The 56,592-nt window shown below is 69.1% G+C and carries 48 protein-coding genes and 1 rRNA gene (1 of these 49 only partly in view); 19 read left to right on the top strand and 30 right to left on the bottom strand.

The features are described from left to right. Positions 1-2,674: the 5' portion of a C45 family autoproteolytic acyltransferase/hydolase gene (locus GTZ93_RS36080; protein WP_139916945.1), read on the bottom strand. The gene continues 599 nt to the left of window position 1, outside the view; 2,674 of the gene's 3,273 nt are visible here — the first part of the coding sequence; the start codon lies at positions 2,672-2,674; the stop codon falls past the left edge of the window. 230 nt (positions 2,675-2,904) lie between these two features. Between GTZ93_RS36080 and ada the strand changes: the two genes are divergently transcribed. The 3 genes from ada to GTZ93_RS36065 all read left to right on the top strand — a co-directional run bounded on the left by ada (position 2,905) and on the right by GTZ93_RS36065 (position 6,212). Next, positions 2,905-3,978 (top strand): bifunctional DNA-binding transcriptional regulator/O6-methylguanine-DNA methyltransferase Ada, encoded by a 1,074-nt coding sequence (gene ada, locus GTZ93_RS36075; RefSeq protein WP_139916947.1) that lies wholly within the window; start codon positions 2,905-2,907, stop codon positions 3,976-3,978. Positions 3,979-3,995: 17 nt separating this feature from the next. Beyond that, the gene (locus GTZ93_RS36070; protein WP_257979077.1) at positions 3,996-4,676 is read left to right on the top strand and encodes a 2OG-Fe(II) oxygenase; all 681 of its coding nucleotides are present in this window, start codon (positions 3,996-3,998) and stop codon (positions 4,674-4,676) included. A 471-nt stretch (positions 4,677-5,147) separates the two neighbouring features. Beyond that, positions 5,148-6,212, top strand: a complete 1,065-nt coding sequence (locus GTZ93_RS36065; protein ID WP_257979078.1) for a DUF3103 domain-containing protein — start codon at positions 5,148-5,150, stop codon at positions 6,210-6,212. 49 nt (positions 6,213-6,261) lie between these two features. Here the strand turns inward: GTZ93_RS36065 and GTZ93_RS36060 are convergent, their stop codons facing one another. Then, positions 6,262-6,819, bottom strand: a complete 558-nt coding sequence (locus tag GTZ93_RS36060) for a cysteine hydrolase family protein (protein ID WP_139916953.1) — start codon at positions 6,817-6,819, stop codon at positions 6,262-6,264. A gap of 112 nt (positions 6,820-6,931) precedes the next feature. Here GTZ93_RS36060 and GTZ93_RS36055 point away from each other — a divergent pair, with 112 nt between their 5' ends. Next, a complete protein-coding gene (locus tag GTZ93_RS36055) occupies positions 6,932-7,915 on the top strand; it encodes a GlxA family transcriptional regulator (RefSeq protein WP_139916955.1) in 984 nt (327 codons plus the stop codon). A 216-nt stretch (positions 7,916-8,131) separates the two neighbouring features. Here GTZ93_RS36055 and GTZ93_RS43080 read toward each other — a convergent pair whose 3' ends face one another. From GTZ93_RS43080 to GTZ93_RS36030, 5 genes are read right to left on the bottom strand one after another with little or no spacing between them, the layout of a single operon-like run. Beyond that, entirely contained in the window at positions 8,132-8,305 is a 174-nt protein-coding gene (locus GTZ93_RS43080; protein WP_257979079.1) for a hypothetical protein, read from the bottom strand. A gap of 53 nt (positions 8,306-8,358) precedes the next feature. Continuing rightward, the gene (locus GTZ93_RS36045) at positions 8,359-8,850 is read right to left on the bottom strand and encodes a serine/threonine protein kinase (protein WP_120564239.1); all 492 of its coding nucleotides are present in this window, start codon (positions 8,848-8,850) and stop codon (positions 8,359-8,361) included. An 11-nt stretch (positions 8,851-8,861) separates the two neighbouring features. Then, a complete protein-coding gene (locus tag GTZ93_RS36040; protein ID WP_139916957.1) occupies positions 8,862-9,794 on the bottom strand; it encodes a DUF2381 family protein in 933 nt (310 codons plus the stop codon). Between the two features lie 30 nt (positions 9,795-9,824). Beyond that, positions 9,825-11,237: a cytochrome P450 gene (locus tag GTZ93_RS36035; protein WP_139916959.1), complete on the bottom strand. Its 1,413-nt coding sequence runs from the start codon at positions 11,235-11,237 to the stop codon at positions 9,825-9,827. A 21-nt stretch (positions 11,238-11,258) separates the two neighbouring features. Continuing rightward, positions 11,259-13,289, bottom strand: a complete 2,031-nt coding sequence (locus tag GTZ93_RS36030) for a lipoxygenase family protein (protein WP_139916960.1) — start codon at positions 13,287-13,289, stop codon at positions 11,259-11,261. 257 nt (positions 13,290-13,546) lie between these two features. On the opposite strand from GTZ93_RS36030, the gene GTZ93_RS36025 reads away from it, so the two are divergent. Continuing rightward, on the top strand, positions 13,547-15,610 hold the full coding sequence (locus tag GTZ93_RS36025) for a lipoxygenase family protein (RefSeq protein ID WP_139916962.1): 2,064 nt from the start codon (positions 13,547-13,549) through the stop codon (positions 15,608-15,610). A 6-nt stretch (positions 15,611-15,616) separates the two neighbouring features. On the opposite strand, the gene GTZ93_RS36020 is transcribed toward GTZ93_RS36025, so the two are convergent. Then, a complete protein-coding gene (locus GTZ93_RS36020; protein WP_120577562.1) occupies positions 15,617-16,510 on the bottom strand; it encodes a 1,4-dihydroxy-2-naphthoyl-CoA synthase in 894 nt (297 codons plus the stop codon). An 87-nt stretch (positions 16,511-16,597) separates the two neighbouring features. Between GTZ93_RS36020 and GTZ93_RS36015 the strand changes: the two genes are divergently transcribed. The 3 genes from GTZ93_RS36015 to nth are packed head-to-tail and all read left to right on the top strand — an operon-like array spanning position 16,598 to position 18,729. Continuing rightward, positions 16,598-16,915, top strand: coding sequence for a putative quinol monooxygenase (locus GTZ93_RS36015; RefSeq protein ID WP_139916964.1), 318 nt, complete (start codon positions 16,598-16,600; stop codon positions 16,913-16,915). 1 nt (position 16,916) lies between these two features. Next, positions 16,917-18,083 (top strand): iron-containing alcohol dehydrogenase, encoded by a 1,167-nt coding sequence (locus GTZ93_RS36010; RefSeq protein ID WP_139922366.1) that lies wholly within the window; start codon positions 16,917-16,919, stop codon positions 18,081-18,083. Between the two features lie 10 nt (positions 18,084-18,093). Next, positions 18,094-18,729 carry an endonuclease III gene (nth, locus tag GTZ93_RS36005; RefSeq protein ID WP_139922364.1) on the top strand — a complete coding sequence of 212 codons (636 nt, stop codon included), beginning with the start codon at positions 18,094-18,096 and terminating at the stop codon, positions 18,727-18,729. A gap of 4 nt (positions 18,730-18,733) precedes the next feature. Here nth and GTZ93_RS36000 read toward each other — a convergent pair whose 3' ends face one another. The 3 genes from GTZ93_RS36000 to GTZ93_RS35990 all read right to left on the bottom strand — a co-directional run bounded on the left by GTZ93_RS36000 (position 18,734) and on the right by GTZ93_RS35990 (position 21,118). Further along, positions 18,734-19,531 (bottom strand): hypothetical protein, encoded by a 798-nt coding sequence (locus GTZ93_RS36000; protein WP_161663264.1) that lies wholly within the window; start codon positions 19,529-19,531, stop codon positions 18,734-18,736. Between the two features lie 102 nt (positions 19,532-19,633). Next, positions 19,634-19,984, bottom strand: coding sequence for a hypothetical protein (locus GTZ93_RS35995; protein ID WP_180946165.1), 351 nt, complete (start codon positions 19,982-19,984; stop codon positions 19,634-19,636). A 108-nt stretch (positions 19,985-20,092) separates the two neighbouring features. Then, on the bottom strand, positions 20,093-21,118 hold the full coding sequence (locus GTZ93_RS35990) for an AraC family transcriptional regulator (RefSeq protein WP_139922360.1): 1,026 nt from the start codon (positions 21,116-21,118) through the stop codon (positions 20,093-20,095). A 60-nt stretch (positions 21,119-21,178) separates the two neighbouring features. Here GTZ93_RS35990 and GTZ93_RS35985 point away from each other — a divergent pair, with 60 nt between their 5' ends. Beyond that, a complete protein-coding gene (locus GTZ93_RS35985; protein WP_315967409.1) occupies positions 21,179-22,018 on the top strand; it encodes a hypothetical protein in 840 nt (279 codons plus the stop codon). On the opposite strand, the gene GTZ93_RS35980 is transcribed toward GTZ93_RS35985, so the two are convergent. The 3 genes from GTZ93_RS35980 to GTZ93_RS35970 are packed head-to-tail and all read right to left on the bottom strand — an operon-like array spanning position 21,987 to position 24,445. Further along, a complete protein-coding gene (locus tag GTZ93_RS35980; protein ID WP_257979466.1) occupies positions 21,987-22,349 on the bottom strand; it encodes a hypothetical protein in 363 nt (120 codons plus the stop codon). The genes GTZ93_RS35985 and GTZ93_RS35980 overlap by 32 nt on opposite strands. A 1-nt stretch (position 22,350) precedes the next feature. Next, positions 22,351-23,457, bottom strand: a complete 1,107-nt coding sequence (locus tag GTZ93_RS35975; RefSeq protein ID WP_139922358.1) for a hypothetical protein — start codon at positions 23,455-23,457, stop codon at positions 22,351-22,353. Next, a complete protein-coding gene (locus GTZ93_RS35970; protein WP_161663263.1) occupies positions 23,444-24,445 on the bottom strand; it encodes a hypothetical protein in 1,002 nt (333 codons plus the stop codon). Before GTZ93_RS35970 ends, GTZ93_RS35975 begins: the two co-directional genes overlap by 14 nt. A gap of 125 nt (positions 24,446-24,570) precedes the next feature. Here GTZ93_RS35970 and GTZ93_RS35965 point away from each other — a divergent pair, with 125 nt between their 5' ends. Together GTZ93_RS35965 and GTZ93_RS35960 are read left to right on the top strand one after the other, a co-directional pair. Then, entirely contained in the window at positions 24,571-26,235 is a 1,665-nt protein-coding gene (locus tag GTZ93_RS35965; protein WP_120580154.1) for a M14 family zinc carboxypeptidase, read from the top strand. 126 nt (positions 26,236-26,361) lie between these two features. Beyond that, on the top strand, positions 26,362-29,136 hold the full coding sequence (locus tag GTZ93_RS35960) for a CHAT domain-containing protein (RefSeq protein ID WP_161663262.1): 2,775 nt from the start codon (positions 26,362-26,364) through the stop codon (positions 29,134-29,136). Positions 29,137-29,148: 12 nt separating this feature from the next. Here the strand turns inward: GTZ93_RS35960 and GTZ93_RS35955 are convergent, their stop codons facing one another. From GTZ93_RS35955 to aspS, 5 genes are all read right to left on the bottom strand, one after another. Then, entirely contained in the window at positions 29,149-30,042 is an 894-nt protein-coding gene (locus tag GTZ93_RS35955; protein WP_161663261.1) for a cupin domain-containing protein, read from the bottom strand. After that, the gene (locus GTZ93_RS35950; RefSeq protein ID WP_257979529.1) at positions 30,039-31,013 is read right to left on the bottom strand and encodes a cupin-like domain-containing protein; all 975 of its coding nucleotides are present in this window, start codon (positions 31,011-31,013) and stop codon (positions 30,039-30,041) included. Before GTZ93_RS35950 ends, GTZ93_RS35955 begins: the two co-directional genes overlap by 4 nt. 322 nt (positions 31,014-31,335) lie before the next feature. Further along, complete coding sequence (locus GTZ93_RS35945; RefSeq protein ID WP_161663260.1) at positions 31,336-32,325, bottom strand: cupin-like domain-containing protein; 990 nt, start codon at positions 32,323-32,325, stop codon at positions 31,336-31,338. A 59-nt stretch (positions 32,326-32,384) separates the two neighbouring features. Beyond that, the gene (locus GTZ93_RS35940) at positions 32,385-33,641 is read right to left on the bottom strand and encodes a carbohydrate porin (RefSeq protein ID WP_139924239.1); all 1,257 of its coding nucleotides are present in this window, start codon (positions 33,639-33,641) and stop codon (positions 32,385-32,387) included. Positions 33,642-33,823: 182 nt separating this feature from the next. Continuing rightward, positions 33,824-35,641: an aspartate--tRNA ligase gene (aspS, locus tag GTZ93_RS35935; protein WP_139919332.1), complete on the bottom strand. Its 1,818-nt coding sequence runs from the start codon at positions 35,639-35,641 to the stop codon at positions 33,824-33,826. A gap of 190 nt (positions 35,642-35,831) precedes the next feature. On the opposite strand from aspS, the gene GTZ93_RS35930 reads away from it, so the two are divergent. The 4 genes from GTZ93_RS35930 (at position 35,832) to GTZ93_RS35915 (ending at position 39,479) form a co-directional block, all read left to right on the top strand. Further along, the gene (locus GTZ93_RS35930) at positions 35,832-36,932 is read left to right on the top strand and encodes a hypothetical protein (protein ID WP_139919331.1); all 1,101 of its coding nucleotides are present in this window, start codon (positions 35,832-35,834) and stop codon (positions 36,930-36,932) included. Between the two features lie 23 nt (positions 36,933-36,955). Beyond that, positions 36,956-38,251, top strand: a complete 1,296-nt coding sequence (locus tag GTZ93_RS35925) for a hypothetical protein (protein WP_139919330.1) — start codon at positions 36,956-36,958, stop codon at positions 38,249-38,251. Positions 38,252-38,262: 11 nt separating this feature from the next. Next, positions 38,263-39,039, top strand: a complete 777-nt coding sequence (locus tag GTZ93_RS35920; RefSeq protein ID WP_139919329.1) for a hypothetical protein — start codon at positions 38,263-38,265, stop codon at positions 39,037-39,039. A 200-nt stretch (positions 39,040-39,239) separates the two neighbouring features. Continuing rightward, positions 39,240-39,479: a YHS domain-containing protein gene (locus GTZ93_RS35915; RefSeq protein ID WP_120597215.1), complete on the top strand. Its 240-nt coding sequence runs from the start codon at positions 39,240-39,242 to the stop codon at positions 39,477-39,479. 24 nt (positions 39,480-39,503) lie between these two features. On the opposite strand, the gene recJ is transcribed toward GTZ93_RS35915, so the two are convergent. After that, positions 39,504-41,219, bottom strand: coding sequence for a single-stranded-DNA-specific exonuclease RecJ (gene recJ / locus GTZ93_RS35910; RefSeq protein WP_120579145.1), 1,716 nt, complete (start codon positions 41,217-41,219; stop codon positions 39,504-39,506). 170 nt (positions 41,220-41,389) lie between these two features. On the opposite strand from recJ, the gene GTZ93_RS35905 reads away from it, so the two are divergent. Continuing rightward, on the top strand, positions 41,390-41,974 hold the full coding sequence (locus GTZ93_RS35905; RefSeq protein ID WP_139919328.1) for an outer membrane beta-barrel protein: 585 nt from the start codon (positions 41,390-41,392) through the stop codon (positions 41,972-41,974). A gap of 66 nt (positions 41,975-42,040) precedes the next feature. Here GTZ93_RS35905 and secF read toward each other — a convergent pair whose 3' ends face one another. From secF to GTZ93_RS35875, 6 genes are all read right to left on the bottom strand, one after another. Continuing rightward, positions 42,041-43,207: a protein translocase subunit SecF gene (gene secF, locus GTZ93_RS35900; RefSeq protein WP_139919327.1), complete on the bottom strand. Its 1,167-nt coding sequence runs from the start codon at positions 43,205-43,207 to the stop codon at positions 42,041-42,043. Positions 43,208-43,237: 30 nt separating this feature from the next. Beyond that, a complete protein-coding gene (gene secD, locus GTZ93_RS35895) occupies positions 43,238-45,010 on the bottom strand; it encodes a protein translocase subunit SecD (protein ID WP_139919326.1) in 1,773 nt (590 codons plus the stop codon). Further along, positions 45,010-45,360, bottom strand: coding sequence for a preprotein translocase subunit YajC (gene yajC / locus GTZ93_RS35890; protein ID WP_120597220.1), 351 nt, complete (start codon positions 45,358-45,360; stop codon positions 45,010-45,012). The genes secD and yajC overlap by 1 nt, the downstream gene beginning before the upstream one ends. 151 nt (positions 45,361-45,511) lie before the next feature. Beyond that, positions 45,512-46,648: a tRNA guanosine(34) transglycosylase Tgt gene (gene tgt / locus GTZ93_RS35885; RefSeq protein WP_167548622.1), complete on the bottom strand. Its 1,137-nt coding sequence runs from the start codon at positions 46,646-46,648 to the stop codon at positions 45,512-45,514. Positions 46,649-46,704: 56 nt separating this feature from the next. Continuing rightward, positions 46,705-47,793 carry a tRNA preQ1(34) S-adenosylmethionine ribosyltransferase-isomerase QueA gene (gene queA, locus GTZ93_RS35880; protein ID WP_139919325.1) on the bottom strand — a complete coding sequence of 363 codons (1,089 nt, stop codon included), beginning with the start codon at positions 47,791-47,793 and terminating at the stop codon, positions 46,705-46,707. 51 nt (positions 47,794-47,844) lie between these two features. Next, the gene (locus GTZ93_RS35875; RefSeq protein WP_139919324.1) at positions 47,845-48,951 is read right to left on the bottom strand and encodes a SpoIID/LytB domain-containing protein; all 1,107 of its coding nucleotides are present in this window, start codon (positions 48,949-48,951) and stop codon (positions 47,845-47,847) included. 114 nt (positions 48,952-49,065) lie between these two features. Here GTZ93_RS35875 and GTZ93_RS35870 point away from each other — a divergent pair, with 114 nt between their 5' ends. The 3 genes from GTZ93_RS35870 to GTZ93_RS35860 all read left to right on the top strand — a co-directional run bounded on the left by GTZ93_RS35870 (position 49,066) and on the right by GTZ93_RS35860 (position 50,627). Beyond that, positions 49,066-49,614: a hypothetical protein gene (locus GTZ93_RS35870; protein ID WP_121779140.1), complete on the top strand. Its 549-nt coding sequence runs from the start codon at positions 49,066-49,068 to the stop codon at positions 49,612-49,614. A 38-nt stretch (positions 49,615-49,652) separates the two neighbouring features. Further along, a complete protein-coding gene (locus tag GTZ93_RS35865) occupies positions 49,653-49,988 on the top strand; it encodes a hypothetical protein (RefSeq protein ID WP_257979256.1) in 336 nt (111 codons plus the stop codon). Between the two features lie 63 nt (positions 49,989-50,051). Then, positions 50,052-50,627 carry a hypothetical protein gene (locus GTZ93_RS35860; protein ID WP_139919322.1) on the top strand — a complete coding sequence of 192 codons (576 nt, stop codon included), beginning with the start codon at positions 50,052-50,054 and terminating at the stop codon, positions 50,625-50,627. A 30-nt stretch (positions 50,628-50,657) separates the two neighbouring features. Here the strand turns inward: GTZ93_RS35860 and GTZ93_RS35855 are convergent, their stop codons facing one another. The 4 genes from GTZ93_RS35855 to rrf all read right to left on the bottom strand — a co-directional run. Beyond that, the gene (locus GTZ93_RS35855; protein WP_139919321.1) at positions 50,658-51,893 is read right to left on the bottom strand and encodes a KamA family radical SAM protein; all 1,236 of its coding nucleotides are present in this window, start codon (positions 51,891-51,893) and stop codon (positions 50,658-50,660) included. Continuing rightward, positions 51,893-53,263 carry a KamA family radical SAM protein gene (locus tag GTZ93_RS35850; protein WP_139919320.1) on the bottom strand — a complete coding sequence of 457 codons (1,371 nt, stop codon included), beginning with the start codon at positions 53,261-53,263 and terminating at the stop codon, positions 51,893-51,895. Before GTZ93_RS35850 ends, GTZ93_RS35855 begins: the two co-directional genes overlap by 1 nt. 116 nt (positions 53,264-53,379) lie before the next feature. Further along, on the bottom strand, positions 53,380-56,157 hold the full coding sequence (locus GTZ93_RS35845; protein ID WP_139919319.1) for a serine/threonine-protein kinase: 2,778 nt from the start codon (positions 56,155-56,157) through the stop codon (positions 53,380-53,382). Positions 56,158-56,526: 369 nt separating this feature from the next. Further along, positions 56,527-56,592, bottom strand: a 5S ribosomal RNA gene (rrf, locus tag GTZ93_RS43485); the annotation flags it as partial.

Genomic DNA, 56,592 nt, shown 5'->3' with positions numbered 1-56,592 from the left:
CCACGCGCACCGGCCGGTCCGGGACCTTCACGGTGAAGGTTTCGCTTCCGCCCTTCACCTCCACGCGCTCCAGCACGGCGCCCTTCTCCGTCTGCACCTCCACCAGCGTGGCGAAGCGCCAGGGCGTGCCGGACTGCTCCACCTTCAGCGTCACCTCGAAGCCCTCCTTCGCCTTCTGGGCGCGGGAGGTGAGGCGCGGCGCGGGCAGGCCCCCGCGCTCCACCCACTGCTTCACCCACGGCCCCACGTCCTGGCCCGCGGCCTCTGAAGCGGTGCGGATGAAGTCCTGGGTGGTGAGCTTCTTGTTCGCGAACTTCGTGTGCACCGCACCCATCACCTTGGCGAACTTCGCGTTGCCCAGGGTCAGCCGCAGCTGGTGCAGCAGGTACGTGCCCTTGATGCGAGGCACCGCGTACTGGCCATAACGGCCGTAGTCCGTGCGCGCGGCGGTGGGCACCACGTCGCCCTCGCGGGCCGTGACGTAGAGGTAGCGGGCGTTGAGGTCCGCGAGCGCGTCGCGCTGGGCGTCGAAGGCCTTGGAGAGGTCATCCCCTTCCGGCAGGTCCCTGAGCAGCGTCCAGTACGCCGCCGAGCCGCTGCCGAACCAGTTGTCCGCGTCCGTGGCGGGGAACACCGTGTTGGCCCAGAGCTTCTTCTCGTCGAAGCCGAGCGCGTCCTTCACGCGAGCGAAGTCGCGCTTGGGCTTGTCCGCCTTGGGCTCCGGCTTCTGCTTCGCCTTGGCTGCCTTCAGCTGATCCGCGACGTAGATGGGGCTGAAGGCGGTGTAGCCCAGGGACAGGTGCGGGGTGGCGCCGGGCAGGTCCGGAATCCAGCGGCTGCCCACCATCTTCTCGCGCAGCGTCGTCTTGCCGTAGTGGGCCAGGAACATCAGCTTCTCGGTCATCTCCGACGTGGTGACCTTGCCGTCACACGCGTGGGGCCGGTTGATGGGGCTGGACGCCATCATGCGCGTGGCGCTGTCCACGTCGAAGCCGCCCTTGCCGTACTTCGCGTAGGCCTCCTGGAAGGCGATGTCGCGGTTCCAGGTGTTGAAGGCCAGGTCCACCGGAGCGTTGCTCGAGTTGGGCACGGACTCCTTGCGGACCTCCGGGTCGCGGTTGTTGTTGTTGGCCCAGATGAAGTCCTTGAGGTTTCCGGGCGTGTCCCCGGCCTTGCCCTTGCTGCCGGTGCGCCACAGCCGCGTCTTCGCGGTGCCCAGCAGAAGGCATGCGCCCTCATCCGTCTTGGTGTCCGCGAGCGTCCAGTCGTTGGTGTAGAGGCCGTTGTTGCGGTCCTTGAGGATGCGCTCCACGTCGTCGATGGAGTTCGCGTACTGCACGGCCTTGCGGATGCGGTTGCTCTGCGGGGTGCCGTCGATGTTGAAGGGCGTCTGGCCGACGGTCGTCTCGCCGATGACGATGCCCGCGTCGTTGAGCATCCAGTCGGAGCCGCTGTGGATGCCGCCCGGGAAGGTCTGCATCACGAAGCGGTGGCCCTTGGTGGGCTGCACGTCCAGCATCACGTCCCAGTGGACGCCGGTGTAGCCGTTCCACATGAAGATCTGGCCCATGACGACGCGGCCGTCCTTCGTCGCGGACTTGGTGGCCACGAAGGACGAGCAGTGGTCGCCCTCCCCTGCCCGGCCGTTCTCATCCTCACCCTTGAGGAAGGTGCGGCCGGAGAGCGGGGACGCGGTGACGCGGTTGGCGTCCTCCAGCTGGCCCAGGTCCACGGCGGAGTTGATGGCGACGACATCGAGCACGTCCAGGTCGCGCTCCTTGCCATCCGGGCCCTTGAACTTCGCGCCGCCCACGTTGGCGCCGTCGGCGATGCCCTTCATCTCCTCCAGGTACTCGGGGTCGAAGCGGCGCAGGAACAGCGAGTCCGCGAGCAGGCGCACCTGCGCCCATCCCTTCGCGGCGTCCGCCTTGTCCTTCTGGATGCCCAGCTTCTCGATGTAGCGGACGATCTCCTGCGACACGAGCTCGCCGTACTGCCGGCCGCGCTCGTAGGGCTCGCCCTCGATGTGCACGTACACCCAGCCGCCGTCGTCGTAGCGGAAGCCCTTGCCGGCCCACCGCACGCTCTCCATGGGGATGTACGAGGTGATGTCGTCCACCTCCTCCACCTTCACATCGTCGAACCACGCGGTGCCGGTGGCCTTGCCGTTGTGGCCCAGGTGCGCGCGCACGCGATCACTGGACTGGGTGGCGAAGAACAGCGCCTGCACGCGGCCGCTGGAGTCCGCGCCCTGCGGAGGAGAGCAGTTGGTGAAGGGGAAGCTCTGCATGGACAGACACGCGCCCAGCGCCGTGGGGTAGCGCGCCTGCGCATCCGCCTGCACGCCCTTCGTGCGCACCCAGGCGGAGAGCCGGTAGAGGCGGCCCACCTGGAGCTTCACGGGTTCGGACACAACGGTGGTCTCCGCGCCGCCCTGGGGGCTTTCAATGACGAGGCTGCGGCTGCCCTCCGACTTCGCGTCGGTGCGGGCGGACACCTTGCCCTGGCCCGAGGCCGTCCAGCCCTGGGGAAGGCCGGTGGCGGCGGCGGTTTCAAAGCCGGCGTTGGGGACGGCGATGGAGGCGGGGGCGGCCCAGGCGGTGGCCGAGGCGCAGGCGGCCAGCGTGGGCCAGAGTAGACGGGAGCGCTTCCACATCAGACGCAGGTGGGACATGGCTTGCTCATGGGAAGGAGGAAAGGGTGCGGCATCCTGTCACGTCGTACGCGGGCGTGCTGGCACGCATTGCGTGAGCATGGCGAGAGGTTCACTCCTGGCGCGATTGGACAGCTTCACGACATGACGCCCTGTCCCACGACGGTCCGAATTCGACCGCAAGGCGCGGAGTGCTGGCCTGGGAACCGGGGGTTAGGTTTCGCCTCGTGGTCATCGAAAGGAGGCTGAGCATGGCGACGAAGACGGAGGCCCTCGCGGCGGCGACAGTGGGCGACCCGCGCTGGGCGGCGGTCGTCGCTCGGGACGCGGCGGAGGATGGGCGCTTCTTCTATTCCGTGAGGACGACGGGGGTGTACTGCCGTCCGTCCTGTGGCGCGAGGACGCCGCGGCCGGAGAACGTGGGGTTCCACGCGACGAAGACGGCGGCGGAGCAGGCGGGGTACCGGGCGTGCAAGCGGTGCAAGCCGGGGGAGCCCTCGCTCGCTGTGAAGCACGCAGACCGGGTGGCCGAGCTTTGCCGCTTCATCCAGGCGTCTGAAGAGATGCCGAGCCTGGAGGAACTGGCGGAGCGCGCGGGGCTGTCGCCGTATCACCTGCACCGGGTGTTCAAGGCCGTCACGGGGCTGACGCCGAAGGGCTACGCGGCGGCGCAGCGGGCGGAGCGGATCCGCACGGGGCTGACGAAGCGCGGCTCCGTCACTGAAGCCATCTACGACGCCGGATTCAATTCGAGCGGTCGCTTCTACGAAACCTCCAGCCAGGTCCTGGGCATGACACCGACGAACTTCCGCGCCGGGGGCGCGAACACGCAGATCCACTTCGCCATCGCGGAGTGCTCGCTGGGGCCCATCCTGGTGGCCACGAGCGACCGGGGCGTGTGCGCCATCCTGATGGGAGATGATCCGGACGCGCTGGCGAAGGACCTCCAGGACCGCTTCCCGCAGGCGACGCTGGTGGGCGGGGACGCGAAGTTCGAGCAGCTGGTCGCGAAGGTCGTGGGCTTCGTGGAGGCGCCGCGCGTGGGGCTGGATTTGCCACTGGACGTGAGGGGCACGGCGTTCCAGCAGCGCGTGTGGCAGGCGCTGCGGGAGATTCCAGCGGGGAAGACGGCGAGCTACATGGACATCGCGGAGCGGATTGGTTCGCCGAAGTCGGTGCGGGCCGTGGCTCAGGCGTGTGGCGCGAACGCGCTGGCGGTGGCGATTCCGTGTCACCGGGTGGTGCGGAATGACGGCGCGCTGTCTGGGTATCGGTGGGGCGTGGAGCGAAAGCGCGCGTTGCTGGAGCGTGAGGCGCAGCGGTGAGGAGACGGGTTCGTTCGGTGGATTGGGAGGGAACGGGCCGGGAGTTGGATGCCCGTGGGTGCGCGGTGCTGGAGCAACTGCTCACGCCTGACGAGTGCGAAGCATTGGCGTTGCTCTACGACGTGGACGACGCCTTTCGCAGCCGAGTGGTGATGGCGCGGCACGGGTTCGGCCGGGGCGAATACAAATACTTCGACCATCCGTTGCCGGAGGTCGTGACGGAACTGCGCACGGCGCTGTATCCATGCCTGGCGCCCATCGCGAACCGCTGGAACACGGCCATGGGCATCGACGTGCGGTATCCGGACGTCCACGCGGACTTCCTCGCGCGATGCCACGAAGCCGGGCAGGTGCGGCCCACGCCCCTGCTCCTGCGCTACGGCGCGGACGACTACAACTGCTTGCACCAGGACCTGTATGGCGAGCACGTCTTCCCGCTCCAGGTGGCCATCCTCCTCTCCGAACCCGGACGGGACTTCACGGGCGGCGAGTTCGTCCTGACGGAGCAACGTCCCCGAATGCAGTCACGCGCGGAGGTCGTCCCTCTGCGTCAGGGGGATGCGGTCGTCTTCGCGGTGCATCATCGCCCGGTCCAGGGCACACGGGGCACGTACCGCGTCAACCTGCGGCACGGTGTCAGCCGCGTACGCTCCGGCATGAGGCACACGGCAGGCATCATTTTCCATGATGCGGCGTAGCCCCTGGTATTGGGCACACATCCGCAGAAATAGTGAATTACCCCAGGGCCATTCCCACCCATATGGAGAGGCCTTGATCTGAGTGCCTGAGTTTGTCCATTCTGCAAAACGACAAAACCCAGGCATCCGCTGTCGTCTCGAGTCTGCCGTTGACGGTGCAGGACGCGGCCAGCGCCCTGGATTCCGACCGGCCCGGCCCGGGTCCCTGCGGCTGAAACGCTCAGGGCCCCACGAGGCCTCGGTATGCGCGTGAGAGGCGGCCTCGCTGGGAGCGGCTCTCACAATCCTGCTTTTCCTCTATATCCACGAATGTAGGCCGTGATGAATAATGGCAGGTCAGCGTTGCCGTGCATCTGCGGCTGCTGGCCCAGCACCCTCTCTCACCCACCGGAGAATCCAATGAAGCGGATAGGGATGGTCATCGCGCTGTTCATTTGCGTGAACGCAGCCCCCCAAGCTCGAGCCACCGCCATGAAGCCAGCGGCGCTGCGCGAGCGCATCAGCGTGTCGCTGGCCGCCGACAAGCGCGAGGTGGCGCTGACCCTGGCGAAGCAGGACCCGGTGCTGCGAAAGGCTCTCGCTTCCCGCTTGAGCAGCGAGCACCTCGCTGTGGACCTGAAGCAGTGGCTGAGCACCGTGTCGGCCCCGTCCTCCGTCACGGGCGTGGCGGAGCGAGCGGACCTGAACATCCGTCGGCTCAAGGGCATCGATCGTGAGCTAGACAGCCTGCTGCAGCTTCGTCTGGCCAGCGCGTCCATGCTGGCGGCATTGCAGCAAGGCGTTGACCCTCTCTACGCCTATGAACCGGATGGCGATGACTCCCAGTGGCGCTTCATCGAGGCCTTCGATGGCCTTGGCCGCGTGCACCGCCTCGACGTGCACCGCCTGCCCGAACAGCCGGTGCTGGTGGTGGACATCGACGCGCGCAGGGACCTGGCCGCCGGCATCAAGCTGATGCGCGAGCACCTCGTGGCCCTCGGGCAACGTCCCCTGCCCGTCCTGGACACGTCCGCCGCGGCGGCCAGCACGCCGGTGACGATCCTCGATCGCATCTACCTGAACGACGACGAGGAGCCGTGGATCTCCGGTAACGCGGAGGTCTATGCCATCGTCAATGGTGTCGACCCCAGCCGTGACGCACCGCAGTTGGACATCGTCGACATGCCCTATCTGGACACGGACGGGAGGACCTACTCCCCGAACCAGGTCCTGATCTTCTGGGAGCGCTACCGCTGGGCGGCGGCGAACGTCATCCTCATGGAGCACGACGACAACACCAGCTACCAGGAGCTGGTGAGCTACCTGTTCAATGTCGCGAGCCAGATCCTGACCGCCGTGGGCCAGCCGGAGATCGGCGCCCTGGTGTCCCTGGGCAGCGGGCTGGTGGATCGCATGCCGGGTGAATGGTTCACCAACGACGACGACTACGTCGATTCGTTCTACACCCTGGAGAAGAACCACACCTACACCAACTACAGCGGTGCACGCGGCAACGCGGTGGTGACGCTCAGGCCGTACGAACTCCTGGGCCAGTAGCAGTCGGCGGGCCCGTGGGGGTCGAGGCGGCTCTGCTCGACCCCTTCGGTCAGCGTCCGGCCTGGGCCAGGAAGTCGGCGGTCGGCAGGACCCTGGCGTAGCCCATCCCCAACGCCGCCAGGAACGCGGCATGGACCTGGGGCGCGGGCACGCTCTGGCCCTGGAACTCCAGGCTCCGGGCCGCGCACGCATCCCCCAGCACGGTGACCGTGTAGCCCAGGTCCGCTGCGGCCCGCACCGTGGCATCCACGCACATGAGGGTCATCATTCCCACGACCACCAGGTGCTTCACCTCCAGGGTCCGCAGGCGCTCCTGGAGGTCCGTCTCGCGGAAGCTGTTGGGGAAGTGCTTGAGCACCACCGCTTCACCCGGTCGAGGCGCGACTCGAGGATGAATCTCCGCGCCCGGGGTCCCCGGCAGGAAGAAGGTGGCGCCTGGCTGCGGGGATTCGTGGCGCACGTGGATGACCGGAAGGCCGCGCTCCCGGAAGAAGTCCAGGGCCGCCCGGGCCTGGGTGGCCGCGGCATCGCAGCGATCCAGTTCGAACCGTCCCTCGGGGAAATAGTCATTCTGGATGTCGATGAGCAGCAGTGCGGTGTTCTCCACGGACGTCCTCCTTCATTCGGGTCTTGATGCGTCGCCACGTCGAATACGCGGGCCCGCGCCCTGGCGGGAGTGTCCGGATTGACAAATCCGGGGCGGAAACCGACAAACGCGCATGCCTGCCGGGTCCTCGTCGATTCGTGTCGCGGTGCTGGCCCTGGAGGGCTGCGTGGCCTCCAGCGTCGCGGGCCCGCTGGACGTGTTCGCCATGGCCAACCGCCTGAGCCGGGACCAGGGCGGTGGAGAACCCTTCACGACGGAACTGGTGGCGCCCCTCGCCGGCCCCGTGCGCAGCTTCCATGGCCTGATGCTGGGCGCCGCGCGAGTGCCGGCCCCGACGGAACGCTTCGACGTCGTCATCATCCCCGCGCTCGTGGGCGACCTGGAGCAACGCGTGGCGAAGCGCTCCACCACGGACTGGCTGGCGGGACAGCACACGCGAGGCGCGAAGCTCGCGGCGGTGTGCGCGGGCGCCTTCCTGCTCGCCGAGGCGGGGCTCCTGGAGGGCCGGGAGGCCACCACCCACTGGGGGCTGGCCCGGGACTTCGCGACCCGCTATCCCCGCGTGGCGCTCAAGCCGGAATTGCTCCTGGTGGACCATGGCGACGTGCTCACCACGGGCGGAATCACCGCCTGCATGGACCTCTGCCTGCACCTGATCGCGAAGCAGGTCTCCGCGGAGCTGGCCGCGCTTTGCGCCAGGATGCTCCTGGTGGAACCCGGCCGTCGGTTCCTCGCCCCCGACACAGTGCACGCCACGCCTCGCGACCACGGCGACACCGCCGTGCTGCGCGCCCAGGAGTGGCTGGAGGCCCACCTCTCGGAGCCGGTGACCCTGGCGGGAGCGGCCGGGGCCGCGAGCCTGGGCGAACGCACGCTGCTGCGTCGGTTCCGCAAGGCCACCGGCGATACGCCCCTGGACTATGTCCAGCGCCTGCGCATCGAGGCCGCCCGGCGACTCCTGGAGACCACTCCCCGAACCGTGGAGGACATCTCCCAGTCCGTCGGCTACGCCGACACCACGTCGTTCCGCCGCCGCTTCAAGGCTCGCACCGGACTGTCTCCGGGCTCCTACAGGAAGCGGTTCGCGCTGCGCTGATGTGAACCGTGGTCAAGGCTCCATTTCTTCGGGAAGGGGCGTGCGGAGAAACATCAGCCCGCCACCCGTCCTGCGAGGAATGACCCGGAAGCCCTTTCCCGCGACACGAACCAGGTCGCCCTCCTGCCCCAGTCCCTGGGCGAGCCAGGCTTCAGCCTCCTCCATCGTGGAGAACGACTGGGCCACGACAATGGACGCTGAGGCAGGGATGAAGAACTACCGGAAGTACTCCCGGTAGTCCTCCAACTTCCCGTTCTCGCGGACGTAGAGCAGCGCCACTGCGGCGATCCTCAGGGCTTCGTCCTCGGGGGTTCCATCCTGGAACCGCTCACCGATCGTCCCAAGGACACCCATCACGGCATCGACGTCGAAATTGGAGTTGTAAGCCATGGGTCCTCCTTCAGAACCAGGATCAAAGCTCCAGCGGCACCAATAGTCAGATGTCAGCGAAATGAATCGACGATGTAGGCAGCTGCCACAGAGCCGTCGAGAATCGCCATTCCGGGCTTTGACTCAGGCAGCTTCCGCATCTGATCCCGGCTGAGCCGAGCCACGGCGCAGATGGGAACCTTGTCGCCATCTGGCGGGTGGGCCTCGTACCAGCGAATGACGACCTGGGGCCCGCTCGTCCAGACCTGCCCATACAAGCGCGTCGTCGCCTCAAGGGTGCCCATGTCGTCCTTGAGGATGCTCTCAATGGGTCCGTCGTAGAGCGAGATGCGTCTTGCGTCGATCTGGTTGGCATCGAGATCCGCCAGCGCGGCATCCCCAACCCGCAGCCTCAGGTACCGCATCACTTCGAGCGCCTTCGCCGGGCACTCCTGCGGTCCTGGGGTGCCGTCGGGGCGTAGCGCGACACCGCCAGCCGTAGTGCAGCCAGAAGGGGCGCCAAGCAGGAGAACGGAGCCGAGCAACAGGGCCTTGGGCATGCGCATGAGCGCCACTTCTACTGCCGAAGCAAGGTGTGATCCATCGCGACGAACACCTGGAGGAGTCCGTCGTCCCGGAAGATCTGGAGGGCCAGATCGGCCAGTTGCCCGTCCTTGTCCTCGAAGGCGCTCTTGTCGACAACGACTGCGAGCCTTCCCGACTGTCCCGAAACGAGGACGGAGCGATTCATGCGAAGCGCGAACGGGCGAGCGGTGTCGCTGGAGAAGTCGCGAGTGAGATAGGCCCCGTCGAATCTCCAGGACTGGCCATGGTAGGTATTCGTCAGGTGAATCACGGCCGCTGCCTTTTCTGGCCCCGAGAAGACCTCAACGACCATGTCCATGTCTTCGTTCTTCGAGCGCCAGAACTTCGCACGCCGGAACGGCGTCTTCTTGACCTGCCCATTCGCGAGAAGCGTCGCATAGGCGTGGTCAACCGAGTTCTCTTCCTTCTTGAAGCGCTCATTCTCCTCACTCAGCTTGCGCTCGCGACCGAGCGAGTCATAAAGCGACGAGAGGACCGCATCGTAACTGTCAGGGTCCTTGAACACGTTGACCTGATAGTCGATCCAGCCCCAGCGCTCCTGGCTCTTGGCCCTCACCAGGAATGTGAACTCTGTTCCATCAACGAGTGTCACCAGCAAGGGTAACGCTTCGCCGCTATCGAGCTCACGCAGCGGTTCGAGGATGACCTTCTTGCCGCCAATCAGCGGCGCTTCGAAACGTCCCTCCCACCCCAGGAACTTCGTCCGGGCGGGATCAACCTCCGCCTCGAATCGAAGTGCTGTCACCACCTGCCAGGAGACATAGATGGACGACGCCTCCTGGGCTGGATGGGCTGGGGCCTTGAGCGTCCGAATCGTGAGCTTGTCCGACACCTCCCTCGCCAGGGACGGCGAAGCGATCAGGACAAGCAGGAGGCCATACCTGAGAAAAGGGAGGACGCGCATGGACTCCCAACCTACCAGGGCAGGTACAGTTCATCCAACCTTTGCCTTGAGTAATGCCTGCGCCGTCCGCGCGACGAGCTTCCCGGTAACGCCCTTCGGCAGCACCACGCCGAAGAAGAAGCCCTCTTCGAAGGGCTCCGTCGAGTCGAGCTGGATCTTCACCCGCGAGGCAATCGTCGCGAGAGCCATCTTCAGGAACACCATCGCGAAGTCCGCGCCCACGCACGCACGCGGCCCGCGTCCAAAGGGGAAGAAATGGCCGCTCCCCAGCGGGTCCCGCGTCGTGCCTCCGTCCAGCCAGCGCTCCGGCTTGAACGTGTCCGGGTCCGGCCAGTGCGCCGGGTCGCGGTGAAGGTGCTGATTCGAGATCATGATCATCGACCCCGCTGGCAACGTGACCCCGGCCAGCTGCGCATCCTTCGACGGCGTGCGCGTCATCACCCGGACCGCCGGCAGGATGCGCAGCGCCTCATACGCCACGGCCTCCACCCACTTCGCGGCGTCCAGCTTCGCGAGCGTCAGCGGCCCGTCCGCCACCAACGAGGCGGCCTCGGCGGCGAGGCGCGCGTCAGCGTCGGGGTACTTGTTGAGCTGGTGGAACGCCCCCACCAGCGTGACGCTGGAGGAGAACGCACCGCCGAAATAGGTGCCCCCAAGCATGTGCGCCAGCACCTGATCATCGATGCCCGGCGTCTCCCGCAGGTAGCGGGACATGATGTCCACGGCACGCGGGTCCTGCCGCTTGCGAGCCTCGCGGATGCGGTCCACGAAGTGCCCGTAGAAGCGCGCCTTCACCGCGTCGAAGTCCTTGGGCGGCTTCACGAACTTCAGCGGCAACTTCGACTGGATGCGCGCGTCCGCCGCCCTCGCGAGCAGCATGAAGTCCTCGAACACCTGATCCGACAGCTTCTCCCCCACCGAAGCCACCGAGAACGCGTCGAAGGTGAGCCGGCGCAGCGCGGGCGTGAGGTCGATGTGCCTCTGCTTCAGCAGCGCGTCCACGGACTCGGAGATCGCCGCCTGCATGGGGCCCACCTGATCCGCCAGCCACTCCGTGGCCCACGGCTGCGCGCCGGGCTCCAGCTGGCGCTTCCGGACCCAGTCCCCGCGCAGCTCCGCAGTGAACGCAGTGTCGTCCGTCACCGACGGGCGGATCTGCTCGCTGATGTTCCCCTTCTCGAACTCCATCCGGCGCGGGGACTCGTAGACCTCCGCGATGAGCGCCGGGTCGTTGAGCACCAGTCCGGGGTTGGGCCCCATCCAGATGAGCGTGACGCCGCCGTACTCGCGGCCATAGCGCGCACAGACATCCCAGGGCGACGCCCCCAGGAAGTCCCCAGCAGTGCCGAGGATCCCCGGCTGGGGACCGGGCAGCGACGCGAACGGCTTACGCTTCGCGCCGAAGAACAGGTTGAAGATGCCGCGAGAGAGGGCATTGGGCATGGGCGGAGTCTCCTGACGGCGCTAGACGGTGATGCCACAGGGGATGCGGTCGGCCTGCAGGACGGTGTAGGGCACCGCGCTCTTCGCGTTGCGCGCCTTCACGGCCTCGCTCTGCGCGCGCAGCTGGGCGTGGAAGCGGTCGCGGATGGCGATGAGCTCCGGCTCCTGGAAGTAATCCTCGCGCCAGCCACCCTCGTGGAGCAGGTACTCCTCGTCGTCCCCGAAGCTGGACAGCGCGCGGCCCACCGCCACCTGCCAGAGCATCTGCGTCTTGGAGGGAATCATCGCGTCGATGTCCTTCTCACCCAGGACGCCCTTCTCTCTCGGCGGAGGCTGGCGCATGCACAGGGGCGCGTTGGGCACGAAGGCGTAGTGCTCGTACTGGAGGTAGTTCACCGCCGCGTGCTGGACGCTGACCGTGAAGAGCACCGTGGTGAGGATGTCCGTCAGGTCCGCGACGCGCTTCAGCTCCGCGCAGGGCAGCTTCTCCACCGACAGGCCGTGCTCGGTGAGGTCCTTCCACCAACGCTGCATGTCGGTGTCGTGCACCAGGTCCTCGTCGGACTTGTAGAAGTGCCCCAGCACACCGCCCACGTACTCCTCCAGCGCCTCCCACAGGAGCAGCGAGTCATCGCGATACGGGTAGTGCGGGAGCACCGCCGGGTCGAGCACGCCACGGCGCTCGATGTCCAGGCGCGGCTTGTTGTCCGCGAGCGTCCAGGCCCTGTACCCCTTCTTGCCCAGGAAGACGTGGCCCTGGTCGGGGCCGCCCGTGGCGATGAGATCGTCGAACACGCCGCCCGCCGCGAGCAGGCCCTTCCGGGCGCCATCGTTGATGGCGAGCGTGTAGCGGAAATGGCGGCGCAGCAGCTTGTAGACGGGGTGCGGGTCCGGGAGGTTGCGCATCGTCGCCATGACGAACGGCTCGGCGACAAAGTGGGTCCGGAGCGCGTGCCCCACCATCTGGTGCGTATTGCCCTCGCTGCACCGGAGGTAGATCTTCGCGGCCAGCCAGTCGTGCGGGCTGTCATTGGGCGTGAACACTGGATCCAGCGCCGGGTCGCGGCCCAGCTGGATGGCGATGGGCCGCAGTTGCCGCGTGTCGTCCAGGTACAGCAGGCATCGGGACGCGGGCGCCCACCGGCGCTCCTCGACGCCGGCCTTGTCCGCCTTCCTGAACATGGGCACGTCGCCCAGGATCTCGAAGTCGAGCAGGAAGACGCGCTTGCCGGCCAGCGCCTGTTGGAGCGTCGTGCCAGGAGCCAGCAGGCCCCTCAGCTCGGAGTCCTGGAGGGGCATTCCTTCCGGCAGCTCGGTGATGGACTGGATGTGGACGGGGCTGATGCCCTGCACGGCCTGCCGGGCGAACTCGATGTCGTCCTGCCAGCGCCTGGCGATGGTTGGCAGTTCGAGGCCCTTGAAGAAGTCGAAGACGTCCACGAGGCCATTCCACGCCTTGCCGAGCACGGGCATGTGCAACTTGATGGCCGCGAGCGTCTTCGCGATGACGACCTCATAGCTGCCGTCCACGAGGCCCCGGTAGAGCTCGTCCTTCGGCAGCGGGCGCGCCTCCGTGATGTCGAGCGCGCCGGGCAGCCCGGCGGTGGCCTCCGCGGGGCGCCAGGGATACATGCGCTGGCGGGCCCGGAGCAGGTCGTTCCGGGCGACCTTCTGCCGCTCGTGCTGGACCTGCTGGGGCAGTTGGGCGGTGCCCTCGAGGACCTCCGCGGTGGAGCGGCCCAGGACCCAGCGGTAGTACGGGAAGAACCAGTGCTTCCCCAGCGCGGTGACGGTCACCGAGTCGAGGAGCCAGTCGCCACCGACGCCGCCCCCCGCGTTGGAGAAACGGAGCAGGATCAGGTCCCCCAGGTCCTCGGACCTGACGGAGTAGGCGTCCACCGCGCCGGCCTCGAAGTCGTTGTGGAAGCGCTTGTCCAGGGCTTGCGGCTGGCTCTCGCCCTTCGTGCCCACCAGGACCACGGAGATGGCCGCGTTCGTTCCGGCGCCGAGCTTCGAGCTCGTGCGAATCGTCAGCGTGTAATCGACAGTCATGGATTTCCCCACTAGCACGCAACGGCGGAAGGTACGCCGGTGAAACCGGGACGGACAAGCCGGGCTCTCGCACTGACGCTGAGCACGGCTCCTTCCCTCGGAGCCTGCGCTGAAATCGATAGCGGGTTGCCCTCCGGGGCGAACACCCGGATATGGGTTTGCCGTATGCGCATGCGGCGGTGCTCGACCCGGTGCGTGTTACCTTCCCGCACGATGAAGCCTGCTTCCCGTCGTTCCCTGATTGAGGCACGGAGCTGATGCCCACCGCCTGGCGCCGTCTGTTGACCTCGTTGGGGTTCGCTTCGAAGGCCGGGGAGCCGCCACTCCTGGAGGCGGAGGAGCTGGCCCGGTGGTACTCGGGGCTGGGGTTGAAGGAGCGGCTGGCGGTCAGCCGCAACCTGGTCGAGCGCGTGCGTGCGCCGCGAGCGTCGCGGGATCCGTCGACCCTCCCGGCCGTCGTCACGGGCCGGCTGATGTTCGAGCAGGACGGGCCGCAAGGCCCCATTCCCATGCATCACGTCAAGGTGGAGCTGTGGGACCGGGACTTCGGCACGCCAGACGACTTCCTGGGCGAGACCTTCACGGGCGCGGATGGGTCGTTCGTCATCCGCTACGACCCGGCGGACGCGGGCGAAGGAGACCTGCCAGACCTGGAGCTGCGCTTCTTTGAACCGCAGCACACCTTCCGGCAGGACGGCCGTGTGGTGGAGACGTGGAAGCGCATCGGTTCCGAGCCGGGGCCGGATGACCACGCAGGCTTTGACCACGACTTCGGAACGTTGCGGCTGCCGTACTGGGAATACGATCCGTCGACGCCGCTGGCGCGGCTGCTCGTGGTGGAAGAGGGCACTCCACCCACGGCGTATGCACCAGGGCGCGCATTGGCGATGCTCAAGGCCGTCGCGCCCATCGAGCTGGTGAAGCGGCAACACCAGCTGCAGATCCGGCTGGGACAGGCGCCGAGCCTGGGGAAGATCCAGGCGGAGTATCCGGAGACGACGACGGTCCGGATGGAGCGGGAGTCCCCGGGCTCCTCGCGGAGTGATGCGTGGTTCGGCGAGCGGCTGCTCAACGGGATGTTCTCCAGCATCCTGGACCGCGACCCCGAGGTGCCTGGGGATGCGCAGGCCTTCCGGCTGTATCTGCCGTGGAATGCCTACGAGCAGGACGGCGTGCATTGCCTGCCGGACGTGGACCTCCGGCTGCGGCTGGTGGATGGCAAGCTGATGCCCCAGCGGATCATCCTGGGGATGCGGGAACCCGGAGCAACGGCGCCCGGCTCACCGGTGACTCGCAGGACGTACACGCCCGCGGACGGCGCGGATTGGGAAGCGGCGAAGCGGATGGCTCGCGTGAGCGCGACGTTGGACGTGGAGCTGGGCAACCACCTGGGACAGTGCCACTTCAACGTGGAGCAGTACGCCATCGCCGCGCATCGGAACCTGCGGCACAACCCCTTGCGCTGGTTGCTCATGCCGCACCTGCGGGAGGTGGTGTTGATCAACCACGCCGCCACCGGGTTCCTGGTGGGCCCCACGGGGTACATCACGCGGGCCAGTGCGTTGACGGAAGCAGGCATCCACCAGCGGTTGGAACACCTGATGGGCAGCTACGACTGGAAGGGCTTCGCGCCCGCGACGCCAGTCTGCGAGGGCCACCGCTACGCGCAGGCGGGGCAGTTGTTCTGGAAGCTGCTCGGCGAGCACGTCGACGCGTTCTTCGCGGAGCACGGCGCGGCGGTGGAGGCGCAATGGCAGGAGGTGCGCCGGTTCTCGGACGACCTGGTCGCGCATTCCGCACCGGCGTTCGTGTGCCGCTACCTGCGAGCGACGGTTCCAGGAAAAGAAGCGCCGTGGTTCGTGCGCTCGGAGCGCATGGACCTGGGGGCGAAGGTCGCGGAGCCCGCGACGAAAGCCGTGAGCGCCGTGACTCGGACGGATACGCCCCTGCCAGGCGAGGTCGAGGCGCTGAAGCACCTCTGCCGCTACGTCATCTTCTTCGCGACGTTCCGCCACGCCTGGGCGAACAACCTCCAGTGGGAGGACGCGGGCGAGGTCCTGTACTCGTGTCTGGGATTGCGCTGGGGCAAGGGCGGCGCGCTGTCCACCGAGGAGGACCTGGACGTCGCGCCGACGCCTGACGAGGCGACGGAGATGCTGTGGATCTCCTGGATGCTGTCCAAGACGAACTACGGCTTCATCCTGTCCAACGAAGAAGAAGACATGCATCCCCGGCTGCTGGAGCTGCTCCGGGCCCGTGCCGCGGACTTCGCGGCCCTGGGCCTGGATGTCCGGACGGTCAGCTCCCGCATCAACATCTGAGCGGAATCAGTACGTCCAGGGGAACCGCTTGAAGTCGCGCTTGCGCTTCTGGACGAACGCGTCGCGGCCTTCCTGTGCCTCTTCCGTGCCGTAGCCCAGACGCGTGGCCTCGCCCGCGAAGAGCTGCTGGCCCACGAGCCCGTCGTCCGGGAGGTTGAAGGCATACTTCAGCATCTTGATGGCCGTGGGGCTCTTGGTGTTGATCTCCGCCGCCCACTCCAGCGCCACCTTCTCCAGGTCCTTGTGCGGCACGGACTTGTTGATGGCGTTCATCTGGAACGCCTCGTCCGCCGTGTAGGCCTGGCCCAGGAAGAAGATTTCGCGCGCCCGCTTCTGCCCCACCTGCCGCGCCAGCAGCGCGCTGCCGTAGCCCGCGTCGAAGCTGGCCACGTCCGCGTCCGTCTGCTTGAACATCCCGTGTTCCTTGCTCGCGATGGTCAGGTCACAGACGACGTGCAGGCTGTGCCCGCCACCCGCCGTCCAGCCCGGCACCACCGCCATCACCACCTTCGGCAGGAAACGGATCTGCCGCTGCACCTCCAGGATGTGCAGCCGCCCCAGCCGCGCCGGGTCCGCCGCGTCCTCGCCGGGCTCGTACTTGTAGCCGTCCTTGCCGCGGATGCGCTGGTCGCCTCCCGAGCAGAACGCCCACCCGCCGTCCTTCGGCGACGGCCCGTTGCCCGTGAGCAGCACCACGCCCACGTCCGTCATGAACCGCGTGGCCTCCAGCGCCCGGGCCAGCTCGTCCACCGTCTTCGGACGGAACGCGTTGCGCACCTCCGGCCGGTTGAACGCGATGCGCACCGTGCCCTGGTCCACCGCGCGGTGGAACGTGATGTCCTTGAACTTGTGGCCTTCCACCGGCTGCCAGCGGGACGCGTCAAAGAGGTCCGAGACCATGCGCAGTCTTGCTCCGAAAATGAGGGAGTGAACGGCCCGGAACCCTAGCGGTTTCCGCTCGGGGACGCCCGCGCTACCGTGCGCGCCATGTCCACGAGCCTGCTCGTCGTCCATGTCCATGTGCACGTGCTGCCCCAGCACGTCGACGCCTTCCTCCAGGCCACCCTCGCCAACGCCCGCGAGAGCGTGAAGGAGCCCGGCATCGCCCGCTTCGATGTCTGCCAGGACAACGACGACCCCACCCGCTTCGTCCTCGTGGAAGCCTACCGCACGCCGGACGCCCCCGCCGCGCACAAGGAGACCGCCCACTACCTCACGTGGCGTGACACCGTCGCCCCCATGCTGGCCGAGCCCCGCATCCCCCACCGCTACACCAACCGCTTCCCCGACGACGCGGCCTGGTGACATGCCCACCGCCCCCTTCGAGTTCGCCACCGCCACCCGCGTCCTCTTCGGCCCGGGCCGCGTCCAGGAAGTCCCCGACCTCGTGCGCGGCCTCGGCGGCCGGAAGGTCCTGCTCGTCACCGGCACCCGCCCCGCCCGCGCCGAACCCGTCCGCGCGGGGCTCGAACGGCTGGGCATCCCTTCCGCCTCCTTCCGCGTCCCGGGCGAGCCCACCGTCGAACTCGCACGCGAAGGCACCGCCGCCGCCGTGGACGCAGGCTGTGACGCAGTGGTCGCCATCGGAGGAGGCAGCGCGCTCGACGCGGGCAAGGCCATCGCCGCGCTCGCCGCCAACGGGGGCGACCCGCTGGACTACCTGGAGGTCATCGGCCGGGGACAGGCCCTGACGAAACCGTCGCTGCCGTTCGTGGCCGTGCCGACCACCGCGGGCACCGGCTCGGAGGTGACGCGCAACGCGGTTCTGGGCTCGAAGGAGGCCGGCGTGAAGGCCAGCCTGCGCAGCCCGATGATGCTCCCTCGCGTCGCCCTGGTGGACCCGGACCTGCTGGAGCATGCGCCCTCGGACGTGCTCGCGGCCGGCGGCCTGGACGCGCTGTCACAGCTCATCGAACCGTTCCTGTCCATCCGCGCCCAGCCGCTCACGGACGCGCTCGCACGTGAAGGCATGCAGCGTTCAGCGCGCTCCCTGCGCAAGGCGGTGCTGCACGGCCCCGGCCCGGCGGAGCGCGAAGACCTGGCCATCGCCAGCCTCTTCGGCGGCCTGTGCCTCGCCAACTCAGGCCTGGGCGCGGTGCATGGCTTCGCGGCGCCGCTGGGCGGGATGCTCGGCGCGGCCCATGGCGCGCTGTGCGCCGCGCTGCTCGGGGCCACGCTGGAGCTGAACCTGGAGGCGCTGCGCTCGCGCGCTCCGGAGCACCCCGCCCTGCCCCGCTTCCGCGAGCTGGCGGTGCTGCTCACCGGCCAGTCCAACGCCCGCGCCGAGGACGGCATCCTCTGGGTGAAGGACCTGGTCCACGCCGTGCGCATCCGGGGCCTGCGCGACATGGGCCTCACCGACTCGGCCATTCCTGAACTCGTCACCAAGGCCCGCGCCGCCAGCAGCATGAAGGGCAATCCGCTTCCGCTCACGGACGCGGAGTTGACGGCGCTCGTCGAACGGTCGATGTGAGGACCCACCCATGAAACCCGCCGCCCTCGTCCCCGTGGTGCTCGAACGTCTGCGTGAGAAGTATCCCGACGCGAAGTACGAGCTGAACTGGAACACGCCCTTCGAACTGCTGGTCGCCACCATCCTGGCCGCGCAGTGCACCGACGAGCGCGTCAACCGCGTCACCGCCGAGCTGTGGAAGAAGTACGACGGCCCCCAGGCGCTCGCGGACGCGGACACCGCGGAGCTGGAGGAGGACCTCAAGCCCACCGGCTTCTTCAAGCAGAAGACCAAGACGGTGCAGGCCATGAGCCGCGCGCTGCTGGACGCCCACCAGGGCGAGGTGCCCGACCGCATGGAGGACCTGGTGGAGCTGCCCGGCGTGGCGCGCAAGACGGCCAACGTCGTGCTCAACACCGCCTTCCAGCAGGCCTCCGGCATCATCGTGGACACGCACGTGGCCCGCGTCAGCCAGCGCCTGGGCCTGACGAAGCAGGAGAAGCCGGAGGCCATCGAGACGGACCTGATGAAGCTGGTGCCCAATGACGACTGGACCTTCTTCGGCCCCGCCGTGGTGCTGCACGGCCGCTACACCTGCGTGGCCAAGAAGCCCAAGTGCTCGGAGTGCCTCCTCAACGACGTGTGCCCCAAGCTGGGCGTGGCCTGAGCCCTCACATGTGCGCGAGCACCACCAGCGTCAGCACCCAGTCCAGACCGGCCTGGAGGAAGTAGTAGGTGGAGCCGTCCAGCGAGGTGCCGAACCCGGTGCCCAGGTGGCCCAGGGGGCCCGCGAAGAACTTCATGCCCACCTCGGCGCCCAGGTTGATGGGGGTGCGCCGCGAGGCCGAGTCATCAATGTACGGGCCCACCAGCGCCCGGGCATAGGGCGCGAACCAGTTCGTCACGAAGTGCTGGTAGCCCACGGTGGCGTTCAGCGACACCCGCTTCGGGTCCATGCTGATGTTGGCGCCCAGCGTCAGCCGGCGGGCCTTGAGCCCCATGGGCTGCACGTTCACGTCAATCGCCAGGCCCATGCCGCCGTCGAACGGGACGCGCCAGCCGAACGCGAACTCCGTCGTCGACTTGTCGATGGACAGCGCCTCGTAACGGAAGTGCGCCGCACCCGCCACGTCCCCGCGCGCGTCCTCGAGGTCCGCGAGCGCCAGCGTGGCCTCCTCCGACTCCTCGTCATACGCCCTGCGCAGCGGCGACTCCGCGCCGTCCAGGTCGCCCCGAGACAGCCGGTCCTTGCCCTGCGACAGGCAGGCGGACGTGGAGCCCATCGCGCACGCGAGCCCCAGGGCCCGGTCCGCCTCCTCCGTCCGGTTGTCCACCTGGAGCTGCTTCGCCCAGGTCTCGCAGGCCCAGGCGCTCCCGCCGTCGCACTTCTCCTCCAACGTGGGGGCGCGCGTCGCCTCGTGCGTCGTCACGCACGCCACCGTCAGCAGGCACGGCAACAGGCACGACACGCGTAGAAGGGACTGAAGGGGACCACGGAGGGCTGGGGCCACAACCATGGTCCACATTCAAACACACCGCCGGGCCGCGGCGTGTCCGGCGCGTTGCGTCTTTCAGCGTTCTTCCAGCGGCCCTTCCCTGTCGTTGATGACGCCCGGGTTGCGGCCGATGTCCGGCCCGTCCCCGCTCCGCTCGTCGGCCTTCTGTTCCTCGGAAGTCGAGTTACCCGAGCCGCCCACGCCTTCCCGGAAACCGTCGGCGGCTTCGCGGCTGGACTCGCGGATGCTCTCCGCAGCCCTGCTGGCGCCATGCTGGACGTCCCTGGCGGCCTCGCCTACCTCCTGCCCGGCCTGTCGGGCGTTCTCGTTGACGGCCTGCTGCTGGCGCTCATTGCAGCCCGTCGTGAAGCCCACCGTTCCAATCACACCCAGCACGACGAGCCCGTTGAAGTGGCGTGTCCACATGGTCGTCTCCCCGAGGGTCCCGGCCCTCTGGAGTGAAACGTAGGCATGCCCGCTTCCGGACGGAGTCCCGCTTCCCCGCTCGGAAGGCCTCGGGGCGCCGCTTGCCTGTCAGCCCCCGGCCGCCCGGGCCTTGCGGAAGGCCTCCGGGGACGTGCCCCACCAGCGCTTGAAGGCGCGGTGGAAGGCGGCCGGCTCCGCGTACCCCAGCAGGAAGGACACCTCCGCGATGGACATGCGCCGCTGGAGGTAGCCCTGGGACAGCTCGCGCCGCAGCGCCTCCACGGTGCCCGCGTAGGTGCGGCCCTCCGCCGCCAGTTGGCGCTGCAACGTGCGAGGTGGAACGCGCAGGGCCCTCGCCACCGCGGCGAAGGAGAAGTCGCCTCCCGCCAGCGTCCGCCGCACCTGCTCCCGCACGCGATCCGACAGGGTGTCCGTGACAGGCAGCCGCTCCAGCGCGCGGCGCGCATGGTGTTCGAACACGGCGTTGAGCAGCGCGTCCGCGTGGACGAAGGGCCGGTCCGCGTCCCCGGCGGAGAACTCCAGGTCGTTCGCCGGAGCGTTGAACTCCAGCGGACAGCCGAAGAGGGCCTCGTGTTCGCGCAGGTCCGCGGGCGCCCCGTGGACGAAGCGCGCGCGCAGGGGCCGCACGTCCGCGCCGGTGAAGACGCGGACGCCCGTGGCCAGCTGCACCAGCGCCACCTCCGCCAGATGCCGGTGCGCCGGCCGCCACGAGGGGCCCACGGGCATGAATCGCATGCGCACGCCGCGCGGAGTGTCCTCCACGACGAAGCGCTCACCGTCGCCCCAGACGCGATGGTAGCGGCAGCCGCGAATCATGGCCTCGCGGAGGTTGCCGCTGGTGAGGATGACGAGCGACGCGGGATCATCCGCGTCCATCACGTCCATGCCCGCCATGTGCAGCCCCAGGTTGTCATCCCCGGTGAGCGCCACGGCCCGCTCCAGGATGGCGTCCAGCACGGCGTAGGGGATGCGCGCTTCCGGGTCGCCCAGGTCCGACCACCGCAGCCCCACCTCTTCACAGAGCCGTTCGGCGGGCACACCGCGCTTCGACGCCGCGAGCAGCCCCTGCCGGGCCAAGCGTGCGGAGAGCGAAGGAGGAGCGGAGGACGACACGGGCAGGGACGCTAGCGACCGTCTGGCGCGAGCAGCAAGCCGTTCTGGCGCCAGCGGTCAGTGCATCCCCCATACGCGGGCGGCACCTTGTCCCGCATGGACTCCACCGCCACCGAGCACCCCACCCTGCTGCCCCGCCTGCACCTCTTCGAGCTGATTGATCAGCCCTGGTATCCGCGCGCGGTGCGCAACCTGTCCACGGACTACCTGCACACGGTGGCCGCTCGGCTGGGGATGTTCGACGCGGCGACGGACGTGCTCGCGAAGGGACTCCAGGCGTCCGGCACGGACACGCTGGTGGACCTGGGCTCCGGCGGCCAGGGGCCCGTGCCCCGCCTGCAACGGATGCTGGAGGCCCGCCACGGATTGAAGACGCGGGCGGTGCTCACGGACCTGTACCCCAACGCGGAGGCCGCCGAGCGGGCGCGGGCGGAAGGTGCCACGTACCTGCCCCGGCCCGAGGATGCGAGGCAGGTGCCGGAGGACTTGCGCGGTATGCGTACGCTCTTCAACGCCCTGCACCACTTCCGGCCGGAGGAGGTGCGCGAGGTGCTGGAGGACGCGCAGCGGCGCGGCGAAGCCTTCGCGGCCTTCGAGGTCGTACACCGCACGCCGGGCGGAGTGCTGGGCACGCTGCTCGTGCCGCTGCTGGTGCTGCTCTTCACGCCGCTCATCCGGCCGCTGACGCCGCTGCGCCTGCTGCTCACCTACGCGGTGCCGGTGGCGCCGCTGGCGCTCGCGTGGGACGGGCTGGTGTCCACGCTGCGGGCCCACCGGCCAGAGGAACTGAAGGCCCTGACCCAAAGCCTCCAGCGCCCCGGCTACACGTGGGAGGTGGGAGTGGTGCGCGAGAAGGGCAAGGGCGCCGTCACCTACGTGCTCGGGATGCCCGTGCGCTAGACGGGGATGTCCTTCCACGGCTGTAGATGGAGACGGACTCGCCGCGCGCCTGGAACCAGCGGGCGAGCACGCCTTCCGGGAAGTAGTGCGCCGGCCCCTGTGTCTCCGCGCGGACCTCCATCAGCCCCGGGGCCACGACGCGTCCATCCACGCGCTCCAGGACCGTGAAGCTCAGGTTCGCCAACGACACGCGCTTGCCCATCGCGCGCAGCCGGAAATACAGCGGCAGGCCGCAGTAGATGTCGAAGCCGCCTCCCGCGCCCGCGAGGAGCACGTGATCCGCGCGCTGGAGCCGCTCGAACAGCGGGGATGTGGCCAGGCCCATGGACATGTCAATCCGCCGTCTCTTCCGACGCGTCGTCAGGTTCAGGTGGCGGCTGGGGGAACTCCACCTCGGGGTCGTAGGCGTCGCTCTCGTCCATCCCCGTCTCCTCCTCGGCGGGTTCGGCGGTGCTCTCCTCCGCCTCCTCATCGGGGTCGTCTGCGTCGCTCTCGCCCAGCTGCGACCCGTCCTCGTCGGAAGCCTTGAGGGCCGCGAGCTTGTCGAACCGCAGGCGGACCGGCGCCTTCTCCGGCTTCGACTCACATCCCCGCGCATCGAGGAACACGTCCAGCGCAACCACCTCGTCCCAGCGCTGGCTGTCCGCGAGCTCGACCCTTTCGGTGAAGGTCTTTGTCGCCCCGGCCGCCAGACTGTGCATGCTCAGGTCGTCCGCCAACACGGAGGCCCTGTCCTCGCTCACGTCCTCGTCCTCTGCATACCCCTGGACGCAAACCTGGGCGTTGATGCGCCGCCTGCTCACGTTCTTCAGCGTGTATCGGAGTTGGTACTCGTCGCCTTCGCCTCCCTGCCACAGCTTGACGCCGGACAGCTCCATTTCTCCCGGCTCCAGTCTTCCTGGCCGTCGGGGGGCCGGCGCGTCCGCGGAGGCGGGCTCTCCCGTGGCACGCAGTCGCAACGGCTCGCTGGCCGCCTGGAAGTCGGCCCCCTCGCAACGACTCCCCCTGACCGTGTACAGCAGCACCGTCAGGACCGAATCCCAGTTCTCCTCCGGCAGGGAGATGTTGTCGTTGAAGACGTCATCCGTGCCGCCCTTCACGGTGATGCTTCCCAGGTTCCGCTCGTAGGTGACGAAGCCCATCTCGTCGAGCAGCGCCAGGCAGGACTCCCCACGTCCCTGCGCCGTCCCGGGGTTGGTGAGCGTGTACGTGACGTTCACGAAGTGCGGGTCCCGCTTGAGCGTCACGCCGGAGAACTTCAGCGGCTTCGCCACCTTCGCCACCGGCTTCGGTTCCGGGACACCCGCCTGGGCCATTGCCACCACGCCCGCGTCCACCGGCGCGCTCGCCTGGGGCTGTTCCTTCTTGCACCCGGACACCACCGCGCCGCACAGGAGCAGCACGCACAGGATCCGCACCGGCCAGTCACTCCGCATCATGATGAACCTCTTCGCTGCCGGGCGCCGCCGGGGGCTGCGCATCGCTCGCGTCAGGAGGACTCGCCGCGTCACCTGCGACGGCCTTCTCCGGGAGGGTGACGGGATGGCCCGGGCCGCCTGCCCCTTCCGACATCACGCAGCCATAGGGGCCCATGAAGAAGCGCAGCACCGTCGCCTCCTCCCAGTGTCTGGCGCGATGAAAGGCGACGGGGGCCGTCTGGGTCGACGAAGCCTTCGGGGCCAGATCGAACTCCCCGACCTCGACCTCTTCCAAAGCGCGTGAGCCCTCTTGCGCGTAGGCCCGCAGGCATCCCGCCCCCGAGGCCCGGTGGTCACTCACGTTCTTCACCGTGAAGGTGAGGGAGGGGCCCTCCGGAGTCCCGGCCTGGCGCAGCTGGAGGCCGGACACCTCGAAGTCCTCCGCCAGCGACGCCGGGGGTGGATCGGGCAGCGGTAGGTCCGCGGGCGCGGGGGCTCCCGTCGGGAGCATCCGGAAGGGCTCACTGGCAGGCTTGATGGGCGTGTCGGAGCAGTAGTCGTTGGCCGCCGTCGTGAAGAGCCTCAAGGAGCGGACCTGGTTCCACTTCAGGTCGTCCACGTACACCCGGTCCTCGAACGTGTCCTCCAACCCGCCCTTCACGGTGATGCTCCCCAGCCCCCCGACCTCGATGGCCAGCTCATGTGCGTCGAGCAGCATCAGGCACACCTTCTCGCGCGCCTGCGCCGTGCCTGGGTTGGTGAGCGTGTAGGTCACGGTCACTCTGCCGTCTTCCGCGCGCTGGAGCCCCACGTTCGAGAAGCGCAGCGGCTTCCCCCCGTTCGCCACCGTCCCCGCGTCCACGCCCCGGGTGCCCGCGTCCACCACGGCCACGGCCGCCACGCCGGCGTCCACCGTCGCGGGCTGCTCCTTCTTGCAGCCGGCGCCAGACAGCGCCGCGGCGCCCGCCAACAACACGCCCCAGACGTGCCGCTGATCACTGCGCATCATGAGGCCCCCTCCACTGCACAATTTCGTCGGGGTTTCATATGGGACACCGCCACGGCGCGGCAAGACGGCCCCCTATCGCGCGTGCTTGACGCGGCAGGGCCGGAGCGCTCGGATGCGCGGCACCTATGCCCACTCCCAAGCTGCTCACCCGCGCGGAAGCCACCGACTACCAGGAAACGTCCCGCAGCGCCGACGTGGTCGCCTTCGTCGACGCCCTGTGTGCCCAGACGAAGCTCGCCAAGCGCGTGGACTTCGGCCAGAGCGGTGAAGGTCAACCGCTCATGGCGCTCATCCTCAGCGACCGCAACTGCTTCACGCCGGAGCTGGCGAACAAGCAGAAGAAGATCATCGTGATGGTGGAGGCCAACATCCACGCCGGCGAGGTGGAGGGCAAGGAGACCCTCCAGGCGCTCGCGCGGGACCTCACGCTCACGTCGCTGGGCAAGAAGCTGTTGGACCGGCTGTGCCTCGTGTTCGTCCCCAACTTCAACCCGGACGGCAATGATCGCATCAGCAAGGGCAACCGCGCGTTGGATTTGAAGAACCTGGAGGGCCAGGTCAACCCGCCCGGTGGCGTGGGCATGCGCTACACGGGCGAGGGCTGGAACCTCAACCGCGACAACATGAAGCAGGAGGCGCCGGAGACGCGCGCCATGGCGAAGCTGTACCAGACGTGGTGGCCGCACCTCTTCGTGGACTGCCACACCACCGACGGCAGCATCCACGGGTTCGACCTCACCTTCGACATCCCGCACGGCAACGCGGACCTCATGCACATGTCGCGGGACTTCAACCGCGAGCTGGCCGAGCGCGTGTCCGCCGCCGTGAAGAAGAAGCACGGCTTCGACAGCTTCTGGTACGGCAACTTCCTCAAGGAAGGCGACCCGACCTCCGGCTGGCACACCTACCCCGCGCTGCCCCGCTTCGGCAGCCACTACCGGGGCCTGCTGGGCCGGCTGGACGTGCTGCTGGAGACCTACAGCTACATCGACTTCCCCCGCCGCTGCGCCGTCATCCGCGCGTGGGTGCTGGAGCTCATCCGCGACGCCGCCCGCTACGCGAAGGACTACCGCACCGCCACGTCCTTCGAGGAGGCCACCATCATCGCGCGCGGCAAGTCCCCCGACGCGAAGGAATGGGTGGGCATCAACTTCGGCGTCGCCCAGCGCGACGCGGAAGGGGCGCTGGTGTTCGACTACCCGGCCTACGTGCTGGGCAAGGACATCGCGGCCATCAACTCCTTCGACGAGGCCAGCATCCAGGCGCGCCGCTACCCGGGCAAGCGCAAGAAGGTCTACAAGACGCCGCACTACCGCACCTTCGTGCCCACGCAGTCGGTGAGCACGCCGTCCGCGTACCTGGTGCCCGCGTCGCTCGCGTCCCGGCTGGAAGGCCACGGCATCCGCTTCGAGAAGCTGGCCAAGGCGCAGCGCTTCCAGGTGGACAGCTACCGCATCGCCCGCCGCGAGCAGACCTTCAGCCCGGACGTCGCCGCCAACGTGCCGCCCCCTGGCCAGGACGAAGTCCCCTTGAGCCAGAAGCCCAAGCCGGTGCGCTTCGAGACCATCCTCACCGTGGCCCCCGAGCGCTCCGAGCGCGAGTTCCCCGCCGGCACCCTCAAGGTCCCCACCGACCAGCGCACGGGCACGCTCATCACCTACCTGCTGGAGCCGCACTCGGACGACGGCTTCTGCCGCTGGCAGTTCCTGGATGACAGCCTCACGGTGGGCGAGCTGTACCCCATCCACCGCGTCGTGGAGGCCACCCGTCCCCCCCTGAAGGTGGAGTAGGCGTCACACCTCCGGACACCTCCTCGCCCCCGGGTCTGTCATGCCCGGGGGCATTGGCCGTAGACTGGGCCCCGCAGGACCCGCGGAGATGGTGCGGGGGCACGCGGGAGGCCCCGGATGGCTGGCATGCGGCAAACGCCCCCAGGCACGCGCCTTCCGGGGCGCACAGGCGTGGCGCGCGTCTGGGGACTCGTGGCCCTGGCGCTCTGCATGGCGCTGGGCTTCGTCGCCGTGCGCGTCTGGAAGCAGCGGAGCGACGGGCCTGAGACGCCCGCGCTGTGGCTCTCGGAAGCGTCCCACCGTCCCCTGGAAGTACGGCTGAGCCTCCCCGCCGCGGACGTGTACCGCCCCCACGCGCCCCCGCCGGGACGAGACGCGCTGGCCCCGCCGGTGCCCCTGGGCGCGCTGTCCAGCCTGGAGGAGCGCGGCGACGCGCACGGCGTGGGCGTCAGCTACCTGCTGCATGGCGACACGGAGCAGGGGCTCGCGTACCTGAAGCGCGCGTCGCCCTCGCTGGACCGCGACAGTGACCTGGCCGCCGTCGCCATCCTGCGCGGCCACTCCGACGAAGCCCTGACCCTGCTGGACGCCACGCTGGAGGCCATGCCCGAGCACCCGCAGGCGCGATGGAACCGCGCCGTGGTGGCGCGCGAGCTGGGGTTGACGCTCCTCTCCGCCACGGCGTTCGAAGCGGTGGCCGCGAAGGGCGAGCCCGGCTGGAGCGACGAGGCGCGCGAGCAGGCACGGACGCTGCGCGCCCGGTTCCAGGCCCGGGCGGATGCATGGAAGGCCACGCGCGAGGCCTTCCACGCCCGGCTGCGCTCGCCCCAGGCGCCCCTGCCGGTGGAGGCCGCGGCCCGCTTCCCGGGCGTGGCGCGCGAGTCGTTCTACGATCTGCTGGCCACGTCGGAGAGCTCCGCACAGGTGGAGGCCCTGCTGCCGCTCGCGGAGGTGCTGGACCACGCGGCCGGCGGGGGCACCGTGCTGGTGGACACCGTGCGGCGGCTGGCGGTGCAGGACTTCGCGCGCCGGGCGCCGCTCGCGCGGGAGTACGCGAAGCTGGTTCAAGACACGCACCCCACCCCCGCGAGCCTCATCGAACGGCTGCGCCAGGAGCCCACGGCGAAGGACCTGCTGCTGGGCGCGCTGCTGCGCACGCCGGGCGTGGCACGCACGCACGAGGAGCTGCGCGCCCTGACGGTGGGTGAGACGGATCCCTGGATCCTCTCGCGCGTGGAGCAGGAGAGCGCGCGGCTGGACGACCTGTCGGGCCAGGGGACGCAGGCCGGGGACCGGTTGCGGGAGGCGCTGGGTGAGTGCCGCGCGAAGAAGCTGCCCCTGCGCTGCGTGGATCTGCTCATCCGGTTGAGCAGCCGCGCGACCGCGTCGAACCGGCTGGTGGAAGGCGAGGAGTCGGCGAGGACCGCGTGGCAGGAGGCCGCCGCGCTGGGCGAATGGGAACGCGAGGGACAGGCGCTGGTGATGCTGGCCAACGCGACGCGCTTCCAGGTGCGGGTGGCGCTCTCGCGCGCCTATCTCACCGAGTCCCTGGCCCGTCAGCCCGACAACTGCGTGGCGCGCACGCAGGCGCACCGCAACCTGGCCTCGCTGGCGTTGATGCGCTTCCGTCCTCAGGAGGCGCGGCAGGAGATGGAGGAATCGCTCGCGTGCGGCCAGACGCCCGGGCTCCAGGGCGCGTGGATCCTCGCGGACCTGGCGCGGCTGGCGCCCCGTCCGTCCGACGAGGCACTCCTGATGGCGGAGCTGGCACGGGTGAGTCCGCTTCGCGAGAACGCGGGGCGGCGCGTGCTGGCCACGCTCATCCGAGGACGCTTCGCGGTGGACCGAGACTGGCGCGAGGGCCAGCGGGTGCTGCGGCAGACCATCGCGGAGGCGGAGCCGCTCCTGCGGGTGAACGCGGACGCGCGCGACGCCAGGGCGGTGGCCTTCCAGACGCTCGCGGTGAGCGCGGGCCACGCCGGGGCCTTCCGGGAGGCCATGGACGTGGTGGCCGAAAGCCTCCAGGTGCCCGTGCCGGAGGGCTGCGTGCTGGCTGCGGCGGTGGAGGCGGAGCGCACCGTGACAGTGGTGCGCGGGCCACGGGGACAGGTGCAGGGCCACTATGATGCCTCGCGCACGGTGCCCCTGCGCGATGACCTGACGGGGTTGGTGCCCGGCGAGCTGGTGGAGTTGCTGCGCGACTGTCCCCGCGTGGCGGTGTTGGCCGCGCCGCCCCTGGACAGCCGCGCGGGCATCCTGCCGGTGGAGCTGGCCTGGAGCTACCGGGTCAGCACGGGCGCGCACGCGTCGTCCCCCGCGAAGCCGCCCCTGCACGTCGTGGTATCGGATGTGGAGCCGCCCCTGACGCTGAAGCTGGCGCGGCTGCCCTCGGCGGCGGACTTGGACCTGGCGGGCGCGCAGCGGCTCCTGCGGCTCAAGGGCGCACAGGCCACGCCCGAGCGCGTGCTGGAGGCGATGGAGCAGGCCACGGACATCGACATCCACGCGCACGGAATGGTGGACCGCGCGCTGTCGGACGCCACGGTCATCGCGCTGTCGCCGCAGCAAGACGGCCGCTACGCGCTCACAGCGGAGGAGCTGCGCCGTCGGCATCTGCACGGCGCCCCCCTGGTGGTGCTGGGCGCATGCAGCGCGGCCCGCCTGCCGCCCATCCTGCATGAGACGTCATCGCTGCCGCAGGCGTTCGTCGCCTCGGGAGCGCGGGCCGTCTTCGCGGCCACGGCGGAGATCCCCAACGACGCGGGCGCCTTCTTCCGCGCGGTGCGCGAGCGCATCCAGTCCGGCGAGGAGCCCTCCCAGGCACTGCGAGCCGAGCGCCTCGACTGGCACAAGAAGCAACCCAACATGCACTGGGTGGACAAGGTGCTGCTGTATCAGTAGCGCCCGCGGCCCTCAGTCGCGAGGAGGCAGCGGCGAAGGCTGGGGCTCCGCGTCGGCGTCCCACGTCACGTTCGGCTCCGGCAGCGCGAAGGCCTCGAATGAGACAGCGACGCCGCCCCCGGGAGCGCTGAAGCCGTACCACCAACCCACCGGCAGCAGCAGGCACTCTCCCGGCGACAGCGTCACGTCCAGGCGCAGGGGTGCGTCGTCAGGCTCCGGCGACGCCAGGGCCATCCGCCGCAACTCGAAGGCCGGAACGAGCTGGAGCCGCCGCTCCCCATGCACCTGCGCCAGCAGCACGTTGCGCCGCGCCGCGCGCAGGGGCACTTCCGCGCCGGGCGGCTCCCACCACAGGCGGGGCTCGCACGCACGAGCGTCCTCCGCCGTGAAGCCCCGAAGCGGCGTCAGCCCCCGGGCCAGGGCTTCCAGCCGCGAGTCCTCGAACGGGGGCACGCAGCACGCGTGTCTCGCCTCACGCTCGCCCAACAGCGAGGCCACGTTCCCGGGGCTCCAGGCCTCCGGCTCCAGCGACGCGCTCCATTCCGTCCGTAGCACCACGGGCAGGTTGTCGAAGTAGTAGCGCTCGAAGAACGCGGCGGGCGTCAGCGCGTCATGCCGGTCCACGCGCGGCGGTCCATCCGTCTGCTGGAACAGCTCCGCGTACACGTCCAGCAGCCCCTCCAGCTTCCGCTGCATGCCCACCGCACGCAGCGCGCCCGCGACGAAGGGCTCCTCCTGCTCCACCTCCACCGCCCGCCGCGCCTGCTCCGCCGACACCCCGGCCTTCTCCAGCGACGCCACCAGCTCCTTCGCCGACGCACCGCGAACCAGGTTCTCCACCAGCCACCGCCGCCACTCGGGTGTCAGCGGCGAAGTCCCCGCCTCCACTTCACGCGAAGCTCTCATCGGTGCTCCTCCGGAGGCGTGGCGCCCAGCCAGCCCTCACGCCAGCAGGTGTTCATCCCAGGTGTCTCTTCGAAGCTCACGAACGTCACCGACAGACTCGGCTCCACTGCCCGCAGCGCGTGCCACCACCCCACCGGGATGAAGAGCGTGTCCCCTGGCCCCACCTCCACCGAGTGCAACGCCACCCGGGCGAAGTCCGGGAAGCGCTCCAGGTCCGGCGCCAGCACGTCCACCGCGCTGTAGAAGCCGCGCACGTTGGACATCCACGGCGTCTCCCACGACGGCGCCAGCCACACCTGCTTGCGCCCCCACACCTGGCAGAACAGGACGTTGAGGTGATCATGATGCAGGTTGGACAGCGTCCCCGCCGGCCCCAGCCACAGGTGCACGCGGTCGGGCCCATGCAGGTCCGGATGGATGTAACCCTCCGGCGCACGCAGGTCCTCCAGCAGCGGCCGGAACGCGTCACGCAACAGCAGGCTGTTCCGAGCCACCAGATACATGTCGTTCGCCGGCGCACCGTCGAACCGCGTCAGCAATTCCCGCAGCGGCACGTCCCGGCGCAGGCGGTCCGCGTGCAGGTCCGGCATCTCCTGGGCATCGCGCCCCGCCATCACCTCCACCGTCTCGTCACCGAAACGCTCGGCCATCCACCCGGGCGTCCACCGCGTCCGCGCCGGCCAGTCCTCCATCAAGCCTTCAATGACAACCGGCCGGTTGCGCCGGTAGTAATCCGTGAAGAATTCCGCTGGCGCCAGCCGGGACCGCCGCTCCACGCGCGACGAGGGCAATGCCTGCCGTCGCGACACCGACCGTGTCTCCAGCAGTGATTCAAGCAATCCCAGACGTGTCGTGAATTCACGCGCCCGCATCACCGCCGGATGTATCTCCGCGGCCCGAATCGTTTCCCAGACAACCTCTGGCGCGATTCCAGCCGTCTCCAGACGGGCCACGAGGCTCTCGGAAGACACCCCACGCGCAAGGTTCTCCGCGAGCCACGTTCTCCATACAGGGGGGAGGGAAGACGTCATCGCCAGCCCCCTTGAATCGGGCTGAACCATTTGGGTCGTTCACATCCACCCCGAGCGGACTCCATGACGCCTCCCGAGAACTCATACAAGATCGTCCCGAACCCCAATCCCCCGTGTGATCCCGCGCAGGAGGACCTCAGCCGGAAGCGGACGCCTGAAACACCATCGCTCACGCCGCCGCCGTCCACACCGCCCCTTCCTGAAACGCCGAAGGACGAAAACCTCAACGGCTGACGCAAGCCATTGAAGCGGAGGGCACACCTCAACCGAAGGTGTGCCACCGCGCGTTTCCGCCCGGCACCTCCAGCGACTGGAACGTCAGCGACACGCTCACGTCCAGCGCGAGCACCTGGTGCCACCAGCCCACGGGGATGAAGAGCATCTCCCCCGGGCCCACCACCACCTCGTGCACGTGCGCGGTGGCGAAGTCCGGGAAGCGCCCCAGGTCCGGCGCCGCCGCGTCCACCGGGCTCCACACGTGCTCGCGGTTGTACAGGCGAGGCGTCTCGAACGACGGAACCAACCAGAAGCGCTTGCGCCCGTGGACCTGGCAGAACAGCACCGAGTCCACGTCATGGTGCAGCGCCGTGTGCGTGCCCGCGGGCCCCACCCACAGCTTGATGCTCCCGTGCTGCCGCTTCGGGTACACGAAGCCCGGGGCCGGCCGCAGGTCCTCCAGCAGCCCCCGCAGCTCCGGCCGCTCCAGCGCGAAGTTGCGCGCGGTGAGGTACAGGTCGTTGGACGTCCCGCCGTGCTCCAGCCGGTGGAGGAAGTCGCCCAGTCGCATCACCGTGCGGCACGCATCCGGTGACACGTCATGGTCCACGCGGGCTTCGCGGCCCGCCATGACCTCCACCTCCACGTCGCCGTAGTCCCGCGCCAGCGCTTCCGGTCGCCAGCGCTCCAACAGCGGCCAGCCCTCCAGGAAGTCCTCCAGGACGACGGGCCGGTGCGCTCGGTAGTAGCGGGCCTGGAACTCCTCCGCGGACACGCCCCGCCGCCGCTCCACCGTCCTGCGGGACTGCGCATGCAGCGACGCGCGCACGTCCAGGAGCGACACCACCTCCGCCCCCAGCGCCCCGCGCGAGCCCCCGGCCTCCACCGCCGGGTGCCGCCGCGCGCGAGCCACCTCCGAGCGAGCCTCCTCCGGAGCCACCCCTCCGGCGACCAGTGCCCGGGCCAGCGCCTCCTCAGGCACGCCCCGCAGCAGGTTCTCCGACAGCCACGCATCCCACGAGGGTGACAAGGCCATGGCCCCACTCTAGGCCACCCGCGAAGCGGCACGGAAAGGGGGCCCTCTCCCCACATGCCCTACAGGGTGAGTGCCCCCTTGAGGCCCAGGACGATGATGTTGCGCGCGTCCTCGTCACCGCCGGGGCGGATGTATTGGAAGTTGGGCCGCAGCACGAGCCACGGCGTCGCATGGAGGCTGTAGTACAGCTCGCCCAGGTACTCCGTGCGAGGGATGGGCGTGTCGGGGTCCTGCGCCTGCTTTTGCCGCTGCGCGGTGACGTAGCGCCCGTTGGTGTGCGTGGCGCCCAGCGCGAAGCCCACGTCGTCATCCGCCCGGCCGAAGACGCCCGTGTAGCCCAGGCCCAGCGTGTACTGGCCGTCCTGCGTGGAGGTGTCCAGGTCCGTGTGCGTCAGGCGGACGAAGACGTTGAGGCCCTGCGCCTTGTTCTCCGAGCCCGCCACGTGCGTGAGCTGCTGGCGCGCGACGAAGTAGATGCCGTATCTCCCATCGCGCTCCACGCCGGCCAGCAACACATCCGGAGCGTTGGACGTGTCGTACCAGACGCCCACCTTGTAGAGCCCCTCCAGCCGGTCGCCGCGGAACTTCGGGTTCCAGCCCAGCTCCAGGGGCAACATCACGCCCGTCGCCCCGCTGAAGCGCCCCAGATAGAAGGCCTCCTCCAGGTTGCGAGGATTCATCTCGTACGCGGCCAGCTGCACGTACGCCACCTTCGCCAGGTCCACGCGCAGCCGCGTGGCCCACTGGCTCACCGGCCAGTTGAACCAGTAGTTGCCCACGATGTTGCCGGGCTGCGCGCCGCAGAAGGACAGGTTCTGGAAGTCGCAGGGGAAGTCCGCCGTGTCCTCGCCCACCGTCATACGCCCCAGCTTCAGGTGCACCTGTTCGCCGAAGAAGAGCTGATCCCACCAGAGCTGCGTGAGGCGCCCCACGTTGCCGCGCCCATACACCTCCTGCACCAGCTGGAGGTTCCCCAGCTCCATGTCCGCGTTCAGGTTGTTGCCGTTGCGGTACGTGAACGTGAACTGGAAGGTGCCGCCCTTGAGCCCGGCCAGCTTCTCCATGTCCAGACCCAGCCCCACGTTGAGCTGGCCCGCCTGCCGCAGCGCATGGCCCTTGCCACCGCGCGCGTTGAAGGCGAGCTCCGTCACGTAGCGGACCTGGAGCGCCACACCCAATTCGTAGAGAAGCCCGCGCGCCCCGCCCCAGCCACCGGTGAGGCCCGGGGGCATCTTCGTCGTCTCGGCCGCGAAGACCGGCCCCGCGCACAGCAGGGCCCACGCCAGCACCCAGGCCCCGAACGCCCGTCCCCGCATCGCGCCCTCCCCCTCGCACGCCACGGGTCCCCAATGGCCATGGCCACCGGGATGTCCAGCCGTGCCGGGGGGCTGTCCGTCGGCTTCCAGCCACTGCCCCGGGCCCTTCGAACGGCCCGGGGTGCGGCGAGCAACGAAAGCAGCGCGCCGGGAGTGTCCTCCTCCCGGCGGGACGTGACTGACTACTTCTGCGGCAGCGGAACCGAGCGCACGTGCAGCTCGCGCAGCTGCTTCTCGTCCACGTCGCCGGGAGCGCCCGTCATCGTGTCCGTGCCCGTCTTCGTCTTGGGGAACGGAATCACGTCGCGCAGGGACTCCGCGCCGGTCAGCAGCATCACCAGGCGGTCCATGCCCAGCGCGATGCCGCCGTGCGGGGGCGCGCCGAACTTGAGCGCGTCCAACAGGAAGCCAAACTTAACGCGCGCCTCCTCCTCCTGGATGCCCAGCGCCTTGAACACCTCGCTCTGCACCTTCGGGTCATGCAGGCGGATGGAGCCGCCGCCAATCTCGAAGCCGTTGAGCACCACGTCGTAGCGGTGGCACTTCACGCGGCCCGGGTCGGTCCCCAGGTACTGCACGTCCTCGTCGTGCGGACGGGTGAAGGCGTGGTGCGCCGCCGCCCAGGTGTTCGTCTCCTCGTCGTACTCGAAGAGGGGCGGGTTCACGACCCAGAGGAACTTCCACTGGCCGCCGCTGCCGTACTCGGGGATGAGGCCCAGCTTCTTCGCCACGTGCACGCGCAGGTTCGCCATCACCGTGTGCACCAGCGACTCGCGGCCGAACTGGAACAGGATGAGGTCGCCCGTCTTCGCGTTCACGGCCTGGTTGATGGCCAGCCGCAGCGCCGGCGTAATCGTCTTGGACAGCGGGGACTGGGTCCACTCACCGCCCTCGCCCACCTTCGCGCGCGCCAGCCCCTTGGCGCCCGCCTGCTTCGCGAAGTCCTCCAGCTTGTCGCTCTCCGCGCGGGACAGCGCCTTCTCCGCCGGGACGACCATCGCCTTGACGATGCCCTTGTCCTGCACCGCGTCCCACATCATGGGCACGCCGCCGGCCGCGCCGTGCTCGCGGATGACGTCCGTGAGCACCACGTGCTCCAGCCCGAAGCGCAGGTCCGGCTTGTCGTTGCCGTACTTCGCCATGGACTCGTAGAAGTCCATGCGCATGAAGGGCGTCGGGATGTCGATGCCCAGCACCTCGCCCCACAGCTTCTTCAGCAGGCCCTCGATGATGGTGAAGATGTCGTCCTGGGTGACGAAGCTCATCTCCACGTCGATCTGGGTGAACTCCGGCTGCCGGTCCACGCGCAGGTCTTCGTCGCGGAAGCACTTCACGATCTGGAAGTACCGGTCGAAGCCCGCGACCATGAACAGCTGCTTGTACAGCTGCGGGCTCTCCGCCAGCGCGTAGAACTTGCCCGGGTTCAGGCGGCTGGGGACCAGGAAGTTACGCGCGCCGCCCGGCGTGTACTTGCCCATGAAGGGCGTCTCCAGCTCCAGGAAGCCGTTGCCCGCCATGTACGAGCGCGCCAGCGTGTTCATCTTCGAGCGCGTCATCAGCGTCTTCTGGAGCGGCCCGCGGCGCAGGTCCAGGTAGCGGTGCGCCAGGCGCTTCTCCTCGGACGTCTCCACGTTGTCCTCGATGAGGAACGGCGTGGGCTCCGAGCGGTTGAAGATGGTCAGGTCCGAGGCCTTCACCTCGATCTCACCCGTCTTCATCTTCGGGTTCACGTTCTTGCCGCGCGACAGCACCTTGCCCTTGATGCCGACGCAGTACTCCAGGCGCAGGTGGCCGGCCGTCTCATGGGCCTCCTTGCTGTCCGGCTCGAACACCACCTGGGTGAGCCCTTCGCGGTCCCGCAGGTCGATGAACACCGCGCCACCGTGGTCGCGGCGGTTGTGCACCCAGCCGAAGAGGACCACTTCTTCGCCAACGTTCGCGGCCGTGAGCTGACCGCACGTGTGGGTACGCTTGACCTCTGAAATGAACGGGACCGCCATGGAGACCGCCTGCGTTTGGTTCGGGAAGGAAGGCCGGGCACCATAGCGGATCGTGGAAACGACGCGTCAAGGAATCCATGGCCCGAACACCCCCGTGTTTTCACCTCCATCTCCCTCGGAAGACGGGCGCATGAGCAGGCAGGCGCGCACGTCCCCGCAACCCGGAATTGGATCGCGGGTTGAAGCTTCCATGCAGGGGGACCTGGAGACCCGCCGCCGGCCCAAGGGCATGCCCCCGTGCGTGCGCGCGGGGTGGGTGCTGCTGGCGCTGTTGGGGGCGCGAAGCGCAGGGGCGGAAGTGGCGGACAGCTCCGTCACGCTCGAGGCGAGCGGCGGCCACGGCTATGTCTTGTGGAGCCTTCTGGGCGACGTGGGTGTGGGGGAAGCGACCTTCGTCACGCTGGGCTACACCGGCGTGCGTCCGGAATCCGGCACCGCGGCCATCCACCAGCTCTCCGTGGGCATGGACCACCTCGCGGGCGAGCACTGGCTCCTGTCCGGCGTCGTCAGCCTGGGCCTGTCCAAGGCCTCGGACACGGAGCTGACCCAGGAGCGCCCCCGCCTCAACGTCCCCGGCCTCACCGCCCGGACGGGCTCCGGCAGCCAGGCGGTGCAGCTGGGAGCGGCCTGGGACTCGGCGGGCTTCGGCACCTGGGAGTACGGCCTGGACGCGGGCGTGGGCGTCAGCCGCAACCCGCTGCGCCGCCAGCTGCTCACGGTCTCCGACGGCACCTCCACGGAGCGCTACGCCCAGGAGGACATCCTCTGGTCGGCCCGCCCCACGCTGGGGGCGCGGCTCCTCTGGAAGGGCCAATGGGAGCTGGGGCTGCGCGGGGCGTTTGCCTTCTACAGCGAGGACCCGCTCACCGCGGGCCAGTTCACCGACGCGGAGACGGACCAGTTGGAGGCCCAGCTCGAAAGCCGGGTGGCCGCCCGCAAGGCCCTGGCGGGACTGCGCCGCCGCCAGCTGCGCGACCTGGGCGCGGCCGTGGCGCGGCGCCTGGGCGAGGTCAACGCCACCACCGGCTTCCCCTCCGCCCCGGTCCGCTGGGACCTGAGGCCGTCCCTCTCCTGGCGCCTCACCCCCGCCCTCCGGGGCCAGCTGTCCTACGCCTTCACCCGGTACGTGCCGGGTGAGGGCGTGGCCCACGTGGTGGCCACCCGGTGGACGGTCCGCCTGGGCGACGCGGTGCGGCTGTGGGCCTCCGTGGCCCTCCAGCGGGACGTGCCGGTGGACCTCCCCGCGGACACCTCCGGCCTGCTCACACTCGGAGGGGAATACACGTTCTGAGCGGTCCGGAGTAAAACGGCGTCATGCTCCGAACAGTCACCACCGCCGCCGTCGGGCTGGCCCTGGCCACGGGCTGCGCGCCGGACAGCGAGGCCCCCGTCAAGGTCTCCGTCCTGTCCCGCTCCAGCAATGGCCAGTACGTCCCCACGCAGGTCGAACTCACCACCATCGAGGACGTCGTCGGCCTGAAGGGCACCGTCGGCGACCTCCAGGGCGGTGCGCGCATCGTCATCGACGTGAACGACCCCGCGCTCCAGAACGCCACCGCGGACAACGTCGCGGAGGTGCTGCTCAAGAAGTCCGGCCACGACGTGAAGGCCAGCTACATCAGCCAGAAGGACGAGAAGACGGGCGATGACGTCCTCTGGCCCGCGGACTTCCACTCCTGGAACATGGTGACCTCGTATTACAACCTCGAGCGCGCCAACGAGTACTTCCGCACCGTCGCCAACGTGAAGGTCGTCTCCTTCGAGCCCACGCCGACGCTCTACTACTTCCCTGAGTTCATCCAGGCGCAGGTGAGCAAGGAGCCGGCGCGCGACAACGCCATCTTCTACCCGGTGCTCCAGTCGTTCATGGTGCTGCCGTTCGATCAGATCCAGCGCGCGCCCCTGCCCCTCAACGCGGCGGTGATGGCGCACGAGTATTCGCACCTGGTGTTCAACCGGCTGGCGTACGCCGGGCAGTCCTTGCCCGTGGCGTTGTCCAACTGGTCCGCGGGGAACCCCAGCCAGGGCGCCAACGTGCTCAAGTCCTTCGACGAGGGCCTGGCGGACTACCACGCCTACGGCGCCACCTGCCGCAGCGTCAGCGGGTGTGATCCGCGCTTCATGTCGACCTCGTTCGACGGCGGCCCCTTCGCCGGGGTGACGGACGCGAGAGATCTGTCGCGCGGGGACCGCTGCATGAGCGCGCTCCTGTACGCCCGCGTGCAGCAGCAGGACGTGGGCACCTTCTCCTCCGACGGCGCCGAGTACCAGGTGGGCACGCTGCTGGCGACCGCGCTCTACCAGGCGGGCCGCTCCACCGGCCAGGAGGCCCAGCTGCAGCGCGACATCGTCTCCGCGTACTACGACACCGACCCCGCGAAGCCGGGCATCTTCCAGTACACGCAGCTGGTGCTGGGGGATCAGTCCCAGTTCTCGTTGGCGGTCCCCGCCGCCGCCATCATCTCGCACATCTCCGACCTGGATCTGCGCAAGGCCGTCTGCAACGAGTTCATGGACCACCTGCAGATCCCGCGCGAGCTCCTCATCGGCGCCAACCTCTGCCCGGCCAGCGCCGCGGGCGGCACCACCTGCCCCAGCATCTTCCAGTGAGGCCCGCTCCCTTGAACACCTGGCTCAAGGCCTGCCTCGCCGGCAGCCTGCTCTTCACCCCTGTCGCGTTCGCCCAGAGCGCGGATGACGACGACCCCTACGCCTACCCGGAGCAGGAAGCCGAACGCGCCCAGGAGAAGGCCCAGAAGGACGACGACGACGCCTACGATCGCCGCCGCAGGCTGGTGGACGAAACGGACGAGTTCCGCGAGGCCGCCGAGGCCACCAACGACGAAGGCTTCCGCGGCATGTCCCGCCTGGACGACCCCAACCTGGGCGTCGCGGTGGAGCTGGTGGCCGGTCTGTTGATGGTGGACAGCGCCCGCGGCGACTTCTCCGACAACAAGCCCGGCTTGGGCGTGCGCGCCACCTGGGAGTTCGGCCGCAACTTCTTCACGGAGAACGCGACCCTGCGCGAGGCCCTCTTCGCGGACCTGCGCTGGCTCTACGGCAGCCTCAGTGACGGCACGGAATTCATCAAGGGGGACACGCGGCTTCACTACTTCACGCTCGCGCCCGCCTGGCTGTTCCAATTCGGCGACTCGCCCTTCGGTCTGTACCTTCAGGCCGGTGGCGGACTCGCGTACCAGAACACCGGCATCACCGTGGGCGAGGAGGAGACCAAGGTGAACGGCCTCAAGCCCGTGGTCCAGTACGGCCTGGGCCTCCGCGGCCGGCCCGCCCTGTCGCGCACGCTGCACCTCACCTTCCGCATCGAGGCCATGGGCCTGCGGCGCGGCTACGCCAACGACTTCTTCCTGGGTGGCAGCGCCGGCGTCGGCTTCTGAAGCACCGCCCGTTTTTGTCCCCTCGGCCCCCGCGCCCTTCCCACCTGGGAAGCGGTGGCGGGGGCTGAACTTTTTCCCCTCCCTCGCGCCCGCGGGCACGGCCCCCTGCTTGGTATTCCAAGGAGATGGACCCCTGGCATGCCCCCTGCTTACATTCGCGCCGGTTGGGGGAGTCAGGGGCGTCGGGCTGGAGGTGGAAGATGAACGGCGAACAGGAACACGGGCAGGGCAACACCCGGCACTGGGATCCGGTGTGCGGCAGGCACCTGGAGGCGCCGGAGGGCCATCCGTCGTCGGAGTACAAGAAGCGCCGGTACTTCTTCTGCTCGGAGGGCTGCCGCACCGCCTTCGAGCGGCAGGCGGAGCGCTTCCGCCTCAACGAGCTGGCGCGGGCCGGCGCGCTGATGTCGCCGGGCCGGGTGCGCTGGGGGCTCGCGTAGCGCGGGCCAGAGCCTCGGACGGCGTCAGGCGGCCTGACGCACGTCCTTGAGGCGCAGGGACAGCTTGCGCTGGCCGCGGAAGGTGTCGAAGCCGGCCTGGAAGGCCAGGTCCACCGGCCCCTCCACCAGCGACACACGGTCCGCCATGCCGAAGCCAATGGCATCCAGCTCCGGAGCGTCCACGAGCGCCAGCTTCAGGTGCCCCGCGCCAGGCACCCCGGACTTCGCGGGCAGCACGCGAGGCCGGGCCTGCTGGCCGCGCAGCACCAGCACCGGCTCCGGGTTGCCCTGACCGAAGGGCCCCAGCTTCTGCAGCGACTCCACGGCCGTCGCGTCCAGGTCGCGAGGGTTCACCACCGCGTCCACGCGGCAGCGCGGAATCATGTCCTCCGGCGTCAGACGCTGGAGGGCAATCTTCGCGAAGGCCTCGCGGAAGGCAGGCAGCTGCTTCGCGTCGATGGTGAGGCCGGCGGCGTGCTTGTGCCCGCCGTAGCGCATGAGCAGGTCCGAGCACCCGGTGAGCGCGTCGTACAGGTGGAACGCCTCGATGCTGCGCGCCGAGCCCTTCCCCACCCCGTCCTTCACGCCCACCATCACCGTGGGCCGGTGGTAGCGCTCCACCACGCGCGACGCGACGATGCCGATGACGCCCGGGTGCCAGCCCTCGTCGTAGAGCACCAGCCCGCGCGAGTCCTTGTGCTCCTCCGCCTGCGCCAGCGCCTGCGTGAGGATGCCGCTCTCGATGCCCTGCCGCTCCGCGTTCGCGCGATCCAACACCTGCGCCAGCGAGCGCGCCGTCTCCACGGAGTCCGCGCAGAGCAGCTGCAGGCCCAGCGACGCGTCATGCAGGCGGCCCGCGGCGTTGATGCGGGGCCCCAGGCGGAAGCCCACCTGCCCCGCGGTGACGGTGGCGTCCGGCTCCAGGCCGGCCACCTCCTTCAGCGCGCGGATGCCGGGACGGCGGCCCTGGGACAGCTCCTGGAGGCCGTGCGCCACGAGGATGCGGTTAGCGCCGGTGAGCGGCACCACGTCCGCCACGGTGGCCAACGCCACCAGGTCCATCAGCGCCTTGAGGTTGGGCTCCTTGCGCGTGGCGAAGAAGCCGTCGTCGCGCAGCCGCTTGCGCAGGCCCATGCAGAGGTTGAAGGCCACGCCCGCGGCGCACAGCACCTTGGTGGGGTACTCGCAGCCGGGCTGGTGCGGGTTGAGTACCGCGGTGGCGGGCGGCAGCGTGGGAGGCACCGTGTGGTGGTCCACCACCACGACCTCCAGGCCCAGCTCCTTCGCGCGGGCAATCTCCGCCACGGAGGTGATGCCGCAGTCCAGCGTCACCAGCAGGCGCGTGCCGTCCTGCGCGATGCGCTCCACCGCGCCCAGGTTGAGGCCGTAGCCTTCGTCCAGCCGGTGCGGGATGTACGTGGAGGGCGTGGCGCCCAGCTCCTTGAGGAACAGGTACATGAGCGACGTGGAGGACACGCCGTCCACGTCGTAGTCCCCGTAGAGCGTCACCTTCTCCTTGAGCCGCACCGCGCGCAGCACGCGCTCCACCGCGGGGCCCATGCCCTTCATCCGGAACGGGTCCGGCAGGTCCGCCAGCCGGTCCGACAGGAACGCCGACGCCGCCTCCGGCGTGCGGTAGCCCCGGTGGAGCAACACCCTCGCCGCCAACGGGTGCAGCGACAGCTCACCCGCGAGCGAACCGACCTCCTGCTCGACGACATCTGGAAGCAACCACCGCATGGCGAAGGACAGTACCTCAGACGTCCGACCAAGGCAGTCCAACCCGTCCACTCACACCACCCTCCTGTACGCCTGTTCAGACGTACACTCGCCTGCCTTCCTGCCTCCAACCTGCACGGCGGGTATGCGGTGCCCAGCTTGAGTGCGTACCCGTGGACAGGGAGGTCCGCATGCTTCGCAGGTGTCTCCAGGGAGGTGCCCTGATGGCCGTCGTGTTGTGCGCGGGGCCCGCGCTCGCGCAGAAGAAGCAGGGCGACGTGAACGTCTTCCTGCGCGGCGGCATCGGCGACTACACGGGCGACCTGGGCGACGTGGCCAGCACCGGCCCGCTGTGGGGCCTGACGCTCAACCTCCAGCCCACCACCTTCCTCGGCTTCGAAGTTGGCTACGAGGGCTCGCAGAACAAGGTGAGCGACAGCCGCCTCTTCGACGCGCCCTCGCTGGTGCGCAACGGCGGCAGCGCGCTGGTGAAGGTGTCGCCGCCCTTCCTCACCGCGGTGCGCCCCTTCGCGGGCGTGGGCCTGGGCCTGTCCTACGTGGACGTGCGAGGCGCGGGCGCGGGGCTCTACGACAGCGACTTGATGGAGGAAGTGCCGCTCGCGGTGGGCCTGGAGTTCAACACCGGAGGCCTCACCGCCGGCGTGCGCGGCACGTACCGCATCCTCATCGACCAGGACTTCGCGGACGCCACCAGCACGGACGGCGTGGGCGGCGGATTGATGGACGCGTCGCTGACGCTGGGCGCGCGCTTCTAGAAAAGCGAAGGGCCCTCGCTTCCGCATGGGAAGGAGGGCCCTCGTCGCTTCAAGCCATCAGACAGCTCAGGCCGTCTTCGGCTCCTGCTTGCCGCCACCGGCGTGGCCCTCGCGGGCGTGCGCGCGCTCGTCCAGCCAGATGACCAGCGGGCTGGCGATGTACACGGACGAGTACGTGCCCACGAGGATGCCCACCAGCATCGCCATGGCGAAGTCGAAGATTTCGCCCACGCCGAAGATGAGCAGACCGATGAGCGACAGCGCCGTCACGCCGGAGGTGAGGATGGTGCGGCCCAGCGTGTCGTTGACGGCGATGTTGATGATCTCCGGCAGCGGCTTGCCCTTGTACTTCACCATGTCTTCACGGATGCGGTCGTAGATGACGATGGTGTCGTTCACCGAGTAGCCCACGATGGTGAGCAGCGCGGCGATGGACGTGAGGTTGAACTCGCGCCGGCTCACCAGGTAGTAGCCCGCCACCATGATGACGTCGTGGATCATGGCGAGCAGCGCGCCCGGGCCGAACTTGAAGTCGAAGCGGAACGCCACGTAGATGAGGATGGCGATCATCGAGTACACCAGCGCCATGATGCCGCGGTTGCGCAGCTGCTTGCCCACCTGCGGACCCACGTAGTCCACGCGGCGCTGCTCGAAGTTGGGCTTGTCCGAACCGGCGCTCAGCGCGGCGAACACCTTGTCCGCCATGCCGCTCGCGACGACCTGGTAGTCGTAGCCGGTGCCGCCCTGGTTCGCGCCCAGGTCACGCACCTCCTGAACGCCGATGCCCGCCGCCTCGACGGCCTTCTTCACCGCCGCCACGGACATGGGCTGCGCGGAGCGGAAGTTCACGATGCCGTTGGCCATGTCGGCGTAGACGCTGCGCGTCTCGCCCAGGCCCTGGATGGCCGTCTTCGCGTGCTCGGCGTTCTCCTCCGTGAGCTGCGTGACGCCGCCCATGCGCAGCAGGAAGGAGTTCTCCTCGGCCGCGCCCACGCCCTGGACGCTGACGTCGTGCAGACCGCCGGCCTGGGCCTTCTCGCGGACCTGCTCGGCCGTGGTGGGCGTGTTGTACTTCAGCTCCACCACCGTGCCGCCGGCGAAGTCCACGCCGAAGTTGAACCCCACCGCGGCGATGCCGACGATGATGGCCAGGTTGATGAGGGTGGAGATGAAGAGCGCCGGCTTGCGCTTGCTGATGAAGTCGATGTTCGTCTTGTGCTTGAGAATCTGCATGGCGGATTTCCCGAAGGCGCTGGAGGCCCGTTAGACGGACACCGACTGCGCGTTACGGCCGTGGACGAAGTAGGTCGTGATGACGCGCGTCACGACGATGGACGTGAACAGCGACGCCAGCAGGCCCACGATGAGCGTGGTGGCGAAGCCGCGGACCGGACCCGTTCCCGTGAAGAACAGGATGAAGCCCGCGATGAGCGTCGTCACGTGCGCGTCGAAGATGGTCCAGAAGGCGCGGTCGTAGCCCTGGTCCACCGCGGCGCGCGCGGACTTGCCGTGGGACAGCTCCTCGCGGATGCGCTCGTTGATGAGCACGTTCGCGTCCACCGCGATGCCCAGCGTGAGCACGAAGCCCGCGATGCCCGGCAGCGTCAGCGTGGCGTTGAAGAACGCCAGGCCCGCCAGGATGAGCAGACCGTTGAGCAGCAGCGCCACGTCCGCGATGAGGCCGGACTTGCGGTAGTAGACCGCCATGAAGACGACGACGAGCGCCAGGCCCACCAGCGCGGCCAGGCTGCCCTTCTTGATGAGCTCATCGCCCAGCGTCGCGCCCACCTGACGGATTTCGCCCACCGTCACCGGCGCGGGCAGCGCACCGGCCTTGAGCACCAGCGCCAGCGTCTGCGCCTCGCCCAGCCACTCCTCGAAGCTGCGCCCGCTGGCGCGGCCCATGGTGATGCGCGCGCGGCCGCCGCCAATCTTCTCGTTGATGCGCGGGGCGGTGTGCACGTTGTCGTCCAGCACGATGGCCATCCGGCGGCCCACGGCGGCCTCGGTCAGCTTCTCGAACTCGCGCGAACCGGCCGGGTCGAACGCGAGGTTCACCTCCGGCTCGTTCATCTGGCTGACGGAAGCGTCCGCGCCCGCCAGGCTCTCACCCGTGAGCGGTACGTTCTTGTCCAGCAGGTAGCTGCGGTACGCGATGCAGTCGTTCTTCTTCACCGGGCTCGCCACGCACTGGGTGACGACGTCGCGGCCTTCCGGCGTCTTGTCCTTCGCGTACGCCAGCAGGGCCTCGCGGTTGGGCGAGGACAGCTGCGGGAAGCCCTCATCCTCCACCAGGGTGATGTGGCTCTCCGCCGGGGGCGGGTGCTGCTGGTACATCTGCGCGAACACCTGCGGGTTGGTGTCGTCCACCATCCGGAACTCCAGCTGCGCGGTGGTGCCCACCAGTTCCTTGGCCTGCTCCGGGTTGCTGCGACCGGGCAGCGAAATCTGGATGGAGTCCGTGCCCAGCTTGCGCACGTCCACTTCCGCCACGCCCCACTTGTCGATGCGGCGGCGGATGACGAGCATCGCCTGGTCCACGGCCTCGTCGCGGAAGCGGTTCACCTGGCCCTCGTCCGGCTTGAGAACCAGCGTGCCGCCGTTGCGGGACTCCACGGTAAAGTCGGTGAAGGTGGCGAGCACCTCCTTCTGGATGGCGTCCATGGTGCCCGGGTCCTTCGCGGTCAGCACCAGCTGCAGCCGCTCCGGGTCCGTGTCCGCCGTCACCTCACCCAGCTTCTTGTCGTTGACGTAGGTGGCGATCTGCGTCCCGCGGCGCTCGGTGCGCTTCTGCAGGGCCGTCTTGGTGTCCACCCGCATCACCATGTGGATGCCGCCCTGCAGGTCCAGCCCCAGGTTGAGGCGGTACTTGGCGGGGGGCGCCCACGCGGGCAGCCGCTGCTCCAGCACGGCGATGTTGTTGCGCTCGTTGCGGTCCAGGACCACCAGCGAGTAGTACGTCGGGACAAGGAACCAGATCGTCCCCAGCGTCACCGCGACGATCATTCCGAACTTCCACCACCAGCCGCGGTCCATTACTTCTCCTCCTTCTTCTCAGCGGGGGCAGCCGCCGGGGCGCCCGCCACCGGAACGGTTCCCTTCGCACTGACAGCCGTCTTGAGCACGCGCACGCGCACTCCGCTGGCGATTTCCACCGTCACGGTGGAGTCGTCCACCTGGTGGATGCGTCCGAGGATGCCGCCGGACGTCACGACGTCATCCCCCTTCTTCAGCCCCGCGAGCAGGTTGCGGTGCTCCTTGAGCTGCTTCTGCTGGGGGCGGATCATCACGAAGTACATGATGGCCACCAGCACGGCGAGGAAGCCGAAGGTCCCCAGGGGGGAACCGGCCCCGGCCTGCGCGAGAATCAGGAAACTGTCAGCCACGTACTGCCTCGTCGTTTGGAAGGGAGGACTCGGGAAACCGGCCCCGACCCGGCGTACGGGTGGGGTCAAAACATCCGAAAGGGTGGCCTCTTAGCAAGGGCGCCCCATGTGAGCAAGTGAACGCCGGAAGCGCGGCAATCCCTTTGCCCGCTCACCGACCGCCTTTGCGTTCGGCCTCCTGCGCCACGGCCTTGGCCCGGAAGTCCCGGGCGAACGTGGCGAAGCGGTCCTCCGCGATGGCGCGGCGCACCTGGGCCATCAGGTCCAGGAAGTAGTGGAGGTTGTGCAGGGTGTTGAGCCGCATCGCCAGGATTTCTCCCGCCGCGAACAGGTGCCGCAGGTAGGACCGGCTGAACGTGCGGCAGGTGTAGCAGGAGCACGCCGGGTCCACCGGCCGGGGGTCCTTGGCATAGGCCGCGTTGCGGATGACCAGCTTGCCCTCCGAGGTGAAGAGCAGGCCGTTGCGAGCGCACCGTGTAGGCAGCACGCAGTCGAACATGTCCACGCCGTGCTCCACGCACGTCACCAGGTCCAGCGGCGTGCCCACGCCCATCAGGTAGCGCGGCTTGTCCCGGGGCAGCAGCGGCGCCGAGTAGGCCACGCCCGCGTGCATGGCTTCCGGCGCCTCGCCCACGGAGTAGCCCCCCAGCGCGTAGCCGGGCAGGTCCACCGCGCAGATCTCCTCCGCGTGGCGCTTGCGCAGGTCTTCATGGAGGCCGCCCTGTACGATGCCGAACAGCGACGAGCGCTCGCGGCCCCACGCCTTCACGCACCGGTGCAGCCAGCGCGTGGTGCGCGCCAGGGACTTCTCCAGGTAGGCCCGGTCCTCGGTGGACGGAGGGCACTCGTCGAACGCCATGATGACGTCCGCGCCCAGCGTCTCCTGGATTTCGATGGAGCGCTCCGGCGACAGGAAGTGCCGCGAGCCGTCCAGGTGCGACTGGAAGGCGGCGCCCTCCTCGGTGATTTTCCGCTTCTCCGACAGGCTGAACACCTGGAAGCCGCCGCTGTCGGTGAGCATGGGCCGGTCCCAGGAGATGAAGCGGTGCAGGCCGCCCATCTCCCCGACGAGCGGCTCTCCGGGGCGGAGCATCAGGTGGTAGGTGTTGCCCAGGATGATCTGCGCATCCAGGGTCTTCAGGTCGTCCGGGCCCACGCCCTTGACGCTGCCCACGGTGCCCACGGGCATGAAGATGGGCGTTTCAATGGGGCCATGCGGCGTGTTCAGCCGGCCGCGGCGCGCCTTGGTGCCGCTGGCGTCCTCGTGCAACAGCTCGAAGCGCACCAGCCCCGGGGGCACGCGGGTATCGCCCTTCTCCTTGCGCTGCTCGTCGACCACGGCACTCACTCCTTCACCAACATGGCATCGCCGTAACTGAAGAACCGGTAGCCCGCGCGCACGGCCTCCTGGTACGCGGCGAGCGTGCGCTCCCGGCCCAGGAGCGCGCTCACCAGCATCACCAGCGTGGAGCGCGGCAGGTGGAAGTTCGTGAGGAGCACGTCCACCTGGCGGAAGGCATAGCCGGGCCGGATGAACATCGCCGTCTCGCCGGGGCCCACGCGCAGCCTGCCCGTGTCCGGGTCGGTGGCGGACTCCAGCGTGCGCACCACGGTGGTGCCCACGGCGACCACGCGGCGCCCCTCCGCCTTCGTGGCGTTCACGGCGGCGGCGGTGGCCTCCGGCACGGTGAAGCGCTCCGGGTGCATGTGGTGCTTGTCCAGCACCTCCTCGCGCACGGGGAGGAAGGTGCCGGGCCCCACATCGAGCGTCACCTCCGCGCGCCGCACGCCCTTCGCCGCGAGCTTCGCGAAGACGTCCTCGGTGAAGTGCAGGCCGGCGGTGGGCGCGGCCACGGCGCCGGACGCGCGGGCGTACACGGTCTGGTAGCGCTCGGCGTCCGCGGCCTCGGGCTCGCGGGTGATGTACGGAGGCAGGGGCAGCCGGCCCGCCGCGTCCAGGAGGCTCGCAAGCGAAGCGCCCGGCACCGCATGGAAGCGCACCCGGTACTCCCCTCCCCCCAGGGCCTCCAGGACTTCGGCGGACAGGCCCCCGGCGAAGCTGACGGACTGGCCGGGCTTGAGCCCCTTGGACGCCTGGCCCAGGCAGACCCACTCGAGCGACTCAGGAGCCCCACCGAGCGCGGCGGAGGTGAGCGTGGCCGTGGCGGCGGGGCGGACGACCAGCAGCTCCACGCGGCCACCGGTGCCGCTCTTCTGGCCCAGCAGGCGAGCAGGGATGACGCGCGCGTCGTTGAGGACGAGCAGGTCCCCTTCACGCAGCAGGTCCGCGAGGTCGGTGAAGTGCTGGTGGCTCCAGTCGCCGGTGGCGCGGCTGACGACCATCAGGCGAGACGCGTCCCGGTTGGGAAGCGGGGCCTGGGCGATCTGCGCCTCGGGGAGCTCGAAATCGTAGTCGGAGAGGAGGGACGACACGGGGTTGGCGCTTGTAGCAGCCCCCGCGCCCTCACGGAACCGGCGAGGGCGTCAGTAGAGCTGCTGGAACTCGGCGCCCGGGTAGTAGTGGGAAAGGATTTCCCGGTACGCCTTGCCCTGGTCGGCGAGGGCCTTGGCGCCCCACTGGCACAGCCCCGCCCCGTGGCCGAAGCCACGTCCGGTGAACACGTAGTTCTTGCCGGAGGCTTCCACGTCGAAGTCCAGGCTCTTGAGGCGCGTGTAGCCCAGCTTGCGGCGGAACGACACGCCGTCCACCGCGGAGCCATCCGACATCGTCACGCGGGTCACCCGGTGCGTGGGCGTGCGGCCGGTGACGCGCATGCCGCCCGGAGCGGCCTTCAGCGCGCCGCGCAGCTCCGCCTCGGAGAGGGTCGCGGTCCAGCGGCTGGCGGGCAGCTTGCCGCAGGGGCAGTCAACGGGCTGCAGGTACGGCAGGTTCCGCTGGAGGGCGTCCTGCCCGGACTCGGTGCGCCCGCCGCAGGAGGCATGGAAGTACGCCTCGATGGGGGCCAGGTCGTACGTGAGCACCTCGCCCCGGGTGGCCTCCACGGCCGCGCGAGTCTTGGCGTCCTCGCGGTTCACGCCGCCGTACACCTGGTGGAGCACGCTGCTGCCCATGTGGAAGGCGGCGCCATACGCGTCCAGCTTCTTCTGGAGCGCGTACGTCCGCGCGGCCACGGCCTGGGCCTTGAGGGCCTCCAGGGGGAAGGACACGGGCATCTCGCTGCCGAGCACCGCCGCGAGGTAGTCCTCCAGGGGGATGACGTTGATGAGCTGGAGGCTGTTCTTGAAGACGCGCACGACGACGTCGCCGCGCACCTGCGCGCTGCCCGCCTTCAGGGGTTCGTTGCCGGGACCGCCCGCGTCGGTGGCCTCCAGGCCGCCACGGAAGCGGATGGCGTCCCCGATGACGGGAGCCCCGTTGACCTCCAGCTTGCCGTTGCGGCGGCGCACGGTGGCCTGGCCCGAGGTGACGGCGACGAAGGTGCCGTCCTCGGCATCCGGGCCGAAGCCCAGCCCCCGGCCGCTCACGCGGACCTCCTCGCCGGGGTCGTCCATGGCAATGCGCATCGTCTCCACGGCGAACGCCCGCGACGACGCGAGCAGGAGCAGCAGCAGTGCCACACGTTGCAACATGGTCCAACAGTCTAGGGGCGGAGCGATCCGCCTCAAGAAATCGGCCGGGCGCCAGGACATCTCCCCGGTAGGAGCCCGCGAAAACCCCAGGCGGATGCCGCAGAATGGAGTCCAGTGACTGCCTCCGTCCCCGACGTCGCCCGCCTGTCCCCCGAGGCCCTCTCCGAGGCCCTCCGCGCGCTGGAGCCCCGCACGGCCGCTGTGTTGGTCCGCCGGCTCGTGGAGCGCCGCCCCCAGGCGGAGTGCGCGGCCTGGTACGGGATTTCAAGCGACGCCTTCTCCGTGCTGCTGCTCCGTTCGGCCGTGGCCCTGGCCCGTCAACTGGGCCAGCCCGCGAGGTCCCCGGAGAGCCCGGAGGAAGCCACCGCCTGGGAGCGGATGCTGGCCATGGCCGTGGAGAAGGACACCGCGCCCGTGCCGGTGCCGCTCGCGCCCGTGGCCTGGCTGTGCCGGCGGATGCATGCCCTGGGGCCGGAAGTGGAAGCCGCGTTGGACAAGGCCGCCCAGGCCGACGCGGACTCGCCCGGACGAGCGCGAGAGGAATGGCTGCGGAGGCTGGCCGTGGCCGCGCTCCTGGCCCTGACGGCCTGGCTCTACTGGAGCCGTCCCCCTGAACCGGAGCCCCGCCCCGAGCGCCGCATGCGCTCCCCCGAGCGCCGCTGACTGGACGCGGCCACGAGCGGACGCGTATGGGTAGGCCCATGCGAGCGATCCGGTCATGGCTGGCCCTCCTCATCGCGGGAATCGCGCTGGCAGGTTGCGCGAAGCATGTGGACACCCGGGTGGCCGGGGACGACGACGCGATCATCGACGGCATCGAGGCCCGCCTCGACGAGCTCCGCGCCCGCGAGCAGGGTGACGACCTCACCTGCGCCGAGCAGTGCGACGTCTCCGCGCGGACGTGCACCACGGCGAAGGAGCTCTGCGGCCTCGTGGAGCAGCAGGCGGACCGGGACGACCTCCCGCCGCGCTGCGCCAGGGCTCGCGAGCAGTGCGCGGGCGCGAACGACGGCTGCACGCGGTGTCAGGCGCCCTGAAGAACCCGCCATGCGCTGGCTCTGACTCCGTGCCTATGATGGGTCGGATTGAGGAGCTTCCCCATGACCACCCGTCTCTCGTTGATGCTCGCTGCCTCGTCGCTCGTCCTGGCGACCCCTGCCCTCGCGGAGGATGAAGGCCTGACGCCGGAGAAGGTGGCGGCCATCCAGCGCGATGAGGCCGCGGCCCAGGCGAAGGTGAACGAGGAGCACGGCAACCGGAAGCCGTCGGAGATGAGCAACGCCGAGCGAGGCCAGGCCATCCGCGACCAGCAGAAGGAATCCGCCAAGGTCCTGGAGAAGCACGGCGTCTCCGCGAAGGAGTTCGCCAGCTTCACGGCCCGGATGGACCCCGATGACAACCAGCGCGTCGCCAACGAGGCCAAGCGGCTCGACGACAAGGCCAAGGCGGAGAAGGAAGCCGAGGCGAAGAAGCGCAAGGGCGACGGCGAGGTCCACATCCAGCAGGGCTTCAGCGACTCGGACCCCGTGGAGATGGAGTCCGCGGACGGCGCGGAGCCCTCCGTCGACGTCGACGGCAGCCTGGACAGCACGGCGGGTGCGCCGACCGTGGAGATTGGCGACAGCGCCGGCACGGCGAAGGGCATGAGCCGGAAGGCCTCCAAGCGCCGCAAGTAGCTCCGCGGCGCCCGGCATCCTCCGGGGCCGTCAGCGGCCTCGGAAGCCCAGCCCCCGCGACCGCGCCTGCCACACCTCGTCGTACGGGCAGGAGCAGTCGGTCTCCTCCGGCTCCGGGTACGCGTAGGTCTGACCCTTGTAGTTGCGGAACAGGGTCTCCCGCTCGCCGCGCTCGATGACGTAGTCGGGCTGGAGGGTGACCTTCCCTCCCCCACCCGGCAGGTCCACCGCGAGGTGCGGCACCGCGAGCCCGCTGGTGTGCCCGCGAAGCTGCTGGAGGATCTCCAGCCCCTTGGCGATGGGCGTGCGCAAGTGTTCGCAGCCTTCCGCGACGTCCATCTGGTGCAGGTAGTACGGACGCACGCGGCTGCGCAGGAGCACGTGCGACAGCTCCTTGATGATGCGCGCATCCGAGTTGAGCTGCCGCATCAGCACGGCCTGGTTCTCCACCGGCACGCCATGGTCCACCAGCCGCTCACACGCCTCGCGTGCTTCCGGCGTCACTTCCTTGGGGTGGTTGAAGTGGGTGATGACGTAGACGGGCGCGTAGCGGCGCAGCAGGCGCGCCAGCGAGTCCGTCACGCGCATGGGCAGCACCACCGGCACCCGCGTCCCGATGCGGATCATCTCCACGTGCGGAATCTCGCTCAGCGGCGCGAGCAGCGACTCCAGCCGCTCCTCGCTCAGCAGGAACGGGTCGCCCCCGGAGATGAGCACGTCGCGCACCTCGGGGTGGTTGCGCACGTAGTCGATGCCCCGGCGCATCTGGTCCTTGGTGAGCTCCGCCTCGCCGCCCTTGGTGATGCGCCGCCGCGTGCAATGGCGGCAGTAGACCGAGCACGTATCCAGGGCCAGGAACAACACCCGGTCCGGATACTTGTGGACGATGCACTCCTCCGGGCGCGTCTTGTCCTCGCCGAGCGGATCCTCCAGTTCCCCGGGCCGCACCCGGGCCTCCGCGCGCACCGGAATGGACTGCATGCGCACGGGGCACAACGCGTGCTCCGGATCGATGAGGGACAGGTAGTAAGGGCTGATGCCCATCCGGAACAGCGAGGACGTCTCCTGCACCCCGGCGCGCTCATCCGGGGTCAGGCGCACGTAGCGCTCCAGTTGCTCCAGGTTGCGCACCGAGTGACGCTGCTGCCAGCGCCAGTCCGTCCACTCCGCGTCGGTCGCGGAGGGAAACAACCGGGCCCGCCCCTCGGCACTGAGCGAGGGACGGGGAGACGACTGGGGCGCCACGGCGCCCACGGAGGAATCCATTACGCCGCCTTGGGCTGATCCCGCCACCACGCCTGGCCGGACTCCGGCAGCGTGTCGATGGGATCGAAGTACTCGTACTTCCGATCAAGTGCGTCGGCGTCGTTCGCTTCCACGCTCGTGCGGTAGTTCTTGGTCCAGTAGGAGATGCCGCGCTCGCGGTCATACTCCGCTACCTGGTGGATCCACCGCTTCCCCACGAACGGCACGTCACAGACGATGCGCGGCGTGGCGAAGCCCGGCATGTAGCCCATGATGTCGTGCTGGAGCTTCTGCGCCTGCGCCACCGACAGCCGCCAGTGCTCGCTGTTGGGGATCATGTCGCACATGTAGAAGTAGTACGGCAGGATCTTCGCGTGGTCGAGCAGCGTGAAGCACAGGTCCAGCAGCGCCTTCGGGCTGTCGTTCACGCCGCGCAAGAGCACGCCCTGGTTGCGCACGTCGCGGAAGCCCATGTCGAGCAGCTTGCGCACGGCCTTGCCCACCAGCGGCGTGAGCTGCTGCGCGTGGTTCACGTGCGTGTGCATCGCCAGGTCCACGCCGCGCTCCACGGCCTTCTTCGCCAACCGGTCCAGGCCGGCCAGGACGTTGTCCTGGAGGAAGTGCTGCGGCAGCGCCATGAGGCCCTTGGACGCTAGGCGGATGTCGCGGATGTTCGGGATGTCCATCAGCGCGCTGACGAACGGCTCCAGCGCCTGGATGGGCAGGTTCGCGATGTCGCCGCCGGACACCACCACGTCGCGCACGGTGGGCGTGCGGCGCAGGTAGTCCAGCATCTGCTCGTAGCGCTCCTTCTGCCCGGTCGCGAACTTGTGCTTGGACACCTGCGGGACGTCGTTGCCCACCAGGTCCATGCGCGTGCAGTGGCCGCAGTACTGCGGGCACGTGGGCAGCATCTCCGCCAGCACCTTCGTCGGATAGCGGTGCGTCAGGCCCTCGACGACCCACATGTCCGCCTCATGGAGGCTGTCACGGCTGGCGCGCGGGTGATTGGGCCAGTCCGTGCGGCGGTCTGCGAGCGCCGGCAACATGTACTTGCGGACCGGGTCGTTCCACAGGTCCTCCAGGTTCATGGTGTTGAGCATCTGGGGCGGGACGAGGATGGACATCGTCGCCCGCTCCTTCTGGTCCAACTCCATGCTCGCGGCCAGGTCGTCCGGTAGCAGCGCCCCGAGCGTCGCCCGCAGCTCGCGCAGGTTCTTCACGGTGTGCTTGCGCTGCCACACCGAGCTCTCCCACTCCGCCGCGGTGACGTCCTTGTAGCCCGGGATGCGCCGCCAGTCGGGCTCCACGAACTCCTGGCGGAGAGGATAGGTGAAAGGCTGCTGCGCGGGGCCAGCGTCGGGCTTGCCTCGAGTGGACGTCGTGCTCATGGACACATCACCTCAACGTAAGGAGCGTCGTGGGCGAGGCGTCATAGCCTGCCCCCTGACATCCCGGCTCAACAATCGCCAGGGGCACAAGATGCCCCATGGCGCAGTGCGTCCGTTCACTCCACCTTGACGCCGATGAGCTTGGCCACGCCCTCCGCCTCGACGACCACCACCTGGGGCTTGGTCGACTTGCCGTTGAGCTTGAAGACGACCTTGCGCTTGCCCACCGGCAGGGACAGCGGATTGCCCAGCGTCACGGGGGTCACGCGGCCCGTGTTCTTCCCATCCACCCAGAGTTGAGCGCCCGCCGGCGAGGTGCTGCAGGCGAGCTTGCCCATCGCGGCGGCGGCGGGCTTCGGCTTCGGCTCCGGAGGAGGCTTCGGGGTCGGCGTCACGGCCACGGGAGGAGGCTTGGGCTTCGGCTCCGGAGGCGGGGGCTTCGGCTTCGGCTCGGGCGGCGGCGCTTCCTCCACCATGTCCACGGCGACACGCACCTCGGTGTTCCCGCTGGACGTGAAGTCGCCGGAGAACGGCTTGAAGCCCGCGCGCTTCGCCGTGAACGTGTACTTCTTGCCCATCTCCAGGTCGCCGAGCTTCGCGCCGGGCAGCTTGCCCAGGGACTTGCCGTCGACGGTGATCTCCGCGCCCTCCTGTCCTTCGAACAGGGCGGTGAACGTCTTCGGCGCGGGAGGCTCGACGGGCTTGTCCGGGGGCGTCTCCGGCGTCGTGGGCGGAGTATTGTCCACCACCACCGGCGGCGTAGCAGGCGGCGGATCCTTGATCTCTGGAGGCTTGGGTTCCGGAGGCTTCGGCGCATCCGTCACCCTCAGGCTGAGGAGGATGGGGGCCGCCGCCTGTCCGGCGGTGACCTCGATCTGCTGCGTCACGGGCTGATAGCCCGGAGCCGAGGCGGTCACGTTGTGGATGCCCGCGGACAGCTCGATGACCTGGTTGGCGTTCACGGCCTCACCGTCCACGAGGACGGTGGCACCCACGGGCGCGACGAAGTTCACGGAGCCCGTGGACGAGCCGCGGACCACGAAAATCACCGCGACCAGGAGCAGCAGGGCAGCGCCCGCGGCCATGCCGATGATGGCGGGCTTGGGCAGAGGCTTCTTCGGTCCAGCAGGCGCCTTGGCCTTCTGGACCTTGGCGGCCGGGGCCGGCTTCGCCATCTTGGAAGCCTTCTGGGGGATGGTCGCCGGACCGTCGGCCTCGTCGTCGTAGGGCGGCTCTTCCGCGTCCTGCCCTTCGTCTCCGTAGTCCTCCTGGCCGTCACCCTCGTACTCGTCGCCCTGGTCGTCGTAGGCGCCGTCCGGGTCCTCCTCGGCCGCCTGGGCGCGCAGGCCGTTGTGGCGGGAGCCCACCGGGACGGTGATGTTGCCCGTGGTCTCCTCTTCCTCGGGATCCAGCACGGGAGCCGCCGAGCCACCGCGGGAGCGCGAAGGCGGCGCCGTCGGAGCCGGACCAATCATGGTCGCCCCCGCGTAGGCCTCTCCGCCCTCGTCCCCGATGATGACCTGGGACTTGGGACCGCTCTTGCCCTTGCCGCCTCTTCCTTCGTCCTGGGCGTAGGGAGACGCGCTCGTGTGGTGCCCGGCCCGGTCGATGGGGTTCTCCGAACGGCCGGTGATGCTGTCGTCCACGACCACGCTGCTGTCCGCGATCCGCGTCTCCGGGGCGCGGAACGTGTGCGTGGAGTCGACAATCTGCGTCTTGTCCGCGGCGCCATCCATCTCCGCCAGCTCTTCAGCGCTGGGCGGCGGGATGTAGCCAGGCGCGGGCTGTGCGGGCGCAGTGGAGGCGCGACCCACCGGAGAACCGGTGGCCGAAGGCGCTGGCGACCTCTTCTGGGAGGTCGCGCGGGGGGGCACGACCACTGGAGGAGGCAGCGTCACACCCGAGTGCTCGATCTGGTCCGGGCGCTCAACGGAGGCATAGCGCTCCATCTTCTCCGCCTCGCGGAGCATGTCCTCGGCGAAGGCCTCCTTCATGAAGCCGGACAGGTGCTTCGACGAGTAGATGGCGTCCCCCGCGAGGAGGAAGCGCATCAGGTCCTCCTGGAGGTCCGAAGCCCACTGGTAGCGGTCCTCGGGCTCGCGCGCGAGCGCCTTGAGGACGACCTTCTCCAGACCCGCGGAGATGTTCGGGTTGAACTCGCGCGGCAGCGGGATGTCCGCGTTGCGCACCTTCTCCAGCGTGGAGAAGTCGGACTCGCCCACGAAGAGCTTCTCGCCCGTGAGCATCTCGTAGAGCAGCACGCCGACGGCGAAGATGTCGCTGCGCCGGTCGATGGGCATGCCCCGGACCTGCTCCGGGCTCATGTAGCCGAACTTCCCCTTGAGGATGCCGGCCTGCGTCTTCTGCGAACGGTTGGCGGCCTTGGCGATGCCAAAGTCGATGATCTTCACCTCGCCTTCGTACGAGACGAGGATGTTCTGCGGAGAGACGTCGCGGTGGATGATGTGGAGGTCCTGGCCGCGCGCGTCCTTCTTGCGGTGCGCGTAGTCCAGGCCCTCACACATCTTGGAGACGATGAACACCGCCTGTGCGGTGGGCATGATCTCCTTGCGACGACGGTAGCGCTCCAGGAGCGTGCGGACATCACGGCCCGCCACGTACTCCATGGCGATGAAGTACGTCTCCTCGTGCTTCCCGAGCTCGTGGATGTGCACGATGTTGGCGTGGTTCAGCTGAACGCTGATCCGCGCCTCGTCGATGAACATCGTGATGAACTCGTCATCCTCCGCCATCGTCGGAAGGATCTTCTTGATGGCCAGGATGCGCTCAAAGCCTTCGACGCCAAAAGCCTTCGCGATGAAGACCTCGGCCATACCGCCGACGTTGACGCGCTCAAGGAGCAGGTACTTCCCAAAGAAGGTCGGCTTCTTCATCTCGCGGGGCTGCCCGGCGCCGGCGAGTACGAACCGCGGCAGGCGGTGCGCAGACCGGGGGGAGCAGTGACTCTAGATCCAGTGAGAACGGCGGTCAAACATCCAAGATGGCGTGATTCCCCAACGAATCCGAGAACTTGGCCTCCCCTCGCTCCAAAACTGACCCACCTGCCATCCCGCGTCACTCCAGAATCGCCTACCGCGAGCGCAGGCTGCGGCACACGCCGGGCAAAATCGAGCCACGCGCACGGGCACCAGGAACCCCTGGCGAGCACGTCTCAGCGCTCAAGCCAGGTGCGGCGGCCCGTGACACAAGCCCGCAAAGACAAAGCCCCTGGCGCCTTGCGGCACCAGGGGCTTTCAAAAAGAATCCGGCAGCGACCTACTCTCCCACGCGGTTTCCCGCGGAGTACCATCGGCTCTGGAGGGCTTAAC

The organism is Corallococcus exiguus (assembly GCF_009909105.1).
Lineage (GTDB): Bacteria > Myxococcota > Myxococcia > Myxococcales > Myxococcaceae > Corallococcus > Corallococcus exiguus.
This window is presented reverse-complemented; position numbering and strand designations above follow the sequence as displayed.

Excerpts from the sequence above, each read along its gene's own strand:
- ada (WP_139916947.1), top strand. The coding sequence starts at position 2,905 with ATGGCGACGAAGACGGAGGCCCTCGCGGCGGCGACAGTGGGCGACCCG.
- GTZ93_RS36065 (WP_257979078.1), top strand. The coding sequence starts at position 5,148 with ATGAAGCCAGCGGCGCTGCGCGAGCGCATCAGCGTGTCGCTGGCCGCC.
- GTZ93_RS36055 (WP_139916955.1), top strand. The coding sequence starts at position 6,932 with ATGCCTGCCGGGTCCTCGTCGATTCGTGTCGCGGTGCTGGCCCTGGAG.
- GTZ93_RS43080 (WP_257979079.1), bottom strand. The coding sequence starts at position 8,305 with ATGGCTTACAACTCCAATTTCGACGTCGATGCCGTGATGGGTGTCCTT.
- GTZ93_RS36045 (WP_120564239.1), bottom strand. The coding sequence starts at position 8,850 with ATGCGCATGCCCAAGGCCCTGTTGCTCGGCTCCGTTCTCCTGCTTGGC.
- GTZ93_RS36040 (WP_139916957.1), bottom strand. The coding sequence starts at position 9,794 with ATGCGCGTCCTCCCTTTTCTCAGGTATGGCCTCCTGCTTGTCCTGATC.
- GTZ93_RS36035 (WP_139916959.1), bottom strand. The coding sequence starts at position 11,237 with ATGCCCAATGCCCTCTCTCGCGGCATCTTCAACCTGTTCTTCGGCGCG.
- GTZ93_RS36030 (WP_139916960.1), bottom strand. The coding sequence starts at position 13,289 with ATGACTGTCGATTACACGCTGACGATTCGCACGAGCTCGAAGCTCGGC.
- GTZ93_RS36025 (WP_139916962.1), top strand. The coding sequence starts at position 13,547 with ATGCCCACCGCCTGGCGCCGTCTGTTGACCTCGTTGGGGTTCGCTTCG.
- GTZ93_RS36020 (WP_120577562.1), bottom strand. The coding sequence starts at position 16,510 with ATGGTCTCGGACCTCTTTGACGCGTCCCGCTGGCAGCCGGTGGAAGGC.
- GTZ93_RS36015 (WP_139916964.1), top strand. The coding sequence starts at position 16,598 with ATGTCCACGAGCCTGCTCGTCGTCCATGTCCATGTGCACGTGCTGCCC.
- GTZ93_RS36010 (WP_139922366.1), top strand. The coding sequence starts at position 16,917 with ATGCCCACCGCCCCCTTCGAGTTCGCCACCGCCACCCGCGTCCTCTTC.
- nth (WP_139922364.1), top strand. The coding sequence starts at position 18,094 with ATGAAACCCGCCGCCCTCGTCCCCGTGGTGCTCGAACGTCTGCGTGAG.
- GTZ93_RS35995 (WP_180946165.1), bottom strand. The coding sequence starts at position 19,984 with ATGTGGACACGCCACTTCAACGGGCTCGTCGTGCTGGGTGTGATTGGA.
- GTZ93_RS35980 (WP_257979466.1), bottom strand. The coding sequence starts at position 22,349 with ATGTCCATGGGCCTGGCCACATCCCCGCTGTTCGAGCGGCTCCAGCGC.
- GTZ93_RS35975 (WP_139922358.1), bottom strand. The coding sequence starts at position 23,457 with ATGATGCGGAGTGACTGGCCGGTGCGGATCCTGTGCGTGCTGCTCCTG.
- GTZ93_RS35970 (WP_161663263.1), bottom strand. The coding sequence starts at position 24,445 with ATGATGCGCAGTGATCAGCGGCACGTCTGGGGCGTGTTGTTGGCGGGC.
- GTZ93_RS35965 (WP_120580154.1), top strand. The coding sequence starts at position 24,571 with ATGCCCACTCCCAAGCTGCTCACCCGCGCGGAAGCCACCGACTACCAG.
- GTZ93_RS35960 (WP_161663262.1), top strand. The coding sequence starts at position 26,362 with ATGCGGCAAACGCCCCCAGGCACGCGCCTTCCGGGGCGCACAGGCGTG.
- GTZ93_RS35955 (WP_161663261.1), bottom strand. The coding sequence starts at position 30,042 with ATGAGAGCTTCGCGTGAAGTGGAGGCGGGGACTTCGCCGCTGACACCC.
- GTZ93_RS35945 (WP_161663260.1), bottom strand. The coding sequence starts at position 32,325 with ATGGCCTTGTCACCCTCGTGGGATGCGTGGCTGTCGGAGAACCTGCTG.
- GTZ93_RS35940 (WP_139924239.1), bottom strand. The coding sequence starts at position 33,641 with ATGCGGGGACGGGCGTTCGGGGCCTGGGTGCTGGCGTGGGCCCTGCTG.
- aspS (WP_139919332.1), bottom strand. The coding sequence starts at position 35,641 with ATGGCGGTCCCGTTCATTTCAGAGGTCAAGCGTACCCACACGTGCGGT.
- GTZ93_RS35930 (WP_139919331.1), top strand. The coding sequence starts at position 35,832 with ATGCAGGGGGACCTGGAGACCCGCCGCCGGCCCAAGGGCATGCCCCCG.
- GTZ93_RS35925 (WP_139919330.1), top strand. The coding sequence starts at position 36,956 with ATGCTCCGAACAGTCACCACCGCCGCCGTCGGGCTGGCCCTGGCCACG.
- GTZ93_RS35915 (WP_120597215.1), top strand. The coding sequence starts at position 39,240 with ATGAACGGCGAACAGGAACACGGGCAGGGCAACACCCGGCACTGGGAT.
- recJ (WP_120579145.1), bottom strand. The coding sequence starts at position 41,219 with ATGCGGTGGTTGCTTCCAGATGTCGTCGAGCAGGAGGTCGGTTCGCTC.
- GTZ93_RS35905 (WP_139919328.1), top strand. The coding sequence starts at position 41,390 with ATGCTTCGCAGGTGTCTCCAGGGAGGTGCCCTGATGGCCGTCGTGTTG.
- secF (WP_139919327.1), bottom strand. The coding sequence starts at position 43,207 with ATGCAGATTCTCAAGCACAAGACGAACATCGACTTCATCAGCAAGCGC.
- secD (WP_139919326.1), bottom strand. The coding sequence starts at position 45,010 with ATGGACCGCGGCTGGTGGTGGAAGTTCGGAATGATCGTCGCGGTGACG.
- GTZ93_RS35875 (WP_139919324.1), bottom strand. The coding sequence starts at position 48,951 with ATGTTGCAACGTGTGGCACTGCTGCTGCTCCTGCTCGCGTCGTCGCGG.
- GTZ93_RS35865 (WP_257979256.1), top strand. The coding sequence starts at position 49,653 with ATGCGAGCGATCCGGTCATGGCTGGCCCTCCTCATCGCGGGAATCGCG.
- GTZ93_RS35860 (WP_139919322.1), top strand. The coding sequence starts at position 50,052 with ATGACCACCCGTCTCTCGTTGATGCTCGCTGCCTCGTCGCTCGTCCTG.
- GTZ93_RS35855 (WP_139919321.1), bottom strand. The coding sequence starts at position 51,893 with ATGGATTCCTCCGTGGGCGCCGTGGCGCCCCAGTCGTCTCCCCGTCCC.
- GTZ93_RS35850 (WP_139919320.1), bottom strand. The coding sequence starts at position 53,263 with ATGAGCACGACGTCCACTCGAGGCAAGCCCGACGCTGGCCCCGCGCAG.
- GTZ93_RS35845 (WP_139919319.1), bottom strand. The coding sequence starts at position 56,157 with ATGAAGAAGCCGACCTTCTTTGGGAAGTACCTGCTCCTTGAGCGCGTC.